This window comes from Tepidibacter aestuarii (genome assembly GCF_934924865.1).
Taxonomy (GTDB): domain Bacteria; phylum Bacillota; class Clostridia; order Peptostreptococcales; family Peptostreptococcaceae; genus Tepidibacter_A; species Tepidibacter_A aestuarii.
This window is the reverse complement of sequence record NZ_OW235315.1, coordinates 1,211,099-1,268,769: the sequence shown is the minus strand read 5'-3', so window position 1 is coordinate 1,268,769 and position 57,671 is coordinate 1,211,099. Positions and strand designations below refer to the sequence as shown.

Here is a 57,671-nt window from a genome sequence, read left to right as displayed (position 1 = left end):
TAATATTTTTATCACTTAACTTCTCTTTTAATCCATCCCCTACTTTGGCAGACACTACTTTTCCATCAAATCCCAACGTAGATTCTTTTTTCATAGATTCATATAAATAATCTTCTACATTAGGGACACCTTCTTCACCCATTTTGAATAATTTTATTTTACTTCCTTCTAATTGATTAGCAGCTTGTATGAAATATCTTCCATCAGTCCAAAGACCTGCTTCATCTTGAGTTACTACTACAGTTCCAGCTGAACCTGTAAATCCAGAAATAAATTCCCTGCACTTAAAATAATCTCCTACGTACTCACTTTGATGGCTATCATCTGATGGTACTATGTAAGCATCAATATTATGCTCCTTCATTAATTTTCTAAGTTTATTTACTCTATCTACTATATTCATAGTGAGTCCCCCTTTCCCTTCAAACTTACCATTTAATGAGAATTTTTGCAACAGTCTATTTTATGTTTTATGTTATAGCTCTTAAATACTCTTATTACTAAATCAAAACCTCCAGCAATAATTATACTAACTAGAGCCCATGCAAATACTCCAGCGGTATTTAAGTTCGCTTTTTCCATTTGGAAATTCGTTCCAATAGAAACATTGGGTTGACTCAAAACCTCAGCTGCTATTATCACCTTTAAATTAAGACCTATAGTAGCTGATGCAACAGATGTTAAAGAAGATTTTATAGATGGTATATATATATCCTTCATAACAGTTAACTGACTTAATTTATAAACCCTAGCCATCTCTATAAGCTTTATATCAACACTTTCAATTCCTTGTATAACATTAGAATATATAATAGGAAATATGATTAAAAATCCCACTAAGATAGGTGCCCACTGTGCCTTTAACCATATTATAGAAAGAAGTATGATCGCCATTGTTGGTGTTGCTTTTTGAATAATTATTACAGGTCTTAACAAATAATATACAGGTTTAAAAAATCCAGATGAAAACCCTAGAATTAATGCTGATATAAATGATATTGAAAACCCAATTATTACCCTAGTCAAAGTAGCCAGTACTGTAATTGTAAAATTTTTAGACTTAATTATTTTTATAAATTCCATAACAGTACTTTCAGGTGACGGTATCATTATGGGATTGTCTACCCATATAGAAAGAAATTTCCATAGCACTATAATAGATACTATGGAAATCATCGTATACAATCTATTTTGTGTAATAGAAATCTTCATCTACAAGTTTACCTCCGACAAGCTTAGAATTGTATTCAAACAACACATTTAAATAATTATCTATAGCCTCTTTTGCATCATTGGCACTCACATAATCTATATTACATCTTTGAATTGATTTTTCTACTATCACCTTATTAAGACCCATATCTAATTCTTCATAATACTTTCCTGCTTCACTAGGATTTTGATTAATCCAATTTATAGATTTTTCATACTCACTTAAAAAATTTTTAACAACCTCTGAATGATTGTTTATTAATTCTTCACTAACTATTAAAGACGCTTGAGGATAGCTTGTATTTAACTTAGCGGCTTTTTCCCACTTTTCTTGTAAGTCCATAACAACCTTACTATCAGTTCTTTTCACCAAAACCTTAGTAAGCATAGGCTCAGGCATTAATGATAAATTACTTTTTCCTGATATAAAGTTTGTAGCAAGTTCAGAAGCCCCTCCAAAATAATTTAATTTCAAATCTTTATCCGGATCTATATTATTTTGAGTAAGTAAATATCTAAATATAGCATCTGGAGTTAATCCTCTTCCTATCATATCTATCTCTTTTCCCTTAAGGTCTTCCCAATTAGATATTTCTTCATTTCCAACTAAATAAAAAGTTCCCCACACAGTAGATGCAGCTATCTTATAACCAGAATTTTTATTATATAAATTGGCTGCTAAATTGGTTGGTACTATAAATATATCCCCTTCCTTAGACAATATCTTCGAAGATAAAAGATCAGTTGATTTTACGCTTTCATAACTGACACTTACATTATCACCTATTGATGGATTTTCCTTAAACATTTTAATCATACTAAGAGTAGGTGTTCCAGCAGGTGTAACAACCTTAATATCTAAAGGTTCGTTTTCTTTTTTTGCCTTTTCATCAGTGCTTGTACAACCTACAGTTAATACTAAAGCCATGATTAAACTCAGCATTAAACTCAGTGTTTTTTTCATAATTATTCCCCTTTCTCATTTGATAATAAATCTATCATTTGATTTCTCAAGTATGTAAGATACTTATCAGTTAAACTTCTTTGACTTTGATGAATATCAACATCAAAAATTTTCAAAATACTAGTGGGTCTATTTGATAAAACTACAATTCTATTTCCCAATAAAAGTGCCTCATCTATATTATGAGTGATAAAAACTATTGAATTTTTAGACTCGTCCCATAATTTTATTAAATAATCTATCATGTTAACTTTGAGATTATAATCCAACGACTTAAAAGGCTCATCCATCAAAAGTATTTCACAATTAAAATAAAACGCTCTAGCTATTGAACACCTCTGTCTCATCCCGCCACTGAGCTTATTTGGATATGAATCTTCAAATCCTTTAAGTCCAACATCATGTATTAAGTCCATTATCTTTTTGTGATTTTTTTCCTTACCTACAACAGCTATATTTTCATAAACAGTTTTAAAAGGTAATAATCTATCCTCTTGAAAAACATATCCTACGCTATCCAAATCACCTACGATATCTCCTTTATCAGGCTTAATCAATCCAGAAATAATATTTAAAAGTGTTGATTTACCACACCCTGATGGACCTACTATGCAAATAATTTCTTCTTTATTTATGTCTAAATCCAATTTATTTAAAACAACTAAATCATCAAATCTTTTGTATATACCTTTCAATTTACAAATCATGAATGTCTCCCTATAGTTTTTTTACAATAGTTCTTAATATCTAATAAAATTTCTACGATGTCAAGTACAATATCGCTGTCCAGAAATGCTTCTATACATTTCATTAATGTTTTTGCAATCCCTAGAGTAGTATGAAGTATTAACTCTAAACACCCCTCCATGTTTTAATCACCTACCATCATTTAATTTAGATTATATAATATTTTACATTTATTATCAATTTTATGCTACTAATATAAGTAACTAGATTTTAAAATTTTTTAATATACAAATGTAATATTTTTGTAACTATTTTTTTGTTTTATAACAGGTATAATAAAGGTAAAAAGTACATACAAAGGATGAAGTTAGTATGAAAAAAACATTAATAGTAAAAATAATTAAAATAACAGCTTTAATATTAGTAGCTTCTTTTATTATGATTGAAGGACTTATTATAGTTAATGGACAAGAAGATAAGGAATATGATGTTGAATATTTAGTAGTTTTAGGATCAGGTCTTTGGGGAGATGTTTTATCTCCTACATTGTTGGGTCGTATGAATAAAGCTTTAGAATTTATAGAAAATAATCCTGATACTAAAATAGTTGTTTGCGGAGGTCAAGGTAAAGGGGAAAATATGCCCGAATCTCAAGCTATGAGTGATTACTTAGTTTTAAATGAAGTAGATGAAAATAAAATTATACAAGAAGATAAATCTACAAGTACAATAGAAAATCTGAAGTTTGCAAAGAAAATTCTTAAGGATTTAGATGGTAAAAAAAATCATAAAATTATGATCGTTACAAATGAATTTCATTTATTTAGATCTAAATTTATAGCTAAAAGATTAGGATTTATTCCTTATGGTATACCATCTAAAACAATACCTCATATAGCTCCTAAGTATTTTATAAGAGAGTACTTTGCAGTAATAAAATCATTTATTTTTGATAGATAAAAATCTTATATAATAGAACATTTAATGATTTATATAATCCCTGTTAATATAATATCAATACAAATTACAGCAAATAATCCTTTAATATTTAAGAATACATTGTTATAATATGATATATCGATAATGAAATAAATTTATTTACTTTAATAAAAGATAATACACAACGATAATAGCAAACTTATCGAAAGATAAGGACGCAAAGACATGGGTCTAAGGGATATGAATCCTATGATTGCCAGTTTGCCGAACAGATATTTGTTTAGTATAACAATATATAACATAAAAAATGTTAAGGCAAAAGATGTCTATATTCTGTAGGCATCTTTTTTATTTTTATACTCTCTAATACTATCCCACATCACATCAAAGGAGGATTATTTATATGAAATTGATTTTTTTATCAGACAAATATGTTGGAAGTGAGTTAGCAAAACCTGTCTATAATAAAAATGGAAATATTGTATTAAATAAAGGAGGAAAACTTTCAAACTTTTCCATAAAAAAATTAAATGGACTTGGCATCTATAGTGCTTATGTTGAAGAAGAAGGAACTGAAGATATTGTAGTAGAAGATATAATCGATGTAACTACTCAATTAAAATGTATAATGCTTCTAGAAGAAGCATTTAATTCAGTTAAAAAAAATAGATATTTTGATGAATCTCAAATAACAAATTTGCTTAAAGAAATTTTACAAAACTTATCTATTTCAGAAAATACACTTTCAGTTTCTAATGGAGTAAGAAATATAGCAAATAGTATATATGTTCATAGTTTAAATGTTGCAATTCTTTCTGCTATTATAGGTATCAATTTAAACTATAATTATGAAAAAATATATAATTTAACCCTAGGTGCATTTTTACATGATATAGGGTACGCTTTAAGTGATGATGAACAGCATACAGTAAAAGGAATAGAGGTTTTAAGAAATAGTAAAGGAATAAATGTTACTTCTTATATAGTAGCACTTCAGCATCATGAACGAATAGATGGATCAGGATATCCGAATCAACAAAAAGGAAATGATATATATGAGTTTTCAAAAATAGTTGCCATATGTAATGAATATGATAATTTAATTTCAAAAAAAGGATTACAACCTTTTGAGGCTTTTGAAGAAATCATAGGAAAGTCATCTACATATTTTGACGAAAACATAATTAACGTTTTCAAAAAAAGTATATATATATATCCAACTGGTATGGAGGTTAAGCTTAGTAATGGTGATGTAGGAATAGTATGTCAGCAAAATAAATATATGCCAATGAGACCTATTGTTAAGACAAAAAATAGACATTATAATCTTTTAGAAGAATTAACTTTATTTATAGATAATAACTAAAATTACTTTCTGTATTATATAAATTCCCTATAGAATAGACTTTTTTAGTATCTACTATATAGGGAATTTTTTATTTTTATAATATATCCTATTTTATTTATAATTTAAACTTTTTAATAACTCCATCTAATGTATCAACTACATTTTTTAAATCATTAGCACTACTTGATATATTTTGTATTATACTACTTTGTTCCTCCATAGAACATAAAACCATTTGAGTAGATGCACTTGATTCTTCAGTTATAGACGATATACCTTCTATTGAAACTATTACTTCATCCTTATCTTTATTCACAAGATTGATATTTTCAACTAAGCTATCTATTTTTTCTATCATACCCTCAATAGTTCCATCTATGCTTTCAAATGATTTTTCGGATTCTTGCATTGATATAATAGCTTCTTTATTTATGTCTTGTCCAATATCAATATTTACTTTAACCGCATTTACTTGGCTTTGAATCTCCGCTATCATATCACTTATTTTCTTTGTAGATAATCCTGTCTGTTCTGCTAATTTTCTTATCTGTTCTGCTACAACTGCAAATCCTCTTCCAGCCTCTCCAGCCCTTGCCGATTCTATAGCCGCATTTAAAGCCAAAAGATTTGTTTGCTCTGCTATATCTTCAATAGTGCTTACTATTTGTCCAATAGAATTAGATTTATCTGCAAGAATAGCTACATTATGAGCCACCTCTTCATTAGTCTTTGTTGTTTGTTTAAACTTATCTACCAATATTCTCATATTCTTTAATCCTTCAGCATTTGCCTCTTTTGATTTATTAGTATCTTCTTTAACTTTTTGGGAATCATCCACTGAAGTATTAATTTCACTTGCAAGCTTTTGAAGTTTTGTTACACTTATTTGAGCTTCTTGGGCTTGGGCATTTGCTCCGCTGGCTAATTCTTCTATAGACATATTTACACTTTCTATTCCATTTACTATTTCATTTGTCGAATTTGATATCGCATATGAGCGATCTAAAACCTCACTCGAATTTTCTTTCAACATTCCTACAATTACCCTAAGCTCTTTTCTTAAATTAGCCACTGCTTTAGATATAATACCCGTCTCGTCTTTATATGTAAGTATTTTTTCAAAACTTCTGTCATAAGCTAAATCTAGATTGGCAGTTTTATTGACAACATCTGTTATTACTAAAATAGGATTTGTTATTTTCTTAGCAAAATATAAAGCTACAGCAATTCCTACTAACAATACCATCGCAGATAATATTATAGTTGATTTAATACTTTTGTCGATCTGCTTTTTTAACAAATCTTTTTTTTGTACAATAAACTTATCTATATCATCTGTATAATTTCCTGTTCCAATTACCCATTCAAACTGTTTAAATGATCTACTATAAGCACGTTTTGAAGATGCTTTTTCCTCTCCTTTTTTAGGAAAGAAATAATCTGTATATCCCCCACCTTCTTTTAATCCATTAGATATAATCTCTTGTACTATGTATTTTCCCGTTGAATCCTGTAAATTCATCCTATTAGTTCCCTCTACCTCTTTTCCAAGTAAAACAACATTTACACCATCATATGTATCAATCCAAAAGTATCCTTCGTCTCCATATCTGGCATCTCTAACTATGTCAGCACCTTGCTTTTTAGCTTCTTCTATTGTAAGTTCTCCTCTTTCATATTTACTATATATACTATCTAACATAGAGATAACACTATCAACCTGTTGTTTGATCATTGTATCATAATCTTCTCTAGCTGATGTTTCAACTAATTTCATCATATTATCATTTGTTTTTTTCATTGAATATATATTGCTTCCACCTATAAATAATGTTGTGATTATAGATATAAAAATTGTCAACAATATTATTTTATCGCTTATTTTTTTCATGATACATGCCCCTTTCGACTATCTTAGATTAATATATCGGATATTTTTTGATTTTTTTACATATAATAGACAAAAAAATAACAGGTAAAATATATATTTATATTCTATCTATTATAATCTTTGGTGTTTTTCTATTATATCAAAAATACTTTCATTTTGACATGCTTTAACAGTAAAAAAATTCCATATACACATTTATAAGCCATGTCACTTATTTTTTATATTCTCGTTCATTATTATTTTCTTTAACTCATTCAAAATCTAAACTCATAAATAAAAAAAGATGCTCATTAAAATGTTAGCTGATTTTTTGTTAATATTTTTCTATAAAACTCAGATTATGAATTATGAGATATATTTTAAAGAACTTCTTTGTTTGAGCATAGCGAGTTTAAGAAGTTTTAGTATATTTCACAATTCATAATCCTTAGTTTTATTAAAATATTGACTTAATCAGCGGTATTTTAATTAGCATCCTTTTTGGCTTAACCACCTATATTTTTTCAATTAATCTTTTGTATTTAATTAATCTTATTCATCACACTTACTAACTCTTCTAACCCTTCCTTTAATAGGTCTTCCTTGAAGTGCATTATAAACCATTTCACCTTTTCCATTCAATATTTCTACAAACGTAGAAACATCTATTATATTTATGATTCCTATATCTGCTGCTGTCATGCCTTCTACATTGCAAAGTGTTCCAACTATATCTACTGGACGCATCTTAGTTTTTTTACCTGCATTTATATGAAGCTTCATAATTCCTTCGCTTACTTTTTCACTTTTTAAAGGACCAAGGTTTAATTTTGTATTAATTTTTTGATTAAAATCATCTCTACATTCATCAACAGTAAGCTTATCTGGATGTTCTTTCAATTCTATTTCCTTATTTATATATTTTTGTATAACATCTATAAATTTCATATCATTTTCCGTTACAAAAGTAATAGACTTACCAGATTTACTTGCACGAGCAGTTCTTCCTATTCTATGAACATAATCTTCCTTATCCTCAGGTGTATCATAATTTATAACATGTGTTATTCCATCTATATCAATACCTCTAGCAGCAACATCTGTAGCTATTAAGTGTCTGAATTTACCTTTTCTAAAATCATTCATAACCGAACTTCTATCTTGCTGATCCATTCCACCATGAATTTTACTACAAGATTTTATCCAAGGATATAAATTCTCATAAAGTTCATCCACCATTTTTTTAGTGTTACAAAATATCATACATCTATCTGGGTTTTCAACAACTAAAATATCCTTTAAAAACTCAAATTTATCTTCTTCATCTACAGAGTATCGTTCTTGATTTATTTTATCAACAGTCAAATTTTGAGTTTCAATTTCTATTTGCTCATAATCCCTCATATACGATCTACATAGATTTTGTATATCCTTAGGCATAGTTGCAGAAAGTAGCATAGTTATTCTATTTTTAGGAAGATTTTCTATTATAGCTTCAATCTGCTCTATAAATCCCATATTTAACATTTCATCTGCTTCATCTATTACTAAATACTTGATCATAGATAAATCTATAGTTCCTCTTTCCATGTGATCTATCAATCTTCCTGGAGTTCCTACTACTATATGTGTCTTTTGCTTAAGTTCTTTTTGCTGCCTTCTAAATGAGAACTGTCCATATACTTCAGATACCTTAAGTCTTTTAAATCTACCTATATTGAAAAACTCTTCTCTTACTTGAATAGCAAGCTCTCTTGTTGGCGTAATAACTAAGGCCTGTGGCTTATTCTCATCCCAATCAACCTTGTCGCATATAGGAATTGCAAATGATGCTGTTTTTCCACTTCCTGTTTGAGATTTGACAACAACATCTCTTCCTTTAAGTGCTAGTGGAATTACTTTTTCTTGAACCTGAGTAGGTGATGTATAGTTTAATCTATCTATAGCCCTTAATATTTCATAGCTTAAATTATAGTTTTTAAAATTTAACTTCATTATATAATCACTCTTTTCATATGTATTTTATCCATAAGTACTAATATAACACAAAATAGATATTTAGATAAGTGTAATTAGTTTTTCCATTTAACATATAGTTAATCTATAATTTGTTAATAATTTATGTGTAATATTATACACAAAAATCAAGTGCCATGGCTAATTTTATAGTCCATGGCACTTAATATTAAACAACTTTTTCTTCAAATACATAATTATCACTACACAATCTAAATTTTTGGTTTACGTATTCCAAAGCTTCTCTTCCTTTTTTCTTATCTATTATACAAGATATCTTTATTTCTGACGTACTTATCATCTGTATATTTACTCCAAGCTCGTAAAGACTTCTAAAGAAAGCAGATGCAATATCAGAACTTCCTGCTATTCCAATTCCTACTACTGATATTTTTGAAACAGATTCATCTATAACTATCTCTTTAGCATTAATTTTATCTTTTAGTTCATTTGAAATTTTCTGAACTTCTTTTAAATCCTCAACCTTTACAGTAAACGAGATATCATTTACATTTTCTCTATTTATGTTTTGTATTATCATATCCACCTGTATCTTATTTTTAGATAAAATATCAAACAATTTGTATGAAATACCAGGTTCATCTGGAACTTCAAGTATTGAAATCTTAGCTATATTTTCATCTAAAGAAACACCTCTTACCAATACATTTTCCACCTTATTCACCTCCATAACCGCTGTACCTTTGCCTTTATTAAAACTAGATTTCACTACAAGTGGAATCTTATACTTTCTAGCAAGCTCTACACATCTAGGATGAAGGACTTTAGCTCCTAAGCTTGCAAGTTCTAACATCTCATCGTACGAAATTCGCTCAAGAAGGTTTGCTCCTTTTACAATTCTTGGATCTGATGTATATACACCATCTACGTCAGTATAAATTTCGCATTTAGTTGCGTTTAATATAGCTGCTAGTGCAACTGCTGTTGTATCTGACCCCCCTCTACCTAATGTAGTTATATCATTTTGTTTTGATATTCCTTGAAATCCAGCAACTATAACTATTTTTCCTAGTTCTAGTTCACTCTTTATTCGTGTAGTATCAATATCAGTAATCCTTGCTTTTTTATGCTTATCGTCAGTTAAGATTTTACATTGATATCCGTTTAATGATACAACTTCTTGGTTTAGTTCTTGAATAGCCATGGCAAGAAGCGATATAGACATTTGCTCTCCAGTTGATAAAAGCATATCCATTTCTCTATTTGATGGGTTTTTATTTATCTTCATAGCTTTTTCAACCAATTCATTCGTAGTATCTCCCATAGCTGATACTACAACAACAACTTTATTTTTATCATGTTTTGCTTTTATAACCTGTCTAGCTACATTCTTTATTCTATCAATTGACCCTACAGAACTTCCTCCATACTTTTGAACAATTATATTTTCCATACTCTCCTCCCATTTTATATCATCATTTAGCCTCATATTTTAAATTCATAATATCTCCTTCAATTCTCATATAGCAGTATTCTTTTTCAAGCATATTTAACTTGCTTAGAAACTGTTCTATTTTATCAGCTCTTACAACATCAGTAATAACTATTAAGTCTTCGTTCATACTAAGTATTTCATATTTAAATTTATCTAAATCCATAAGTTTTAAAATTTTTGATATATCACTCTTATTATTAGGGCTAACCCTTATATAATATCTTCCCTTGAATAAATCTATATCAGCAGATATTAACTTTCCATTTTGTACAAAACTATCTTTTTTGTATTGACCAGTAACAATATCGAATATATCTGATACAACTGCATTTGCAGTAGGATTTTTACCTGCACCTTGACCGTAAAACTGTAGCTCTCCAATAACATTACCTGTAATAGATACTATATTAAATGCATCTTTAACAGTTGTAAAAGTAGATTTTTCATTTAAAAGTACAGGCTCAACACTTGCAGAATAATTGTTATCATTAGAAACAGCACTTCCAACTAGTTTCGCTACAAGTCCCAGCTTCTTAAAAATTTTTATATCCACTTTACTTATAGAGCTTATTCCCCTACACATAATACTGTCTACATCTGTTTTATTATTGAATGCTATTGATGATAGTATCGCAAGCTTTCTTTTTACATCATATCCTTGAATATCATCAGTAGGATCTGCTTCTGCATAACCCAGTTCTTTAGCCATATCCAAAGCTTCATCAAAGCTTAAGTTTTCATCACACATCTTTGTCAAAATAAAATTTGTTGTTCCATTTAGTATTCCTCTAACATTGCTTATATTATTAATTCTAGCGCTTTGCTTTAAAGGCTTTATAATAGGTATTCCCCCCCCAACACTTGCCTCAAATAAAAATCCCTTATCATATTTATTAGAAAGTTCTAAGAAAGTATCTATATACTTTGAAACAACAGCTTTATTTGCAGTTACAACATGCTTATTGTTTTTAAAAGCAAGACATATGTATTCATAAGCCTTATCTATGCCTCCCATAACTTCAACAACAATATCAATTTCAGGATTTTCTAATATATCTAAAGGATTTTGTGTGAATATATCCTTAGGTGCATCTACATTTCTTTTTTTATTAATATCTCTAACTAATATTTTACTAACCTCGATTTCTTTATTTAAAAGTCTTCTCAAATTATTTTCAGTATTATTTATAATTTCGTATACTCCAGTTCCCACTGTACCAAAACCTAAAAGCCCTATTTTTATCATTTCAATACCCCTTTCTTGAATTAAGTCTTTGATTTGTCTTTCTGTAAAAGACATTTGTATTTGTATAAAAAACATTATATCACAGTTTTTTTGATTTTCAATACTTTTTTATTTTAATTTTGTGAATTCATTATAAAATTTATTTTATATATAATAAAAAAAGGACTTCTCAGTCCTTTTAATTTTAATAAGATTTATTTTTACCTTCATTTACAACTGTATTTATATCCATCAAAGTAGTATCAATATCTAGTGTGTATTTAAATGTATTATTTTTATGGTTTTTATGTGTGTTTTTGTCTGTTCTATGCTTTTTAGCTTTTTTAATCATGAAAAAACCTCCCTTCTGTCTATATATTTAATTTACCCAAGACAAAAGGAATATAAGTAGTGAATTTATGGTGTAATAATAAAAAAAAGGCAAAAAATTTATAAAATATCTAAAAATATATATCAGAAAACTCTATAGATATCTTCTCCACCTTGTCTGACTCAATGTGCTTTATTGGATTATTGTCTTTGCTATCTTTAGCCAACTTTACAGGAAGTTTTACAATAAATTCACTACCCTTTCCATATTCACTTTTAACATCTATAGTACCACCATGCATTTCCACTAATAATTTTACAAGAGATAATCCTATTCCACTACCTTCATTTTCTCTAGTCAATGATTTGTTTACTTGCCTGAATCTCTCAAATATAAGATCTAAATTTTCTTTTTTAATACCTATCCCTGAATCCTTTAAAGAAATTATAATTTCCTTCCCTTGTTGTTTTATATTTACAGATATTTTATCTCCTGATCTTGTAAATTTTATTGCATTTGATAAGAGATTTAGCAATATTCGCTCAATCTTATCCGGATCACACTCAATTATCTTTTCATCAATTTCACGGCAAAATTCAAGATTTAAGCATTTAAGCTTTGCAAACTCTGAAATTGAAAAAGTTATGTCTCTTACTATTTTTACAATATCATAATTTGTGAGATTTAATTGTAAAAACCCTGAATCTATTTTTGTAATATCAATTAAGTTATTAACTAACCTTATTAATCTATAACAATTTTGTTTCATACTCTTCTTTAGATTTATACATTTTTCATAGTATTTCAAATCAGTTATATTATTTAAATATATATCCATTAACTGTATAGCCCCTAATATTACATTTATCGGGGTTCTAAATTCATGTGATATGTTAGCAAAAAACTCTGCTCTAAGCCTTTCGTATTCTATAGTCTTATTTAATAGCTTCATGTTCTCTTCAGCCTTTTTTTTAGCTTCTTTAGTTAATTTTCTTTTTGAAATATCTCTGACTATAATTATTATCTCCTCTGTTGTTAAAGGTATTAATCTACATTCAAAATGTTTTAATTCTCCTTTTTCCTCTATAGAAAATTCTTTTTCAATTAAATTATTTGTTTTAAAAACTTCATCTATAGTTTTATTGAAAAATAATTTTACCTCTTGTGGAACAGCATCCTCCAATGCATGTCCAATACATTCTTGTGTAATTATATCAAAATCTGAATGTATTCCCGACTTGCAATCTAGTATAATACCTTGTGAATCTATACGAAAATAAAGATCTGGTAATGCTTCAAATATCTTTTCAATTTCTTCAGTTTTTTTTCTTAAACTTTCTTCTGTATTCTTTCTATTTGTAACATCGATTCCAAATGCCCAAGAATACCACCCAGGAACAGCAAATTCTTTAGAAATATTAAACCAAGATATAGTTTTTGTACTACCATCTTTACATACAATGTCATACTCTAAGTCTCTAAAATTACAATCCATCTCTCTTATTTGATTCAATATTTTTTCTCTATATTCTTTATTAGGATATAACGTTTCCCATATTGAGGAATCATTTATAATCTCCTCTTTTGAATAACCAGTAACAAGCTCACATTCTTTGTTCCATACTACAATATTATCATTCTCATCAATAGCATCCATCATAATAGGCATATTTTGAAGAACAGAGCGAAAATGTTGTTTACTTTCTTTAAGTTCTATCTCAGTTTGTTTATAGCTAGTTATATCATTTAAAACAACAATAATATTTTTCTCTATTTTTTTTAACTTAATTTTGAAATATAGATTCTTCTCATTTATTTTAAGTATTTTTTCTAAACTAAAAAACTCTTTTGTAGCATCATTTTTTAAATTGATTAATTCTTCTTTAATCCAGTCTTTTATATAGTTTTTTATATAATCTAGATCTGTATGCATATTATTAAACAGATATATTACTTCTAAGTTTATACTTATAATTTCATTATTATTATCAAAAACTATAATAGGTACAGGTACATTATCAAGAATTGTTTTCATATCAATGTTATTACAAAACATATAAGCTGTTACCCCCTAAATATTATTGTATAATTCAAATTTTTCATATTACTTTTTAGTAGTTAATACATTATAAATTCAGTTTTTAAATATATTTTTTAACATATTTGTAAATTATTTAGCATTTTTATTATACATCATTTTACAAATATTGTCTTTATACTGCTACAAGTAAATTCTATCCTTCACTACTACCTTTGTAACGTACTTAAAATACAAAAAACCTTACCAATATTTCTATTAGTAAGGCTTCTCGTTATTATAATATATATAATTATAATATTTTTAAATCATATCAAAGAATTTAGATTCTGATATTATATGTATATCTTGTCCCTTTTCTATAAACAGCTCTGCCTTTCTCAATTTATTACTCTTCTTATCAAAAGATAGCTTTTCAATATTACAAACTCCTGCTACAAGATAATTTGTCTTTCTTGTTACACTACTTCCTACGATTCCACCAACATTAATAACATTCTTCATAGCCTCTGCTCTAGAGAGTGAATCTAAAGGACCAGTGAATACAATAGTTTTGTTGAAAAATGGATGTTCTTTATTAATATCTTCTCTTTTTTGATTTATTGTTATTTCTCCTGTGCTTCTATTGGTTATCCTTTTTCTTCTTGAACTTATTAATGAACCTGCTGAACTATATCCACCTTCATACATTCTCCCAATTCTTAAGTTTAACTTACTACTTAACTCATCTACGGTATCTACATTAAGCTCTTCACAAATATTAATCAATATATTAGCTGCTGCTGCAGCATCCTCACCTGCATGATGGTGTTTAAATTTTATATCTAGGTGCCTAGCAATGGTATTAAGCTTATAGTTTTCTAAATCTGTATAATAATTTTTTGACATCACCATTGTACAAGAATAATTAAACCCAGGATAAGAAATTCCATAGTTATCCAATGTATTTCTTAGCACACTCATATCAAATGATGCATTATGTGCAATTACAAAATTATTTTCAAGATACGGCTTTATATCATGCCACAACTCATTCATATTTCTTTCATTCTCAACATCTTCTTCAACAATACCATGAATCCATATATTCATAGGTGCAAAACGCATTTCATATGGCTTTATAAGCCAATATTTTACTTCTACAATTTTATTATCTTTCACAACAGCAATGCCTAAAGAACATGCACTATTTCTCTTTTCATTTGCTGTTTCAAAATCTATTGATACAAAATCCATTTAACTTCTCCTTCTAATTTATTCTTATATTTAATCCAACTTCAAACTAGCAAAAACAGAATTTTACTCTTACTAATTACATAATAATCTAAAATACTATATTATATAGTTTACTATAAATTAAAATTCACAGTAAAGTTTATCTTAAAATATCATAATAATATAAAAGCTATTAAAGACCAAGTTTTTCTGGTCTTTAATAGCTTTTATATTATTGATTGTATGTTACTTTACTTACACGTCCCTATATAGATCTACTTAATAATTTATCATAACAATAAAAAGGTTTTTCTTTTCCTAAAAAACTCATTTCTCCAATTAATTTAAAGTCAAGCTTTTTAAATAAACTATTCATTTTTGTATTTAGTGAATAAGTATCTGTCTTTAGGTATTTTACTCCATTAGCTACTGCTAATTCTTCAGCAAATTTCATTAAACTTATACCAATTCCTTTGTTTCTACAATTAAAATTAACTGCCATTCTATGTATTACCATCGCTTTTTCATCAAATGACCAATCTAATCCGTTATATTCATCTGGTTCTACATAATTAACGCATATAAATCCAGCAACTTGTCCATTTATATCATCAACATATAAATCCCCTTTTTCAATATCATTGGCAAAATCTTTAGATTGAGGATAGTTTTCATCCCATTGATAATTATTATAAGAATGCATTTCTTCTATAGTTTCTTTTATAATTTCCATAATATTGTTTAAATCACCTAATACTGCTTTTCTTATCATTGTAATCACTCCTTATAATTTTTTAGTTCGTGCCAATTAGCTTCTATATTTTCTTTCATTTTCTTTATCAATTCATATACTACAGATTTTTCTTCGTCTGTAAAACCTTTAAAGCAAATCTCTATATTTCTATTTTCCTCTTCAATAACAGAATTATATATATTTAAAACCTTTTCAGTAGGAAATAGCCTATATATTCTTTTGTCAACCTCATCTTTTTCTTTATTTATATATCCTTCATTCATTAGCTTTTGAATAACTTTAGTCGTTGTTGTTTTATCTACCTTTAATAATATCGACAACTGCATAAGACTAATACCTGGATTCTCACATATACGAGTTAGAAATATAAACTGACCTTTTTGTAAATTAAGTTTTTTAAATTTCATATCACTTATAGCATGTATAGTTCTAGATAATGTTCCTACTTCTCTTAAAATATGACTATGTAACTTAATAATAAATTTCACCTCCGAAACTATAGTTGAAGTTTCAACCAATATTAGCATACTTTAAATTCATTGAAATTTCAACTATATTTTTCATCTCTTATATCTCTACTTTTAATTATTCATTGTATTTTATATGAATCCAAAAAATTTTAAAAACATCTTTTTTCATATGTAATTTTTTAGTTGGAAATGTTTATAAGGTATTTTAATTTTCAAACATGAGAAAATAATAGTACATTCAATTTAAGGAGGTTTTATAATGAAACAATTTGAAAAAGATCATAATGTAAATACAAATAAAAGCGAACATTTAGATTTAGAAAATGCTCGTAGAATAGATGAGCTTGTAGATTTAGTTGAAAAACATACAAGAACAGAACGTCATCTTGAACAGCATTCTGATATTTCTTCTCCTGAACAAATTGAACATTGTAAAGAAGTTCAATGTGAAAGAGAGCATCAAATAAATAATTTAAAAAATATAATAGCATATGGACAACATGAAAGCGATAATGATCTTGAAAACTTAGAGCAAAATTACCATTATACTCAGGGATATATAGAACATAATCATGAGAATATGAATCAACAAGATCTTGAAAGAGCTAAAGAAAAACAAGAGCATCGTAAAGATCAAATGAAATTTTTAAAATAAAAATAAAAAGGAGTATCTCACAATAAAATGTGAGATATTCCTTTTTTAATCTTTTCATTAAAATCTCAACCATTTTTTAAAAAATCTCAACCATTTTTTAAATTTATTTTAAATATAACACAATATAATATTTAATTTTAAGTTGACTCATATAAATAGTTTATGTTAGAATCATTTTATTAATTTCATACAATCGGTTGAAGATAGCGGAATAAAATTTTTAAACCGCTATTGGACGAACCTCTGGAGAGACTCAAAAGAGCACCGAAGGGGAAAGCCAAAATTTTTGGTGAAACTCTCAGGTAAAAGGACAGAGGATTTTGTATATTAAAGAATATACCTATTAATTATAATTGCTTTAATATTGGCAATTATAATAGCTTTCTCTTTAATTACAAAATCTTAATCTCCAGAGACTAAATTTTGAAATTTAGTCTTTTTTAATTTTTTTGGAAATAATATATTTAAATTTAAAAACAATAATTAAATCAAAGAGGAGATGATTAACAATGAAAGCATTTGTATCTGTAATTGGGAAAGACAAAATAGGGATTATTCATAGGGTAACTTCTGTACTCTCAGAAAATGGTGTTAATATCTTGGATATAAACCAAACACTTTTGCATGATTATTTCACAATGATAATGTTTGTAGATTTAGAAAAAATGCAAATAGATTTTAACGAATTAAAAAATAAACTTGAAGATGCTGGTAATAAAATAGATGTTTCTATTAAAATTCAACATGAAGATATATTTAATTCAATGCACAAAATTTAAGAATGGAGAGATAAAATATGACTAACTTCAAAAATATAATGGAAACAATAAATATGATTAAAAATGAAAATCTTGACATAAGAACAATCACAATGGGAATATCTCTTTTAGATTGTTGTGATAGCGATGGAGAAAAATCAAGAGAAAAAATTTACAATAAAATTGTAAAATATGCTAAAAGTTTAGTAAAAGTAGGAGAAGAAATTGAAACTGAATATGGAATCCCTATTATAAATAAGAGAATATCTGTAACTCCTATCTCTCTTATTGCTCAGTCTAGTAATGATAAAGATTATGTAGAATTTGCAAAAATACTAGATAAAGCAGCTGAAACTGTAGGCGTTGACTGTATTGGAGGATTTTCAGCTCTTGTACATAAAGGTTATTCAAAAGGAGACAAAATACTTATAGATTCAATTCCCGAAGCTTTGGCTGTTACTAAAAGAGTTTTTTCTTCTGTAAACGTTGGATGCTCAAAGTCAGGGATTAATATGGATGCTGTTAAGGATATGGGCACTATAATTAAAAAAACAGCTTTTCTTACAAAAGAAAACGACAGTATAGGATGTGCAAAGCTTGTGGTATTTGCCAACGCAGTTGAGGACAATCCGTTTATGGCAGGAGCATTCCATGGAGTAGGAGAAGCAGAATGTGTGATAAGCGTTGGAATAAGTGGTCCTGGAGTTGTAAAATCTTCTCTTGAAAATGTAAAAGGAGAAAGTTTTGATATTGTTGCAGAAACAATAAAGAAAACTGCATTTAAAATAACAAGAGTTGGTCAACTTGTAGCCAATGAAGCTTCCGCAAGACTTGGTGTTCCATTTGGAATTGTAGATTTATCACTAGCTCCAACTCCTGCTATTGGAGACAGTGTAGGAAGAATTTTGGAAGAAATAGGGCTTGAAAGTTGTGGTTGCCATGGAACTACTGCTGCTTTAGCTCTTTTAAATGATGCGGTAAAAAAAGGTGGCGTTATGGCATCTTCTCATGTAGGAGGACTTAGTGGAGCATTTATTCCCGTAAGTGAAGACGAAGGCATGATTAATGCAGTAGAAGTAGGTTCGTTAAACATAGAAAAGTTAGAAGCTATGACATGTGTGTGTTCTGTAGGGCTTGATATGATAGCTATACCTGGTGATACACCTGATACAACTATATCTGCAATCATTGCAGATGAAGCAGCTATTGGAGTTATAAACAACAAAACCACTGGCGTAAGAATAATTCCTGTGTACGGAAAAACTCTTGGGGATAAGGCTGAATTTGGAGGTCTGCTTGGAAGAGCGCCAATAATGGCTGTAAACAAATTTTCAAGTACTGATTTTGTCAACAGAGGGGGAAGAATTCCAGCACCTATTCATAGCTTTAAAAATTAATAGATGATCCAATATTCTATAAAATAAAAGAAAGGGTTTTTTACCCTTTTTTTATTTATCTATAAGATTACTTGATGTATTTTCTCAAAGTTGTCTTTGTTTGTGAGTCAGCAAAAGATGCATCAACACTGTTATAATAAAGCTGTTTATATTCATAATAAGTTATATCTAATTCATTTAAAACTATACTATATTCATTACTTAAAGTTGTATCTGATACAGCTCTATTATCACTATTAATCGTTACTTTGATTCCATCTTTATGAAAACCATAAATCGGATGATTTGCAAATGAATCAACTGCTTTAGTTTGAACATTACTTGTCGGACAAATCTCAAGTATAACTTTTTTATTCTTTACAATACTATATGCATCTTCACAATCTTTTATATAAACTCCATGACCAATTATTTCAGCTCTAACACTTCCATCTAAATGACACTGCAGCTCAATTTTAGGTAATTTTATTAAGTCCATTTTATCCTAAAACTTATATTAAATTTATCAGTAATTATTAAGAAAATAAAAACCATAAAATTTATAATGAACTTAATTTGACAAACTATCATATAACTTCAAATGAATTACCTGTATTGTTGTTAAAAAAGCTATTATTAAATATTTCCTTAAGCTTTTTTTCTGCATTTTCTCCTGTACAATGAGACACACCTATTAATTGAATATTCTTTTCCTTAAAATATGCAATTGTCTTATTTAATCTAATCTCATCTGCATCAACTAAATGAGTTCCCCCAACAATTCCATAAATATTCATATTTATTCTCTTACTTATTGTTTCCAAAATATTCACTACACCTATATGAGCGCATCCTAAAACAACAAATAACCCCCTATTTGTTTTTATTGCTAATACAATTTCATCTGAAAAATCATCTAGTTCATACATATCATTATGTTTAATATAAAAATTTGGATTTAAATTCTCGAAATTATTACTTCTTAAAAAATTCGAAAACACTATTATATCATCATTTATATTAAATACATCTGATGATACATTCTCTATATGAGTTCCATGGGACTTTACGTATGCTTTATCAAATGAATTTCCGTTAAATTTATATTCTCCTCCATGTATTAATTTATATTTTTTATCAAAAAAACTATTTCCTACTATTAGCTTAAATGATGACTTTACTTTTTCTAAAAGTTTTTTAAATCCTCCACTATGATCATAATGGCCATGACTTAAAATAACGTAATCCAATTTATTTAAATTTATATTCAATTTTTCTACATTTTTAATAAAATCCCCACTTTGTCCTGTATCAAATAAAATACGTACTCCATCAACCTCAATATACATAGATAGTCCATGCTCATTACATAACAAAGGATTATCTCCTAAATTATTTTCAATAAGCGTCGTTATTTTTAAACTCATTGAATTCACCTCTTTATTTCACTTTTTCTATAATTATCCTCTTTGAAATAGACTTTCATCATAAAATACTTATTTTACATTATATTTCATCCATTTACAACAAATAGCTACCTAGATTTCATATTTACAAAATCTAGGTAGCTACTTTAATTAAGCATGGGATAACATCTCTGCTGCATTATATGAACTTCTTACTAATGGATCTGAAGCTACAAACGAGAATCCCATACTAAGCCCTTCTTCTTTATATTTCTTAAATGTATCTGGGTGAACATATTCTTCGATAGGGTAATGTTCTTTACTTGGAGCTAGGTATTGACCTATTGTCAAGTAATCACAGCCTACCTCCCTTAAATCTTTAAGAAGATCTAATACCTCATCTTCTCTTTCGCCTAAACCTACCATAATACCTGATTTTGTATATATACTAGGGTCTATCTTTTTCACATTCTCCAATACTTTTAGAGACCTTTCATATATAGCTTGTGGTCGTACATTTTCATATAAACGAGAAACGGTCTCCATATTATGATTTATAACGTGAGGTTTAGCATCTATTATTTTTTTTAATGCTATCTCATTTCCTTGTAAATCAGGTATTAAAACTTCTATTATTATATTAGAATCTTTTTCCCTTATTTTGTTAATTACCTTACTAAAATGTTCTGCTCCACCATCTGGTAGATCATCTCTAGTTACAGAGGTTATTACCACATGCTTTAGTCCTAGTTCTACAGTAGCCTTTGCCACATTCTCTGGTTCATTTTCATCTACCTTCTCTAATTCACCATGTGATACATTACAAAATTTACATCCCCTAGAGCATTCGCTTCCTAGTATCATAAAGGTAGCTGTTTTTTTACTAAAGCACTCCATTCTATTAGGACACTTAGCTTCCTGGCAGACAGTATTTAAAGAAAACTCCTTTAAGATATTATTTACATAATCTAAGCTTCTTCCTGTTTTCAAGTCAATCCTAAGCCATTCTGGCTTTCTTTTAACCGTCATAACCAGACCCCCTTTTTTATCTTACCTAACTAAATTTCTAACTAGCTTTTATTATTTCATTACATTTTTCGCAGTTTTTACAATTTTCACATGAATAATAAAAGATATAATCGCTACCCATCCAATTTAAAATACTTTCAATATCCTTTAGTTTATGTTTTTCACAAATCATAATCTTATCATTATAAATCATAATCAACCTCCTCGTTGTCATTAATAATGAGCTATTTACAGAAATTCAAAACATTTTTCTAGATTAGATTTTAAGCGTTTTTATTTTTAATCCTTTTATTGAAAACTTCTTCAAAATATTTTATTACTTTATCATTTATTTCTTTTAAATCCTCTTCTTTTCCAGTAATGCTTTTTACGGAAGTTACACCCTTATCTTGTATACCGCACGGAACTATAAGATTAAAATGATCTAGATTTGTATTTACATTAAACGCAAATCCATGCATAGTAACCCCTCTTTTAACAGCTAATCCTATGGCAACTATTTTATTAGATCCTATCCACACTCCAGTATTTTCAACATCTCTATGAGCATGTATTCCATACTCTTCCTTTAACAACTCAATAAAAGCTTCTTCCATATTCATTACAAATTCTCTTATACTCATCTGTGAATCTTTTAATTTAAATATAGGATACCCAACTATTTGACCAAATCCATGATAAGTCACATCTCCACCACGGTTACTTTCAAATAGCTTTACTCCATTTTTATTTAATACTTCCTCAGAAACTAATACGTTAGATTTATCAGCCCTTCTTCCCATAGTTATAACAGGCATATGTTCAACTATAATCAAGGTATCTTCAATCTCATCATTTTGTCTTTTTTTAAGCAAATCAAATTGTATATTTAGAGCTTCTTCATATTCGCATTTACCTAATTTTAGTATGTTCATTATTCAATCAGCTCCTTCAATCAACCTTTTCCTTACACTAACTCATATCTGTAAATAAGTATATATTTGCCTTTTCTCTCCTTTAATCCAGCTTTTAATATGTGAGCTACTTTTCCAGTAGAAAATTCAATTTTAACTCCCTGAACTGATTCCATATATTCTTCAACAGTTTTTCCATGCTCGGGTTCTACCATTTCTTTTACTCCCCACGGAAGTGCCATTACTTTTGCCTCATCTCAAGTTTCACAAAGTGAAGCCTTTCTATCTTTTATAGAACTTAACAAACTATTATTTAGTGCCTCTTTTACATTCCCATCATGTGCAAATAACATATTCAATCCCCCCATATTTTTAGAATAATCCTACTATTTCTCCATCTTCCAAAATATCCATTTTATTAGCAGCTGGCACTTTAGGAAGACCTGGCATAGTCATCACATTTCCTGTTAGCGCTACTAAGAATCCTGCTCCCACAGAAGCTCTTATAGAACTTACTGTTATTCTAAACCCTTTTGGTCTACCTAATAACTTGGGATCATCAGATAAAGAGTATTGAGTTTTAGCCATGCATATAGGTAATTTTGAAAGTCCTATTCTTTCATATTTTTCTATTTCTTTAGAAGCTTTAGAAGTAAAATCTACTCCATCTGCACCATATATTTCTTTAGCTATATTTTCTATTTTTTCTTTTATAGATAAATCTAGGCTGTATAGTGGTTTAAAGTTAGATTCTTCCTTCTCTACTAACTCCACAACCTTTTTAGCCATTTGTGCTCCACCGTCTCCACCTTTTGCCCATACCTGAGATAGTACTACATTTACCCCAAGTTCTTTACATCTTTGCTCAACAAATTCCAACTCTTCTTTAGTATCTGTAGGGAATTCATTTAAAGCTACAACAGCTGCTACTTTAAATTTCTTTACATTCTCTATTTGTTTTTCTAAATTTCCAAATCCATCAGCTAAAGCCTTCATGTTTACATTTGAAAGATCTGCCTTAGCTACTCCTCCATGATTCTTCAATGCTCTTACTGTAGCAACTATCACCACTGCACTTGGTTTTAATCCTGCATATCTACATTTAATATTGAAGAATTTTTCAGCCCCTAAATCTGCTCCAAAACCAGCTTCAGTTACTACATAATCAGCTAACTTAAGGGCTGTTTTAGTTGCCATAACAGAGTTGCACCCATGTGCAATATTAGCAAAAGGTCCTCCATGAATTATAGCTGGAGTATTTTCTAATGTTTGAACTAAATTAGGCTTTATAGCATCTCTAAGAAGCAGTGCCAATGCTCCTGTAGCATCTAATTGTCCTGCCGTAACAGGTTCATCAGAGTACGTATATCCTATAATCATCTTAGATAATCTATCTTTTAAATCATCCATTCCATTAGCAAGACACAATATAGCCATTATTTCAGAAGCAACAGATATATCAAATCCATCTACTCTAGTAACTCCATTTCCTTTTGCTCCAAGAGCTACTGTAATCTCTCTAAGAACTCTATCATTCATATCTACTGCTCTTCTCCAAGTGATTCTCTTTGGATCTATATTTAATTTATTTCCTTGGTGCATATGATTATCAATAAGAGCTGCCATAAGATTATTAGCTGTAGTTATTGCATGTATATCTCCAGTAAAATGAAGATTTATATCATCCATAGGAACTACTTGTGCATAACCTCCTCCTGCTGCTCCACCCTTAACACCAAAGCATGGTCCTAGTGAAGGTTCTCTTAAAGTAGTTATTGCCTTTTTGCCAATCTTATTCAGCCCCATACTAAGACCTACATTAATGGTAGTCTTTCCTTCTCCTGCTGCTGTCGGATTTATTGCTGTAACTAATATCAATTTTCCATCTTCTTTTTCTTCTAGTTTTTTGCATATGTCTAATGACAATTTTCCTTTATACTTACCATATAGCTCTATATCATCTTCCGTTATTCCCAATGTTTTAGCAACTTCCAATATAGGTAACATCTTTGCCTCTTGAGCTATTTGAACATCAGTCTTCATATATGTATCCCCCTTTATTTATTCCACTTTAGAATTAAATTTCTTGCTGCTCTTGCCTCATCAACTCTTCTTATAGGTGTATTATATGGTGCTCCTTTTAACATTTCAGGATCTTCTTTAGCTTCTTTTGCAATTTTTATCATAGTTTCGATAAATCCATCCATAGTTTCTAAGCTTTCTGTTTCGGTTGGCTCAATCATAATAGCTTCATTAACTATGAGTGGGAAATATACAGTTGGTGGATGATATCCATAGTCTAATAATCTTTTAGCTATATCAAGTGTTGGTACTTTTAGATTATCTCCTATACCACCTAATACGAATTCATGCTTACATACTTTATCTATTGGTAAATGATAGTGTTCTTTTAATTTCTTCATCATGTAATTTGCATTTAATACAGCCGTCTCACTAACTTCTTTTATTCCTTCCCTACCCATGGCTAATATATAAGTATATGCCCTTAACATAACTCCATAATTACCATAGAATCCTTTTATTTTTCCTATAGATTCTGGTCTATCATAATCTAATATATATTTACCATCCCTTTTTTCTACTACAGGAGCAGGTAAAAATTTAGCTAAATGTTCCTTAACTCCTACAGGACCACTACCTGGACCTCCTCCTCCATGAGGAGTTGAGAATGTCTTGTGTAAGTTATAGTGCATTACATCAAATCCCATATCTCCCGGTCTTGTAATTCCCATGATGGCATTCATATTAGCTCCATCATAGTATAATTGACCTCCTGCATCATGAACCAAATCTGCTATTTCTTTAATATTTGATTCAAATAATCCAAGAGTACTTGGATTTGTTAACATCAATCCCGCTATCTCATCACTTAAAACTTCCTTTAGAGCATCAATACATACCGAACCATCTTTATTTGATTTAATTTCCACTATATCATAACCAGCTAAAGCTGCAGTGGCTGGATTTGTTCCGTGAGCAGAATCAGGAACTATTATTTTAGTTCTCTTAAAATCATTTCTGCTATTATGGTATGCCTTTATTAGCATAATACCTAGTAATTCTCCATGAGCTCCAGCTGAAGGTTGTAAGGTTACCATATCCATTCCTGCTATTTCAGCTAGCATTTCACCTAGTTCATATATAACTTCAAGAGATCCTTGAACTGTACTTTCAGGCTGGTATGGATGAATTCTGCTTAAATCTTGCATCCCCGCTACATCTTCATTTATCTTTGGATTATACTTCATAGTACAAGAACCCAATGGATAAAAACCAGTATCTACACCATAGTTTTTATTAGACAAATTAGTAAAATGTCTAATTACATCTAATTCACTTACTTCTGGCAGATTTAGCTCTTCTTTATTTAAAAACTCTGATGGAATTATATTTGATAAATCTTTGTGTGGTACATCATTCTTAGGAAGCTTATATCCACATCTTCCAGGTTTAGATATTTCAAATATTAAATTATCATAGTTTCTCATTACAGCACCTCCAATACACTTGAAAGCTTGTCTATTTCGCTCTTAGTTCTCTTTTCTGTTACACAAAACATTAAGCTATTATTGTATTCTTCATAATCTTTTCCTAGTTCATACCCACCAAGAATACCTTCTTCTAATAGGTTCTCATTTACCTTGGCACTATCCAAATCACTAGTAACTACAAACTCTTTAAAGAAAGGTCTGTTAAATAAAGGCTTAAACTTTTTACTCTTAGTTATTTCATCAAAAGCATACTTAGCTTTTTGAGCAGATTGAACAGCAACTTCTCTTAATCCTTCTTTCCCTAAGGTAGTTAAATAAATAGTTGCCATCAACATGTTTAAACCTTGGTTTGAACATATATTAGATGTAGCTTTAAACCTTCTAATATGCTGTTCTCTAGCTTGAAGAGTTAAAACAAAAGCTCTCTTTCCATCTGCATCTACAGATTCACCTACTATTCTACCTGGCATCTTTCTAGCAAGCTTTGACTTAGTTGCCATAAATCCTAAATACGGACCTCCAAAATTTAATTCATTTCCAAACGATTGAGCTTCTCCTACTACAATATCCGCTCCTTGTTCCCCCGGACTCTTTAATATTCCTAACGATATTGGATCTACATAAGTTATTAATAAGCCTTTATTTTCATGTATTAATTCTCCTGCTTTAGAGTAATCTTCTATTATTCCAAAGAAGTTTGGACTTTGTATTATAACTCCTGCTGTTTCCTTACTCACCAGAGACTTTAAATGCTCCATATCTGTGACTCCATCTATCATATCCACTTCAATCACATCTATATTTTTATACTGCATATAAGTTTTTAAAACTTTTCGAGTCTCAGGATTCACTGTTTTAGATACTAAAATAGATTTACGTCTAGTATTCAAACAAGCCATTATTGCTGCCTCTGTACAAGCCGTTGCTCCATCATACATAGAAGCATTAGATACATCCATTCCTGTCAAATTACTAATCATAGTTTGATACTCAAATATAACTTGCAATGTTCCTTGGCTTATCTCAGCTTGATACGGTGTATAAGCAGTTAAAAACTCAGATCTTGAAGCTATATGCTTTATAATTGCAGGAATGTAATGGTCATATGCTCCTGCCCCTAAAAAACATGTTAACTCATTTAAACTCTTATTTTTACTTGCAATATTATTCATATGATTAAATATCTCTATTTCTGACATTCCCTCTCTTAAATTAAGATCTCTATCTAACTTAAGTTCTTCTGGAACATCACTGAATAAATCATCTACAGATTTTACATTTATCTCATTTAACATATATTTTTTATCTGTTTCTGTATTGGAAATATATCTATGCATAGCCTGCCTCCTTCATACTTTATATAAAGTGAAACTTAATTCAGATGGAGTTTAACCCATCTGAATTTTTAACTTTCGGAGAAACTAATTTCTAATGGCTTTCACTTTCACAAAACTCCTTATATCCATCATTACTCATTAAGCTCTCTAATTCTGATAAATCACTAATTTTTACTTTTAATATCCAGTTTTCATAAGGATTACTATTTAAAAGTTGAGGTGTAGTTTCTAACTCTTCATTCACCTCTATAACAGTTCCTGAAACTGGCATATAAGAATCTGATGCAGCCTTAACAGATTCAATAACTCCAAATGCCTCTCCAGCATCCAATTCATCATCTATCTCAGGCATTTCCACGTAAACGATCTCCCCTAGGGCATGCTGAGCATAATCTGTAATCCCTATACAAACTTCTTCTCCCTCTACCTTAATCCACTCATGATCCTTTGAATAATAAATTCCTTCTACTATTTTCATAATAAATTCCTCCTTAATATTTTTATAATCATGATTATTTTTAGAATATTCTGAATATATTTCGCGTAAATGTATTAACTTTTTCAACTTAGTTAAGTTCTTATTTCTTATAGTTTTTAGTGTAAAATCTCTTACTTACCACTTCGGCCTTTAAAATTCTTTTTCTAACCTTTATTTCAATGGTTGTACCTAGTTTTGAATACTCTATAGGAACCATGGCAAACCCTATATTCTTCTTAACTGTAGGAGCCGCATATCCAGTAGTTACAAATCCTACTTGCTTTCCATCTGCCCATACTTCATAACCATGTCTAGGTATTCCCTTATCTATCATTTCAAAACCTACTATTTTTCTCTTTAATCCATCTGCTTTTTGTTTAACTAAAGCCTCTTTTCCTATGAAATCATCTGTCTCTAACTTTACAAAGAATCCAAGCCCTGCCTCTAGTGGAGTTATATCTTTAGATAACTCATTCCCATAAAGAGGTAATGCAACTTCAAACCTTAAAGTATCCCTAGCTCCCAGTCCCACAGGTTTTAATCCTAGATCTTTTCCTACTTCCATAAGTTGCTCCCATAAATACTCTGCTCTGTCATTATCTAAGTAAATTTCAAAACCATCTTCTCCTGTATACCCCGTTCTTGAAACCAAACAACTAACTCCAGCTACATCTACATTTCTTCTACAGTAGAAAAACTGTATTTCTTTTAAATCCGTATCAGTTAGTTTTTGTAGAATTTCTTGAGCATTAGGTCCTTGTATTGCCAATTGACATACTTGATCAGATATATTCGTAAGTTCTATATCATACTTATCTGAGTTTTTATTCATCCACTCAAAATCCTTATCTATATTACCAGCATTTATCACAAGGAAAAAATGTTCTTCATTGAATCTATATACTAACAAATCATCTACTACCCCACCGTGTTCATAACACATAAAGGTATACAATACTTGATTATCTTCAAGAGCAGATACATCATTAGTTACTAAATTCTGTACAAATTTAAATGCATCATTACCTTTAACTTCAACTTCTCCCATATGAGATACATCAAATAGACCAGCCTTATTTCTAGTAGCCTCATGTTCTGAAGTTATACCCTCATATTGAACTGGAAGCTGCCACCCTGAGAAATCTATTATCTTTCCTCCATACTTCTCATGGGTCCCAAAAAGAGCAGTTCTTTTAAGATTTGACATTTCATTTCTCCTCCTTAAAATAATTTTCAATATGTATATCTAATATGATTCTCATATTATACCTAAAAGACATAGTCTTATTCTTTGCATAAAAAAGAGAGATATAAAGGCATGACGATTTTCACTGCCTTTATACCCCTCTGTCCTTTTTTACCTGAGAGATTTTACACACTATGGTGTATTTCCCCTTCGGCGTGGAAACAATCCAACTTTCCAGAGACCCATCAGATAACGATACTTTTGCCTGAAAGTTTCTATGAAAATTTGGCTTTTTTTCATATTGCTTCTTCGGCTATCTTTTAAAGATATCTCACGCTACCCTCATTTGGATAATCATATTTAATATTTGTCTTTATATTATATTACTTTTCTGAATATTTCAACAATTGATATTAACTTAACAACATATAAAAATACAGATTTATAAGTATACATTTACCATAATATGTATTTATTTTGTCAACTAATTACAACACCTATAATTTTCACCATCAAATTCTTGTTCAATTTATAATATTCATAAAATTCGTTTATTTTTTTATAATATTAATTTCTATTTTTTAATTTAAGCTTAAAAGTTAGTAGTTTTTTTGACATTCTAAATATCATGTAAATTATATTTTCTCTTTAATCTAATAATTCTTTTTACACTTTCATCGATTCTTTCTATACTAATTTCTCCACTATTAACAGCTTCTTTTAAACCTTCTAATGCCTCAATTTGCTTTTCTTTAGTATGACACATTAAAATAATGTCAGCCCCTGCTTTGATAGCTTCGACTGATGCGTCTTTAGTCCCATAATTATTTGCAATAGCACCCATTTCCATATCATCTGTAATTATGATTCCATTAAAATTCAATTCATTTCTTAAAATATCAGTCAATATTTTTTTAGATAGAGTAGCTGGTTTGTTACTTTTATCAATATTAGGTAAGACTATATGAGCTGTCATTACTGCATCTGCTCCTTTATCAATAGCTTCTTCAAATGGAATTATCTCAAATTCATCAAGCCTTTGTTTGTCGTGATTTACAACAGGAAGTCCTATGTGAGAATCTACCTTTGTATCGCCATGGCCAGGAAAATGCTTTACAACAGAAATAACATTTGCATCTTGAAGTCCTTTCATAGTAGCAGTACCCAATGTCTTAACTATTTCAGAATCCTTTCCAAAGGATCTATCTTTTATAACTGTATTTTTAGGATTGCTATATATATCAAGTACAGGTGCAAAATCCATATTAAACCCAAAATTATTAAGCTCTGTTCCTATTTGTTTACCTATTTTATAAGATAGGTCTTTATCATTTTTTTCACCTATTACTTTATTAGATGGAAATTTTGTGCTTCCTTCAGGTAATCTTGTAATTCTTCCACCTTCCTCATCAACTGATATAAACAAAGGTAATTTATTTTTTGAATTTATATTTTTTATACTATTATTTAAATTTAAAAGCTGATCTGCATTTTTTATATTACGTTTGAATAGAATAACTCCTCCTACTTTGTAATTTTCCAACAAATCCCTGAAATCCGAATCAACTTTATATCCATTAAAACCTACTATTATCATTTGCCCTAATTTTTCTTCTAAGGATAAACTGTTCATAGTATCATTTATTTTATTTTCTTCTAATTCTTCTTTAGTTAACACCTTTTGTTTATTTTCTTCAACTTTTTCCACATTACCATCATTTTTTATATTTATAAAGATAACTGTTAGTGCTAATAATATTAATGTAATTCCAATAAGTATCTTTTTCATAGCTACTCTCCTTTTATGACGTGCTCAGTATATTAAAATCTATATATTAAAAATCTCTCACTACTATCGCTCTTATATAAATCTTCCACTATAATCTCATCTATTAATACAAACGGTGTATTGTTTTCTAAATAATATATATAATCATCCGATGGATAATATAAGATCAATTCTACTCTTCTTTCATATTCTTCTACTGATAGTAAAATATTATCTATAATTTTTCTAAATATCTGTATAGAAAACGGATTAAAAAAATAAAATTTATTATCTATCGGTTTTATATTATACTCTTGAGCAAAGCAACATAAAAAATTAATCTTATCTATATTTTTTCTATATTTTTTCACATAGCTATACTTATTAGCAGTAGCTTCTAAATGTAAATCTTTGTCCATTTCTACCCCTATAACATTTGAATTATAAAAATAATTTATGTAAAATGCGAGCCTTCCCTTACCGCATCCAAAATCAACAATATTATCATCACTTTCTAATTGATATTTCTTAAATAGTACTTCAAGTGCAGAATATAAAGTAGCCTGGTATGGATGATAATGAATTGAATTTTTATCCCATTTTTGATCTCCTGTTGTTTTTATATTTAATAAATTTTCATAATATTTTTCTTTCATTTAATTTCCTTTCTCATTTGAATAATTATAATATCAGTTCAAATTTGTATGATTATTTGCTTGTTAATATTATATACCATAAGTATATATCTTTACATAAAAACACTTCATATTTCGACAAGTGTTTTAGATTCTATGTTATAGATAAACAGATTTATCTAATCGTGAAAAGAGATCGTAACATATGAATAAATTTTATATATAGTAGCATAATAATATCAAGAAAATCAGCTTGGAGGTTATAAGATGAATAATACAGAAACATTTTTAAGCGAGATAAAAAGTGATTTAGACAATTTAGATGTTGGATCTTTAAATCTAGAAAAAGTATATATAGATGAAAAGGATAAAAATACTAGTAATGGTATAGAAATTCAGTGGTACGGTGAAGCATCAGATGGACATTATGATGTAGTGGATAGTGATTTATATACAGCCAAAGCACGCCAAAAAATAAGAGCTAAGTTAGAGAATATAACGTTTAAAGTAAATAAAGCAGCAAAAAAAGGTTTAATTCAAGATGAACGAGAATTATGGAGTTAACCTATACCTATCTATCTTTTCCCAAAATATAAATCTCCCAATAATTCTAGGGAGATTTTATAAATTTAAGTATAGTAACTGCTATTTCATCAATAATAATTTTTTTTATTTATAGCATAAATAGCAGCAATTTTATATTCATTAGTCTACAAACAAAGAAAAAGGATATTCATTATGCGGTTTTAATTCAAATTTGCATACCCTTTTATCCTTTGGATGAATAAATTCTATACTCTTAGCCCATAAAGCTATTTGAGTATATCCTTTCATTTTAACAAATCTTTTATTATATTTATTATCTCCCCATAAAGGCATATTTGCATTTGAGAATTGGACACGTATTTGATGATGTCTTCCTGTTTTAAGATTTATTTTTACAAGACTTAAAATTCCATCTTCATTTGTGTTAACACGATCTATAACTTCATATTCTAAAATTGCTTCCTTAGCATTTTTATTTTCTTTAGAAACCACCTTAGACATATTAATTCTGCCTGTTTTTAAAAGATAGTCTCTAAATGTTCCACTTTTTTCATCTGACTCTCCACAAACTACAGCATAATATTCTTTTTTTAAACTTTTATTTCTTATTTGCTCAGATAAATTTGCATTCGCTTCTTTTGTTTTTGCAAATATCATCAACCCTCCAACAGGTCTATCCAGCCTATGTACTAACCCTACATAAGGATTTCTAGCTTTAGGATAGCAAATCTTAATATGCTCTTTTATCATAGAAAGCATGTCCATATCATTTGTTTTATCCCTTTGAGAAGGTACTTTTGGCGGCTTTTCTACTACTAAAATATAACTATCTTCATAAACTATGTTCAGTTTCATAATATTTTTCTCCCTTTTTAATACTTTTGTTTTTAAATTACTAACAATTTCTCAATTTAATAAGTTTATCATCTTTTACTTTACTAGCTACATATAAATTCACTAAAGAAAGTGAAGCCGCTAGAAAAAATATATATTGTGGTCCCCATAAACTCCAGATAACCCCACCTAAGTAAGCACACATAATTGAAACTATATGGTCTAAGCTAAGCCCTAAAGACAATGTAGGTGTAATATCAGAAGTTTCCACAGCTATAGAGCGTAAATAAATTGTTCTTATCATACCCATTTGAGTAGACATTTTATCAAAGATAAACACCATATAAGCTAAAAATAGAGGAACACCTATAGTAGCTAATTTTCCTGTTGAAAATCCAGCACTCAATAATCCATAAACCAAATAAACAACAATAAAAGATAAAGCATCAGCATAAAGTAACTTCTTAATTCCAAATTTATCAATCCATCTACCAACAGCAGGAATAAAAAATACACCTATGAATGAACCAATAATACTTAAAATTGCTAAAGTATCCGCTCTTTTATTTAATATATCAATCAGCACCCAAGGTCCATAAACAATCATTATCTGTTTTTGCACACCCCACATAACCACTAAAATATAATAATACTTATATTCTTTTCTAAAAACAAAATTGACCTTCTTATTGCTTTTTATTGGCTGATCAATTAGCTTTTCCAAAACAAAAAATAAAATAAGTACAGCTCCTAAGATACATGCTGATATAATGAATATCCACTTCATCTTACTTGTAAAGCTAAAAAAACCTACTCTAAATCCAACAAAAACCACCATGCTCGCTAATACAGTAAAAATCGTTGCTACCCCTTTATATTGTCCTACTTTCTTGCCTATATTCTCATCTTTAATTAGTGACATACCTATACTATCTTGTATCGGCATAAACATGTGCATTCCTAGGGAATTGATAAAAACAAAAATCAACATAATTGTAAAAGGCGGTGTAAAAAAGCCTAATGTTCCTATACCTATTATACTTAATAATTGTGCTACCATAGCAATGCGAATATCTGAAAACAATGATAATGATGCAATAATGACTATAACAAGTACTCCTGGTAATTCTCTTGGAAATTCTATAAGACCCCTTTGATATGCTGTAATTTGATAAGCATCTTTAAAGTAATTAGAAATAACATCACTACTAAGACCTAAACCAAGCGCCGTAAGTGCAATAATTAAATAGTAAACCAATTGAACTTTACTAATATTTTCAAGCTTTTTAAACATTTCGTTCTATCCTCTCATTTCATATTTTTGTACAAAGCAAATAACGCTTAACAACAATATTACTTTCTCCCAATTAGTATAATATTTGTAATTAAAAAAGTAAACTATTATTAAATTATGAATATACTAATTTTTAGTTTCCCTAACATAAGCCTACTAAATCTGTATTAATACACATATGTTTTTCTTTTCTTGATTGTAATCTCATTTACTTATTATACTAAAAACAACAGGGGTATAGTTTTTTTTCAATAAAAGATTCTAAAGGGGGATAATTAATATGGAAGAAAAAAATTATTCAATTGATACTGCAACACAAGAGCTTATTAAAAAGGCTAAATCAGATAATGTTGAAACTATCTGGGACAGAAAAGCTGCTATGAAAACACCTTGTGGATTTGGTGAAAAAGGGCTTTGTTGTAGAATATGTGCCATGGGTCCTTGTAGAATAAGTCCTGTAGAGGGCAAAGGTGCTCAAAAAGGTATTTGTGGAGCAACTGCAGATGTTATAGTCGCTAGAAATTTAGCTAGAATGGTAGTTGGAGGAACAGCAACCCACTCTGATCACGGAAGAGATATAGCTCATGTTTTACATATGTCAAGTCCAAATGGAAACTATAAAATAACAAACGAAGAAAAACTTTTGAATCTGTCCAAAGAATGGGGAGTAAAAATAGAAAATAGAGATATATATGATATAGCTCATGAAGTTGCAGAAATTGCATTAAATGAATTTGGAAAACCTTTTGGAACTTTAAGATTTTTAGAAAGAGCTCCCGAGCAAAGAAAAAAAGTATGGGAAGATAACGATATAAGAACTGGCGCTATAGACAAAGAAATAGCAACAATAATGCATTCAACTCATATAGGATGTTGTGCTGATGCACAGAGTTTAATTCATAAAAGTATGAGAGCTTCACTTGCTGACGGTTGGGGTGGTTCTATGATAGGTACAGAATTTAGTGATATATTATTTGGAATTCCAGTACCAAGAGAAACGGAAGCAAATCTAGGAGTTTTAGAAGAAGATCAAGTAAATATAATAGTACATGGACATGAACCTTCTTTATCTGAAATGATGGTTTTAGCATCAGAAGATCCTCAACTTCTAGAACTTGCAAAAGAAGTTGGTGCAAAAGGAATAAATTTAACTGGAATGTGCTGCACATCTAATGAAGTTACAATGAGACACGGTGTTAAAATAGCAGGAAATTTAAATCAGCAAGAACTTGCTGTATTAACAGGAGCTGTAGAAGCTGTAATAGTTGATGTTCAATGTATATTCCCCGCACTTGCACCACTTACAAAATGTTATCACACTAAATTTATAACCACATCACCAAAAGCTAAAATCACAGGAGCAGTTCATGTAGAATTTGAAGAAGAAAAAGCATTAGATTCAGCTAAACAAATAGTTAAAGAAGCTATTTTAAACTTCAAAAATAGAAAAAAAGAAAAAGTATTCATACCTAAAACTAAATCTCATGCAACAGTTGGATATAGTGTAGAAGCTATAATAAATCAACTAGACAAAGTAGTGAATTCTGAACTAGATGAGACTGGAACATTAAAACCTCTTGCTGATTGCATTACTTCAGGTGTTATAAGAGGAGCAGCAGGAGTTGTTGGATGTAATAACCCAAAGGTAAAACATGATTATGGACACATAAATCTTATGAAAGAACTAATCAAAAATGATGTTCTAGTTGTAACTACAGGTTGTGCAGCTCAAGCTGCAGCAAAAGCTGGACTTATGAGTAAAGAAGCTAGAAAACTAGCGGGTAAAGGTCTTGCACAAGTATGCGAACTTGTAGATATACCACCGGTACTTCATATGGGATCATGTGTTGATATAAGCCGAATACTCGTATTAGTATCGGAGCTAGCTAAGTTTTTAAATTTAGATATAAGTGACTTACCAGTAGTTGGAGCTGCTCCAGAGTGGATGTCAGAAAAAGCTATTGCAATAGGAACTTATATAGTTACATCTGGTATAGATACATGGCTTGGTGTAGCACCTCCTATAACAGGTAGCAAAAATGTTGTTGACATATTGACTAATAAAGCAGAAGATATAGTAGGAGCTAAATTCCATGTTGAACCAGATCCATATAAAGCAGCAAAGCAAATGGTTGAAAGGATAGAAGAAAAACGTAAAGCTTTAGGAATATCTGTTGAAACTATAAAAGCTTAATACTATGAATTCAAAGTAAACCTAGTACTAGATCAATATAGCTAGGTTTACTTTTTTTGATTTAGAAAATAATTATATATATTAAGCATCCCTTCTTTTATTTGTTTATTATTAGTTTTAGAAATACTTATTTTTATTAAATCCGTTTCATGCTTTTTTTCCAAATAACTTTCTCGAACATCTTTAATGATAATTTTGTTTTTTTCCAATTTCGAAAGAGTAATATCATAGTTGATAGGCTTATATGATTTTAAAGAAAGAAAAAAACCCGTATGAGGAACATTTACACTTAAAATATCAGGATCAAAATTATTACAAATACTTTTTAAATATTCCATACGTTCTTTGTATATCTTCATTAATCTCATTTTAGAGCGTTTGAACATTCCATTATTAATATAAATTTCTAAAGCTCCTTGAGGAAGAATAGAAGTGTGAATATCCGTTAACTGCTTATATTTCAAAAATTTATATACTAAAGTTTCTGGTAAAACTACTGCTGCAATCCTTAATCCAGGTAATAAAATTTTGGAAAATGTTTTTATATATATTACTCTATTGTTGTTATCTAGTGAATACATTGAATCGTTTCTTGAATCTGTCTCTAAGTCTACTAGATAATCATCTTCTAAAATATACACATCATATTTATTAGCTAATCTTAAAATCTCTTTTTTTTGATTAATTGAATAACTACTACCAGTTGGATTATGAAATCTAGGAACTATATAGAAAAATTTTATATCTTCTTCTTTAAAAACCTTTTCTAATTTATCTAAGTTTATGCCATTAAATTCTCTACTTATTCCAAGAGTTTTAGCAGAATGTAATTGTAAATTTTTAATCATTCTATCATATGTAGGGTTTTCAACCAAAATAGTATTTTTCCCATTAGGAAACTGTAAATTAATTAGTATACTTGCTGCCTGTTGAGACCCTGATGTAACTACAATTTGAGATGATTTACAAAACACCTGATAATCTTGAAGATATTTTCTAATAGCCTCAATCAAGGTAGGTAATCCCTGAGTATCTCCGTAACAGAATAAATCCGTTTTATATTTATCCATGGCCTTATCTAAACAGTGGTGAAATTCATCATAGGGAAGTATATTTATATCAGGAAGTACAGTTGAAAAATCTATCTCAGGTTTTTCTTTCACTTCTTTTTTATATTTTGAAACTAAATAATACCCACTTTTAGGAACAGAATATATATAATGTTCCTGTTCTAATTCTTTATATGCCCTAACAACAGTTAAGGTGCTGCATTTAAATTTATCTGCAAGTAACCTTACAGAAGGTAATTTTTCCCCTGTTTTTATTTTTTTTGTCTGTGTTAAATCTTTTATATAATCAATAATCTGAGTATATTTATTCAAATTAATCCCCCACCCCTGTATATATTAATAAAAATATAGTTTTTAACATATTATCTCTTCTATATTTATCTCTAATCTTCCTTTTCAGAACTATTTTTTTATTAATATATTAACCTAATTATCTAATATTCTGTAATTTGATAAGTATCTTTAAAATAATTAGAAATAAAATCGTTACTAAGACATAAACCAAGCGCCGTAAGTGCAATAACACTTAAGTTTCGCTTTATTTACCTTCTAATTGTTTACGAACTCTTTCGTAACGATTTTTAGCATGTTTATTCATTTTAAATCTTGCTAAATTTGCATCTACATCATATATTTGTGGTTTTAGACTATTATATGTGTTCCCCCACCTGAGGTATGGAGCAACATCATATATAAAATGTTTTATTATATCATCTGGATCTGCGTAATTATATGTTCCCATATTAATTTGATCATTTTTTTCTGTTAGCAATTCTCCATTCTTATTGTAAACAGCTTCAAATTTCCCATCATGTGATACAAATTTCAAATTAAATTCTCCATACTTACCGTACATGTGAAATACTGATTTTTCTGGTTCTAATAAACGCCATTTTATTTTTTTAGGAAGATTTTCATTAAGTTTCAACATTTCTTCTAATGTTCTGGGAGCTCTATTTAATAAATTTCTTAAATAATGTAACTCTTTATCTACTTCTCCATGCTTAATCACTAATTGATTAATTTTTCTACAAATCCTATTCCAATTAACTTTATTAATCTGATTAAGTTGATCTTTATAAAAATTAAAATCTTTCATTATTTTGTTTAATGCTAAGTCATATCGTTCTGTCTTTTCTACAATTTTATCAATTTTCCTAATGTAAGTTGGTATATCAATAGTAAATTTCATGTTTGGTGATTCCATATATTCTAATCTATTATATTCATATTGCTGCAGTACATTAATCTTTTGAAATAAATTTCTAAACGACCCATTACAATAAGGAATTAAATATAATTTATACATTTTTTCCTCCTAATAATATATATATCATAACATTATACGTATTGTAACAATATAAGTTACTTGACAAATATATTTATCACCAAAAGACAAGCTTTGAATATAATGTAGTAAAAAAAGGAATGAGGTGTTTTCATGTCATGTAAATTCAAAAAAATAAAGCATAAAATTGATGAGTTAAAAGATGATTTATGTGATTTTGGAAAAGAATTATATGAAGAAATAAGCGATGAGTGTTTTTGGCCTCCAATTAATAGCTTTGTTGGCGTTACACTAATGACTCCAAGCGGCATTATAAAAAATATTTCTGGGCGTTTCTGCGGTGAACAAAAAAATGATTGTGCTTTTGGTTTAATCGTATATCAAAATGGTAAATTTACTTTACTATCAATAGAAAAAAAAGATGTAATAACAATTAAAGTATTCCCTCGTTGCCCTTATTCTCCTTGTTAAAAAAAGGTAACTGTAACTTAGAAAATAATTTTTCAAGTTATAGTTACCTTATAATTTTATTATTCAGCCATTTCTAAAGCAATTTTCATCATGTTTGTAAATGATTCTTGTCTTTCTTCAGATGTAGTTAATTCTTGAGTTACTAAATTATCTGAAACTGTTAATAAGCAAGCTGCATTTTTTCCTAATACGTTTGCATTATGGAATAAAGCAAATGCTTCCATTTCTACTACAGTACATCCATGATTGTTATTAATCTCCTTGTATTCCTCAAAGTTCTCACGATAAAATACGTCAGATGAGTGAATTCTCTCTTTATGTATTTTTATTCCTAAATCCTCCGAAATCTTTTCTAACTTCCCATTTAGTTCAGAAGATGCGGCAATTACATCTTTGTCATATCCACCTTGAACTTTAGCAAATGTTGATTCACTCCAAGCATCATTAGCTAATATTACATCATATAAATTTAAGTCAGCGGTATAAGCTCCACATGAACCAATTCGTATAATATTTTCTACTCCATAAAACTTAAATAGCTCATATGAATAAATACCAATGCTTGGCATCCCCATACCGCTAGCCATTACAGATATTTTACGTCCTTTATATGTTCCTGTATATCCAAATACATTTCGTACATTATTAAATTTTTCAACATTTTCTAAAAATGTATCAGCAATAAATTTTGCACGTAATGGGTCTCCTGGCATTAATACTGTTTTTGCAATAATTCCTTCTTCTTTTACTTCAATATGTGCTGTTGGTATCATATTGAACCTCCTTATAGTAAATATTTAAATTAACTTAATAATTATCTCAACATAGTATTATTTTGATGTTTCTGTTATATATTACCCTAAATCATAATAAAATTGCAAATTTTTAAGGTAACCTAATTAAAATCAAGTTACCTTTACTTTATAATATAGTTATTCTATCAATCTTACTGCTATATACATAATGTTGACTTACGTTCTGTAAAACATTAATAAAGGAAGGGAACTAGTATCCCTTCCTTAGTTTATTTTGAATCTTTTTAAAGTATTATTTTTGTATCATATCCACATGATGGGCATATATTATCGTCTATATAGATATTAGATAAAAAACCATTTCGCTTCACTATAAGCTTACTACATTCAGGGCAGTAAGTAGAATTGTCAACATTAGCTACATTTCCTAAATATACATAATTTAAATGTTTTTGTGCAAGTTCTCTTCCTTTTAACATTACCTCTATTTCTGTAGGAGGACGATTCATTTTATATGTTGGAAAATAACGAGATAGATGCAACGGAATATTTTTATCCAAACTTCCTAAATAACAAGCAATTTTTTCTATTTCTTCTTTAGAATCATTAAGATCATTTACTAATAATGTAGTTATTTCTACATGACATTTTTTGTATGCTTCTTCAATTGTTCTAAGTACTGCTTTAGAATCTCCTCCACATATTTTTTTATAATAATCTTGATCAAAAGATTTTAAGTCTATATTCATAGCGTCTACATAAGGTAAAAGCTTTAATAGAGGTTCATGTTTTATATATCCATTAGTTACAAGAACTATACTTAGATCTTCATGCTTTTCTTTGAGCTTCTTTGAAGTTTCATATACATACTCATACCATATAGATGGTTCATTATAAGTGAAGGCTATACCTACATTATTCTTTAAGTTTGAGCATATCTCTATTAATTTATCAGAAGATACATATTCACTTTTAGGTTTATCATGTGCTATTGAATAATTTTGGCAAAATCCACAGGAAAAATTGCATCCAAAGCTTCCTACTGATAGTATATTTTTCATCGGTTTAAAATGATAAAGAGGCTTTTTCTCTATAGGATCATCTGCCATGGCTGTTATTTCTCCATAATTTATAGTTTTAAGAATACCACCTTTATTTGTTCTAACAGAACATAAACCAAACTTATTATTACCTATAATGCAGTTATGGGGACATAAAAAGCACTTTATTTTATCACTATATTTTTCATAAAATAATCCATCATGTAACAAAAATATCACCTACATTCCAATATTGTTAACTACTATCTATGTCTTATAACTTCAAATTTTTCAATAGTATAATTTTCATAAGAAGATATCCCTGCTTTTTGAAGTACAATATCAAGCTGTTGATCTACAGTATCTACTCCTTCTAAGTCAGGAAGTAACAATCCTGATTTTAATCCACTTCTTACTATTACACCATATCTTTTAGGATCAAGATCTTCTTTTAAAGCTTCTTTAGGTTCTGTAAGTACATCTACAGAAAAATCTAATTCTTCTAACTCTTCTTCTGTTACAGGATTAAATCTAGGATCATGTTCTCCAGCTTCTATAGCATTTCTAATGATTTCCTTAGCTACATTTTCTGTAGTTGGAAAAATAGTTCCTATGCATCCTCTTAATTGACCTTCTTTTTTTAATGATACGAAAACTCCTCTTTTATTTTCTTTCATTTCATCTGTTGCATACGAAGGTATATCCATATACTCTCCATATATCAAATAATGAGTTAAACTTTCACGAGCAAGCCTTACATAGACACCTTCATTTTTTATTTTGTCCGTAAATCTTTTTGTCTTTTTTTCTATCAACTGATTATAAGTATCTTTATTACTATCTTTAATAGAAAAATTCATAACAGAGTAACCCACTCCAAAAGTTCCTTCATAAGCCAAAAGATTACCTTTAATATTATATCCATTCATTGAACCTAACATAATATAATAGGATCTAAGCCCACACTCACCTGCTTTTTCAATAGTAGTATGATCCATATTAAATACTTCAAAAACATCTCCATTTTTTAGTAAAGATATAATTTCTTTATCAAATTTCTCACCATAAGGGCTGTATTCATATGGTCCATCATCAGTAAGTTTGTGTGATAAATCACCACTAGCAATAAATACTGCATTAGTATTGCTATCTTCTACAGCTTTTTTTATACTCATACCAAATTTATAAAGCTGCATTTTAGGCAGCATTCCATATGTTATGTGAACTACTTTATAGCTTGAATATTTCTTATTTATAAAATATAAAGGTACTATAGTTCCATGGTCTAATTCGTATTTAACTCCATATCTCTGTGCCGAATCTTTTGTTAGTTTTGCAGTTAAAATATTTTCTTTTTCTGAATACTTTATTATTTTTTCTGTTAAAGATACATTTATATCTAAATCTAATTTTACTTGTGAAGCTCCAAATTTCCCTAAATCTCCATATATACTATCTCCATTAGATAGAGCAACTGCATCACTAAACAACGGACCATGTGGTGTAACTATTATTATAGTATCTGGTTTAATACTATCTATCTCTTTTGCAACTTTATAACATGCCTCAGATGTTTCTTTTATTTTTTCTTCTTCTCCTCGTCCTACTTCAGGAATTATAATTGGTGGATGAGGCATTGTATAAAAAGCAGATATTTTTCCCATATTATTCACCTCTTTATATACTTTTTGCAATAATTTATATTTTTATTTCATTATATGTAAATTAATTTAAATTTTAAATTACAATGAAACAAAATTATCTGAATAATTATATAAATTCAACTTAAAATAATTTATATAATTAGAAAGAGGTTGATATCATGTTTATAGATAGAAAAGATGCAGGAAAAAAACTTTCAATAGAACTTGAGAAATATCAAGATGAAAAACCAATTATTCTTGCTGTTCCAAGAGGTGGAATAGTAACAGCCTATGAAAGCATCAAAAAATTTGGATTTGAATGGGATCTAATCATTCCAAGAAAAATTGGTTCATCTCACAATAAAGAGTTTGCAATTGGTGCAGTAACTTCAGATGGAACTTATTTTATAGATGAAAAATATGTAAATATGTTTAACATATCTCAAGAATATATAGAAAAAGAAGTATATGAACAAAAAAATGAAATCAAAAGAAGATTAAATAAATATAAAGGAAATGAAGACTTTCCTAAGGTAAAAGATAAAACAGTAATAATTATTGATGATGGAATTGCTACTGGTTTCACAATACTTGCTGCAATAAAATCAATAAAAAAGCACGGTGCAAAAAGAATTATTTTAGCTGTACCAGTAGCACCACATGATACAGTTACTTACTTAGAAGGAGTTGTAGACACAGTTATATGTCTATTAATCCCTGATGAATTTTATGCTGTAGGTTTACATTATGAAAATTTTGAACAAACTGAAGATGAAGAAGTTATTACTATAATAAATGAATTAAAGTAATGATCACTTGTAATTGTGCACTTATAAAGATTACTAAAAGGCTATGGATGATAATTTATAATTTAACCATGGCTTTTCTTTTTAGCCGACTTCACTGACCTTATAACATTTCAACTTTTTCATATATCATATCATACATTAGTTCTGCAGGATCAAGAATAGGAATCTCAGAATACTTTTTCAATTCATTGTATAAATAAGGGAAGTGAGTACATCCCAAAATAACTACATCAACTTTTATAGAATTATAAAACTCCATTACATTTCTTAATGAAAATTTTTCAACTATTTTTTCAGCAGATATACCTTTTTCTATATCCACAACTAGAGGAAGTATTCCTATTCCAATAACGTTACAATCAGAATTTACACTTTGCACAACTTTTTCAATACCTGCTGAGCTTTTATTATTAGCTGTCAGTACACCGATATTTTTAAAGTTGTAAGCAATTTTTTTATAAATACTAAGTGGAGTAATAATTCTTATATCTTCTTCGATAGACAGTTTATCCATATCAACTGAGGCACTTAGAGAATTGCAGTATATCAGTATTGTATCTATATTTTCAGATTTTATTTTTTTTATTATCTTTCTAATTTTATCGGCAAGTTCAAAAGGAGATAATATTTGAAATTTTGACTGTTCTTCAGGACATGAAGATACCGAATACCCACATGCATTAATCCCTTTTGATATTAAAAAATCCACTCCCATTTGAGTATCTATAGGAGTTCCTGCAATAACACTAACTTTCATACTATCCATATATATCACCTCATATCATTTTATATAAAATAATCGCTTGTTTTAAATAATCTATTCTATATTTTATATTTTATTCCATATACTCCATCACCAAGTAGTTTCTCCAAGGTTTCATTTTCTGCTTCAAGAACCTTTATTGTATTATCACTATTTTTTATTCTTTATGGATATGGCATCCATGATACAAACAATCCTTCATCGATAGGAACAACTTTATCTAATGTTTTCATACCATAGTACTTACATATGTTTTTAAGTAAAATATTATTAATAATAGAAAAAGAAGAGATTATATAAATATTTAACCTCTTCTTCTTGAAAAACTCTCTGAATTTTTAAACTTCGTATACTTCTTTTTGATATTTATGCAATCATTCTCCTAATCCACTACTTTTAATAAAAATGATTTAAGAATTTTATCCTCTAGCAATTTTGAGTAATTTAATATTATACAATTATTTTTACTTTAAATTTTAAATTTCAATAAAGCTTGGTACTCTATTTTTAAATTGAGCGATTTTATTTACTCCTATACCCTTAAGTATTTTTATAGTTTTTTCAAAATCTGAACATAACTCATTAGGTCTGTGTGCATCTGAACCTAATGTTATGACTTTGCCTCCCATTTCAATATATCTTCTTAATATGTCAATATTAGGATGGGTTGTTTTAAGATTATATCTAAAACCAGCGGTATTGACTTCAATACCTTTTCCTTTTTCAATAATAAGGCCTAAAATTTCATCTATAATTTTTTTGAAATCTTCATATTTTAACTCTTTATTATCAAAGTTTCCATATCTAACGATATAATCTAAGTGTCCATAAACATCATAATTATCATAATTTTCTATACAACGCTTTATACTTTCAAAATAATTCATGTAACTCTGTCTTTGAGTTTTCCCTTTAAAAAAGTCACCATTATATAAGTCCAATCCATCACAAGAATGCATAGAGCATATTACAAAATCAAAAGGATATGACTTTATAAATTTATCTAGCTTATTATTTAAATGAGGTTGATATCCTATTTCTACACCCATTAAAATTTCAATTTCTTTATATTTATCTCTTAAATATTTAATTTCTTTCATGTATTCATTATAATCAATTTCTCCCCCAAAAAGTTCATCTGGGCTATCATAATCCACATGATCTGTAAAGATAATTTTCTTTAACCCTAATTCAACAGCTTGTATAACAATATCCTCCATTTTAGCTTTACAATCAGGGGAATAATCTGTATGAATGTGACTATCTATTATAAATTGCATTATTTACTCCTCTTTTTTAGTTCATTTTTTATATCCTCAATAGTAACTTTTTCATTTACCATAAGTACTAAAAGGTGGTATATCAAATCACTTATTTCATAAACTAATTCTTCTTTATTTTTATTCTTAGCCCCTATTATAACTTCACTAGTCTCTTCTCCAACCTTTTTTAATATCTTATCTAATCCTTTTTCAAATAAATAATTAGTATAAGAACCTTCCTTAGGATTATTTTTTCTTTCTTTTATAAGTGAATATAAATCCTTTAAAACCTCATCTTTACTTTTTTCATTTTTTATTACTTCATTGAAAAAGCATGTATAACTACCAGTATGACACGCTACTCCTATTTGTTCTACAAGAATAAGAATAGTATCCTTATCACAATCATAATAAAATCCCTTTAATTTCTGTATATTTCCTGATGTTTCTCCTTTTTTCCAAAGTTTTTGTCTGCTTCTACTATAATAGCAAGCTACTTTTTCATCTAACGTTTTTCTAATAGATTCTTCATTCATATATGCAAGCATCAAAACCTTATTAGTATTTACATCTTGTACTATTACAGGTACTAATCCTTTATCATCAAATTTTATTTCCTTTGCTACATTATCAACATTCATAATCTCACTCCTAAATTCTAATTTCTATCCCTTTATCTTTTAAGTATTTTTTAAGATCTTTTATTTTAATTTCTCCAAAATGAAATACAGAAGCTGCTAGTATTCCATCAACATTTGCGTATTTTACAGCATCATAAAAGTCCTTCATATTACCAGCTCCTCCTGATGCAATTACAGGTACATTTACTACACTAGTAATTCTTTTTAAAAGCTCAATATCATATCCATTTTTCATTCCATCTTCATCTATACTATTTACAACTATTTCTCCTGCTCCAAGTTCGACTCCTTTTATAGCCCACTTTACTGCATCTAAATCTGTTTTTTCTCTTCCACCTTTTACGTATACATCCCAAGAACCTTCATAATTTTTCTTAACATCCATAGATAAAACAACACATTGCGCACCAAATTTCAAAGAAGCCTCTTTAATTAAATATGGATTTTTAACAGCAGAAGAATTAATAGATACTTTATCTGCTCCTCTTCTTAATATATCTGTGAAATCATCAATTGATGATACTCCTCCACCTACACAAAATGGAATATTTATATTCTTAGCAACCTTTGATACAAATTCTAGAGATGTTTTTCTTTCTTCATTTGATGCTGTTATATCATAAAATACAAGTTCATCAGCTCCACAATCGCTATAATATTTACCTAGAATCTCTGGACTATCTACATCTACTATATTTTCAAATTTTTTACCTTTAACTACTCTTCCACTCCTAACATCTAAGCAAGGTATTATTCTTCTTGTAAGCATTTTAAGGCCTCCTTAAGTTCTATTTTATTATCATAAAGAGCTTTTCCTGTTATGGCTCCATATATATTCATATTTTTAAGCTTTCTTATATCATCAATTGAACTTATACCCCCAGAAGCTATTATGTTTAAAGATGTTTGTTGAGATAATAATTTATATATTTCAAAATTAGGACCTTCAAGCATTCCATCTTTAGATATGTCCGTATATACTATTGTTCTGACACCTATTTCTTCAAGTTCTTTACATAAATCTATTGAATCAACCTCACTTACTACTTCCCATCCTCTAAGAGCTACTTTACCATTTTTAGCATCTATGGAAACTACTATTTTTTCTTTATACTTAGAAACCAATTTTTTCAAAAGTTCTTTATTTTCAACTGCAATAGTTCCAACTATTACCCTTTCTACTCCCATATCAATTAAGTTTTTAACCTTTTCTTCACTTCTTATTCCTCCACCTAATTGTACTGGTATTCCTATATTTTGGGCTATTTTTTCTATAGATTTTTTATTAATAATTTTTTCACTTCTAGCACCATCTAAGTCAACCAAATGTAAAAATGAAGCTCCTTCATTTTTCCACTTAACTGCCATATCAAATGGCTCATCAGAATATATATTAATCTTATCGAAATCTCCTTGAGAAAGTCTTACACATTTATTATCCTTTATATCTATTGCCGGAAAAATTATCATTTTATCATCTCCCCATATGCTTTTAATATATTTACACCCACTTGAGAGCTTTTTTCTGGATGAAATTGAATACCATAAACATTATTTTTTCTAACTATAGAAGGAATAGTTGTTCCATAGTCTGTATATGCTACAAGTTCTTCATTTGAAGAATTAACATAATAAGAATGTACAAAATACACATAATCATCTTCATTTATATATTTCAATATTTCATCATTTTTATTAAACTTTATATTATTCCAACCCATATGAGGAACTTTCAAATCTATATCTAATTTTTCAACATTTCCTTTTATAAGACCTAGCCCTTCATATTCTCCATTTTCGTAGCTTTTTTCATAAAGAAGCTGCATTCCTAGACATATGCCTATTAAGAACTTTCCTTTATCTACATGTTCTTTTATTACCGGTATTAATTCCATATCCTTAAGTGAATTTATAGCATCTCTAAATGCTCCAACTCCAGGCAAAATAATTGAGTTGGCATTATTTATTTCATCTATACTATTTGAAATTTTTGTTTCTACTCCTACCATTTCAAATGCTCTAGATACGGAGTCTAAATTTCCAAGTCCATAATCAATTATTATATTCAACTATAAAACCCCCTTTGATGACGATATTTTATCAGAAAGTATTTGCACCCCTTCATTTAATGCTCTTGAAAATGCCTTAAATACTGCTTCTATCTTATGATGATCATTTTCTCCGTATAAAACATTAATATGAAGCGTTAATTTAGCTACATTTACAAAAGCCTTAAAAAATTCTTTGAAATTTTGAGTATCCATATTTCCAAGTTTTTCTCTTTCAAAATTAACATCAAATACTAAATAAGGTCTATTACTTATATCTAAAGCTATACGGCATAAGCTTTCATCCATTGGAATGTAAAGGCTTGAGTATCTTTTTATTCCTTTTTTATCGCCTAAAGCCTTAATAAAAGCTTCCCCTAATGTTATTCCTATATCCTCTACTGTGTGGTGATCATCTACATATATATCTCCACTACACTTTACTTTCAAATCAAAATTGCCGTGAAAAGCCATTAAAGTAAGCATATGATCTAAAAATCCTATACCTGTATCAATATCAATTTTTCCACTTCCATCTAAATCTATTTCTACTAAAACCTCAGTTTCAAGAGTTTTTCTTTGTACTTTAGATTTTCTCATTTGACATTATCTCCTTTAATATTTTGATAAACATTCTATTCTCACTTTTATTTCCTATACTAACTCTATAGTAGCCTTCAAGTTCATCAGAAAATTTTCTTATTAGTATTCCATAATCTATAAGCTTTTTATATAAATCCTTTATATCTGATTTAAAAAATATAAAGTTTGCATAAGATTTATAAGCTTTTATTTTCATTTCATCTAACTCTTTATATAAAATTTCTCTTTCTTTTTTTACTTGTTCAATATACTCGAAAATTTTATCTTTATTTTCAAGAGCCTTTACTCCTATATATTGAGAAATAGAGTTTAAATTATAGGGTGATTTCACCTTATTTATAACATTTATTATTTTTTGATTAGCTATCATATATCCAAGCCTTATACCTGCAAGTCCTAATGCCTTTGATAAGGTTCTTAGAACTATTAAATTTTCATAATTTGAGATTTCATCAACCATTGAACCATCTGCAAATTCCATATAAGCTTCATCTACAACTACTAATCCATTTGTGTTTTCCAAAAGTTTTTTAATATCATTTTTATTTATTAAGTTTCCTGTTGGATTATTTGGATTGCATATAAATATAACTTTAGGATTTGTTTCTTTTGCTTTTTTTATTATTTTTTCTATATCTACTCCAAAATCTTCATTGCTTTTTACTCCTATAAATTTTGCTGAATATATTTGACTATATACTGAGTACATACTAAATGTAGGAATATGACTTAAAATAATCTCACCCTTGTCTACAAAAGTCTTTATCACAAGTTCTATCATCTCACTAGAACCATTTCCTGCTATAATATTTGAAATATCAACATTTAAATATTTCTTTATTTCTTTTTTTAGAAGATATGAATCATTATCTGGATAAAAATTCAAATTAAATTCTTCATTAAATTTGATTCCTTCTTTATATATGTCTTGCAGTAAAATATTTTTACCTTCATTTGCATCAAGCTTTATTTTAAACTCAATATTATTCGTCTTATATCCCTTTAAATTTTTTATACTTTCTTTTACTAATTCCATATTAATACCTCCTATTCAAATCTGACTTTTATGGAATTGGCATGTGCCGTTAATCCCTCATCCTCCGCAATTCTTATAATAGAATCTTTTGATTTCATTAAAGCCTCTTTGCTGTAGTATATCAATGAAGTTTTCTTTAAGAAATCTTCAACACCTAAAGGTGAAGCAAATTTAGAAGTTGAACTAGTAGGCAACGTATGATTTGGTCCTGCAAAATAATCTCCTAATGGTTCTGGAGAGAATTCTCCAAGAAATATTGCGCCAGCATTTTTTACTTGTTTATATAAGTCAAAAGGATTTCTTGTAAGTATTTCTAAATGTTCTGGTGCTACTTCATTGGCTATTTTTATTGATTCATTAATAGAATTTGTTATTATTATTGCTCCATAATTTTTAAGAGATTTCTTTATTATTTCTTTTCTTTCAAGCATTTCAACTTGTATTTTTAATTCTTCTTCTACTTTTTTCGCTATTTTTATGGAATCTGTAACAAGTATTGATGCTGCCATTTCATCGTGCTCTGCTTGAGATATTAAATCAGCAGCTATATATTTTGGATTTGCATATTCATCTGCGATTATCAAAATCTCACTAGGTCCTGCAATCATATCTATTCCTACATATCCTGAGACTTTCTTTTTAGCCATGGCAACATATATATTTCCAGGACCAACTATTTTAGATACCTTAGGTACACTTTCTGTTCCAAAAGTAAGTGCCCCTATTCCCTGTGCTCCTCCTACCTTGTATATCTTATCTACTCCAGCTATAGATGCTGCTACAAGAATAGAATCCTTTACCTTACCTTCTTTGTTCGGAGGAGTTATCATAACTATTTCCTTAACTCCAGCTATTTTTGCAGGTACTGCATTCATTAAAACAGTAGATGGATATGCTGCACTTCCACCCGGAACATATATACCAACAGTCTCTATAGGTCTTATAATTTGCCCTAAAATTATGTCTTCTCCATCATGTAATGTATAAGATGTTTTTAACTGCTTAGTGTGGTATTTTTCAATATTTTCCTTGGCCTTTAAAAGATCATTTTTTAAATCACCTGCTATATTTTTAAATGCATTATCTATTTCTTCTTGAGATACTAGAAAATCATTTATTTTCACTTTGTCAAACTTTAATGTATATTCTTTTAAAGCTTCATCTTTTCTTTTTCTTACATTAAATAAAATTTCATCCACTACTTTGTTTACTTCTTCAAATTCAAATTGACTTCTATCTAAAAGTTTTTTTAAAAAACCGCTATCTTTTATTGAATCTATTATTCTTATCATAATTATCCCTCCATATTTTCATTTAATGATTTAATAATATTTTGAATTCTCTCAAATTTAAATCTATAACTTACTCTATTAGATATTAATCTCGCACTTATATCAAACATATCTTCTATTACCTCCAGTCCATTAGCTTTTAAAGTATTTCCTGTTTCCACCAAATCAACAATCACATCAGAAAGTCCTACTAAAGGTGCTAATTCTACAGAACCATTAAGCTTTATTATCTCGATTCTTTGCTGTCTTTCTTTAAAATATTTTTTAGCTATTCCAGGATATTTTGTTGCAACTTTTAAAACTTCCTCGTTCTTATATACTGTTTCACCTTTTATACCTGCTATTGAAAATTTACATTTCCCAAATCCTAAATCAAAAACCTCATATACATTAGTGTCACTTTCTAAAATTGTATCCTTACCTACTATACCTAAATCCGTGACCCCCTTTTCTACATATGTAACCACATCAGATGGTTTAACATATATAAAATTAATCTTATTTTTCTCATCTTTAAATATAAGCTTTCTAGAATCTAAATCTATACAATCTCCTAATCCTATTTTTTTAAATACATCATTAGCTTGTTTTCCTATTCTTCCTTTCGAAAGAGCTATAGTTATATAATCCACTCTCCATCACCTTTCTTATTGAAAACTTTAATTAATTCATCTATATCTATTGAAAACCCTATTGCTGGAACGTTTTCTCCAAATGCTTCTGTTAAAGAATCATATCTTCCTCCACTTATAATTTCTCTATATGAATTTGGGTAATAACCTTTAAATACTATACCTTCATAATAATCTAACTCTGCTACCATAGATAAATCAAAATGTATATATTTTAAATATCCATACTCTTTAATAAACTCCTTCAAATCCTTAAGCTCGTCTATAGATTTTTTCATTTCATCATTCATATAAAATTTCTCAGCTTTTTCTGCAATTTCTTCTATACTTCCCTGAAAATCCAAAATATTAGATAATAAATCGCATATTTCTTTTTTTATATTTAAATTTTTCACATAATCTATTAGTTCAATCTTATTTTTTTTATAAATTAAACTCTTTAGTTCTTTTTCAGTACTTTCTTCTAAATCAATCATTTTCAATAATTCATCAATATACTTGCTATTTCCAATTTCTAAAATAAAACTATTGTTATATTTTTTTAAGATATTTAAAGCTAACCCAATTACATCTCTATCTGCTTTTATAGAGGATTCTCCTATATATTCGATACCCATTTGTCTAAATTCTTTAATATTTGAATCAGTCTTATTTCTGAAAATTGTGGAATTGTAAAACAACTTAAGTTTTAAATCATTTTCCCATCTTGGAATTAAATTTTTTATTATATTCATTGTAATATCGGGTCTTAGAATCGAAATATTTGAATTCCCATTTAAAACCTTTACCATGGATTCTTTTTTTATTCTTTTGTTAACGGAAATAAAAGAATCATAGTCTTCAAAAACTGAAGGTTCTATGTTAATACATCCATAATTTATAAACATATCTTCTATTTCTCTTGTTATTTTATATCTATTATTTGAATAATCTATTTCATCTTTAATTTTTAAAAATTCCATTATAATCCCTACCTTTTTATAATTTATTGAATATTAAAAAGCCATATAGGTATATACCTACATGGCTTTTTAATATTGTGAAGAATTATATTAAACCATCATAGATATAAATCCTATATTTTTTGTAACATAACTAGGACTTGTATCTATGAACTATTTTTAGCTCATTATTACAAATCCTCAAATCTATGATGATGTCTTAAATTTAAATTTGATTTTACTAAAACTAAATTCTTCATGTTAAGTACCCCTTTCATAATTTCGCTTTATCACTTTATCACGCTAAACCGTTAAATTGTTATTCATATTATAACACCTTAATAAATTTTGCACAACTATTTTTTTACATAAACCAAAACTTTCCTTAATGCTAATGCATGGCTCATGTCGCCAACGAGTCCTAACAGGCTCTGTTGCTTAAATATAAAAATAACCTTAGACATTTAAGTCTAAGGTTATTTTTAATGATGCAAATTAAATTTTTATCCTCTTAAATCTTCCATTAGTTTTGTTTTTTCTTTTGTTTTATCATCTTTCATTTTTACTATTTTAGCAGGAGATCCTGCTACAACTGCACCTTCAGGTACATCACTAGTTACAACAGCACCAGCTGCAACAACAGCTTCTTTACCTATTTTTACTCCTTCAAGTATTACTGCATTAGCTCCAATTACTACATCATCTCCTATAATAACAGGAGTTGCAGAAGGAGGCTCAAGTACTCCTGCAACAACAGCTCCAGCTCCAAGATGAACATTTTTACCTATAGTTCCTCTTGCACCTACAACAGCATTCATATCTATCATTGTTCCTTCTCCGATTTCTGCTCCTATGTTTAGAACTGCTCCCATCATTATAACTGCATTTTTTCCAATAGAAACCATATCCCTTATAACAGCACCCGGCTCAATTCTAGCTTCTTCATATAAATAATTATACATAGGTATAGCTGAATTCCTTCTATCAAATTCCATATGATATTCTATTATATTTTCTTTATTATCTTCTAGTATATTTTTTACAACATCATGTTCTCCAATAAGTATATAAGAATTATCATCTCCAAATATTTTTACATTTTCACAACCTTGAAAGTTTATTTTACCTTTTAAATAAACTTTTACAGGTGTTTTCTTCGTGGAACTTTTTATAAATTTTGCTATTTCATACGGGTCTGTCAATTTCATCATTTGTAAAGTACCTCCTAATTGTCTTATGATCTACAAACTTACTACATCCTTCATATTGTAATATCCATTTTCTTTATTCACAATAAATTTAGCTGCTTTTAGTGAACCTTGTGCAAATATTTCTTTTGATAAAGCTATATGATTAAGTTCTACTATTTCATCTTTTCCAGCAAATACTACAGAGTGGTCTCCTGCTATAGTTCCACCTCTTACTGCATGTATTCCTATTTCATTTTCTTTTCTTTTCGCATTTTTACCATGTCTTCCATAATTAAATTCATTATTTAAAACCTTTTGTATTTCACTAGCTATCATTAAAGCAGTCCCACTAGGAGCATCTACTTTCTTATTATGATGTTTTTCAATTATCTCTATATCAAAATTAGTTAAAGCCTTAGCTGAAATTTCTACCAGCTTTAATATTAAATTCACTCCAATTGACATATTAGAGCTGTGGAATACAGAAACTTCTTTAGATGTTTCTTCTATCATATTAAGCTCTTCATCACTATACCCAGTAGTAGCAATAACTAAAGGAGTTTTTGTACTTTTAGAATAAGATATTAAATCTTTTAAACTTTCAGGTTTTGAAAAATCAATAACAACATCTGCTTTTTCTTTTACATCTACTATATTAGAGTATATAGGATAATTTATATTATCATTTTTGTATTTAGATACTCCTGCAACTAATTCAAAATCATCATCTTCCATTATTAAATCTGTCAAAACTTTTCCCATTTTTCCAAGAGAACCATTAACTATAACTTTAATCATTTGATCCTCCTAATTTAAATCCATAATTTATCAATTCTTTCTTTAGTACTTCTAAGTTATCAGAACTCATTTCAACAAGTGGAAGTCTAAGAGTTCCCATTTCAAATCCCAATAAATTCATAGCAGTTTTAATAGGAATAGGGTTTACTTCTATAAATAAAGCATCTATTAAACTTTTCATATCAAGTTGTAATTTTCTAGATCCTTCTATATCTCCATCAAAGTATTTAGCTACTAAATCATGAGTATCTTTAGGACATATATTAGCAACTACCGAAATCACACCAATTCCACCTAAAGATAATAAAGGTAGAATCATATCGTCATTTCCAGAGTATATTCCAAAACCTTCTGGGCAAACCCTTGCCATTTCAGCAACTTGAGATATATCTCCGCTTGCTTCTTTAACTGCTACTATATTTTCAATTTTAGCAATTTGAGCAAGTGTTGAAGGATTTATATTAACGCCTGTTCTTCCTGGTACATTATAAACTATAATAGGTATATTTACTGAATTTGCAATGGCTTCAAAGTGGGCTATAAGTCCCTTCTGAGTAGCTTTATTATAGTATGGAGTTATAACTAAAAGACCATCAACTCCATACTCTTCAGCTTTTTTGCTTAAATGTATTGAATGAGTTGTACTATTTGATCCCGTTCCTGCTATTATAGGAATTCTTTTATTTGTTTTTTTAACTACAAATTTTATAGTTGCTAATTGTTCTTCATCAGTCATTGTAGATGCTTCACCAGTAGTACCACATACAATTAAAGCATCTGTTTTTTCTTTTATATGGTATTCAATAATTTCTTCTAACTTGTTAAAATCTATATTTCCATCTTTAAAAGGAGTAACTAAAGCAACACCAGAACCTTTAAATAACATTAAAATCACCCTTTCTATACTAAATTATATTTTACTAAAAGCTCAGCTATTTGAACTGTATTAGTTGCAGCACCTTTTCTTATGTTATCAGCAACTACCCACATGTTAATCCCATTGTTTACACTAAAATCTCTTCTGATTCTTCCAACATATACTTCATCTTTTCCTTCAACATCTGTTGCTAGAGGATATTTATTTTCTTTTAGATTATCAACAACAACTACTCCTTCAGTATTTTTCAAAGTATTAAATACTTCTTCAACTTCAAATTCTTTTTCAAATTCTACATTAACAGATTCACTATGACTATATAACACTGGAACTCTTACTGTTGTAGCAGTTATTTTAAGATCATAATCATTTAATATTTTCTTAGTTTCATCTATCATTTTCATTTCTTCTTTTGTATATCCATTATCCATAAATACATCTATATGAGGTAGAGCATTATACGCTATAGGATGAGGGTATAGTTTATTTTCATTTCCTTTTAAGCCTTCTTCTAAATCCATAATGCCTCTGACTCCAGATCCAGAAACAGCTTGATATGTTGAGTAAACTATTCTTTTGATTTTAAATTTATCATGTAATGCTTTTAAAGGTACTACCGCTTGAATAGTTGAACAGTTAGGATTTGCTATTATTCCATTATGTTTTTTGACATCTTCCGGATTAACTTCAGGAACCACTAGTGGAATATCTTTATCCATTCTCCAAGCACTACTATTATCTACTACAACCACTCCTTTTTCTTTAGCTATTGGAGCATATTTTTTACTAAGTTCTCCTCCAGCAGAAAATAAAGCAATATCTATATCTTTATCAAAAGAACTCTCACTTAATTCTTCAATTATGTAATCTTTTCCTTTAAAATTAACAGTATTGCCAGCTGATCTTTTTGATGCCATTAAATATAGATTTTCTATAGGAAAATCTCTTTCTTCTAAAACTTTCAAAAATGTTCTTCCTACCATTCCAGTAGCTCCAACTACAGCAACATTTACTTTTTTCATTTTTATTCCCCCTCTTACAATTTTATTTAACTATATAATTATGGCTATTAGCCTCTAATTCCATAAAATCATTTTCTATTACTTATAACTTTAAAATTAAAATATATTACTTTTCAAAAGTAACAATTTTATTTTATAAATCAAATTCTTTTGCTATTACAGTTATTGCTTTTCCCTTGTCACTTGAATTTATAGTATAAGATATGCTTATCTCAGAAGTTGTAACTTGCTTAAATTCAATATCATTATCTGCAAATATTTTAAACATCTTAGCTGCAACTCCTGATTGATTCATCATGCCTATTCCAACAACAGATATCTTAGTTATACTAGCCTCCTCAGATATTTCTATATCTTTCATTTCTTTTTTCAATTCATTTATTACATCATGAATAATATATATATCATCTTTAGATGTTGTAAAAGAAACATTTACATATCCATCATTAGGTGCTGTTTGACTTATCATATCTACATTAACATTACTTTGTGATAATTTGTCAAATATAGTTGCTATATTTTTACAATTATATAAAACATTATTAATAGTAATCATCAAAACATCATCAGTAGTCGTAAGACCTGTTATTACTTTTTGCTCCATATTTTCATCATACTCCTTTATATAAGTTCCTCTTTTATTTCCTTTATTCAGTGCTACATAAATAGGTATATTATACTTAAATCCAATTTCAACTGCTCTTGTCTCCATTACTCCAGCTCCTAAGCTTGACAATTCCATCATCTCCTCATAACTTATATAGTCTAATTTTTTAGCATTCGAATAAGATCTAGGGTCAACAGCATAAATTCCCTCTACATCAGTATATATTTCGCAAGTACAATTAAGTTTAGCAGCTAAAGCAACCGCTGTAGTATCTGATCCGCCTCTTCCTAAAGTAGTTATATCACCATTTTCGTTTATACCTTGAAAACCCGCTACAACAACTATTTTTCCCTCTTTTAAATGTTTTTTTATAATATCAATATTAATTTCTGCAACACGATTTTTAGTATGCAGTCCTTCTGTTTTTATTCCTGCTTGAAAACCAGTTAGTGATATT

59 protein-coding genes and 4 riboswitches (2 of these 63 running past the window's edge) are annotated in these 57,671 nt (G+C 28.7%); of the genes, 9 read left to right on the top strand and 50 right to left on the bottom strand.

Going from position 1 to position 57,671, the window contains the following annotated elements; all coding sequences use genetic code 11:
* The 5 genes in view from M2214_RS06140 to M2214_RS06120 are tightly spaced (at most 32 nt apart) and all read right to left on the bottom strand, a layout consistent with a single transcriptional unit that may run on beyond the window.
* On the bottom strand, positions 1–403 hold the 5' end (the start) of the coding sequence (locus tag M2214_RS06140) for an aminopeptidase P family protein (RefSeq protein ID WP_248483838.1). It extends 1,391 nt beyond the left edge of the window; only the first 403 of its 1,794 coding nucleotides appear in the window; it begins with the start codon at positions 401–403; the stop codon falls past the left edge of the window.
* Positions 404–435: 32 nt separating this feature from the next.
* Complete coding sequence (locus M2214_RS06135) at positions 436–1,212, bottom strand: ABC transporter permease (protein WP_248483837.1); 777 nt, start codon at positions 1,210–1,212, stop codon at positions 436–438.
* Positions 1,187–2,176, bottom strand: a complete 990-nt coding sequence (locus M2214_RS06130) for an ABC transporter substrate-binding protein (RefSeq protein WP_248483835.1) — start codon at positions 2,174–2,176, stop codon at positions 1,187–1,189. Before M2214_RS06130 ends, M2214_RS06135 begins: the two co-directional genes overlap by 26 nt.
* A 2-nt stretch (positions 2,177–2,178) precedes the next feature.
* Positions 2,179–2,883 carry an ABC transporter ATP-binding protein gene (locus M2214_RS06125; RefSeq protein ID WP_248483833.1) on the bottom strand — a complete coding sequence of 235 codons (705 nt, stop codon included), beginning with the start codon at positions 2,881–2,883 and terminating at the stop codon, positions 2,179–2,181.
* The gene (locus M2214_RS06120) at positions 2,880–3,044 is read right to left on the bottom strand and encodes a hypothetical protein (protein ID WP_248483831.1); all 165 of its coding nucleotides are present in this window, start codon (positions 3,042–3,044) and stop codon (positions 2,880–2,882) included. The genes M2214_RS06125 and M2214_RS06120 overlap by 4 nt, the downstream gene beginning before the upstream one ends.
* 191 nt (positions 3,045–3,235) lie before the next feature.
* On the opposite strand from M2214_RS06120, the gene M2214_RS06115 reads away from it, so the two are divergent.
* Positions 3,236–3,823, top strand: coding sequence for a YdcF family protein (locus tag M2214_RS06115; protein WP_248483829.1), 588 nt, complete (start codon positions 3,236–3,238; stop codon positions 3,821–3,823).
* A gap of 161 nt (positions 3,824–3,984) precedes the next feature.
* A riboswitch (cyclic di-GMP riboswitch) is annotated at positions 3,985–4,071 on the top strand.
* Between the two features lie 134 nt (positions 4,072–4,205).
* Positions 4,206–5,168, top strand: a complete 963-nt coding sequence (locus M2214_RS06110) for an HD-GYP domain-containing protein (RefSeq protein WP_248483827.1) — start codon at positions 4,206–4,208, stop codon at positions 5,166–5,168.
* Positions 5,169–5,265: 97 nt separating this feature from the next.
* On the opposite strand, the gene M2214_RS06105 is transcribed toward M2214_RS06110, so the two are convergent.
* The 9 genes from M2214_RS06105 to M2214_RS06065 form a co-directional block, all read right to left on the bottom strand.
* Positions 5,266–7,041, bottom strand: coding sequence for a methyl-accepting chemotaxis protein (locus tag M2214_RS06105; RefSeq protein ID WP_248483825.1), 1,776 nt, complete (start codon positions 7,039–7,041; stop codon positions 5,266–5,268).
* Between the two features lie 531 nt (positions 7,042–7,572).
* Positions 7,573–9,015, bottom strand: coding sequence for a DEAD/DEAH box helicase (locus tag M2214_RS06100; protein ID WP_248483823.1), 1,443 nt, complete (start codon positions 9,013–9,015; stop codon positions 7,573–7,575).
* Positions 9,016–9,205: 190 nt separating this feature from the next.
* Positions 9,206–10,450, bottom strand: a complete 1,245-nt coding sequence (locus M2214_RS06095) for an aspartate kinase (protein WP_248483821.1) — start codon at positions 10,448–10,450, stop codon at positions 9,206–9,208.
* A 22-nt stretch (positions 10,451–10,472) separates the two neighbouring features.
* Positions 10,473–11,813 carry a homoserine dehydrogenase gene (locus M2214_RS06090; RefSeq protein WP_248483819.1) on the bottom strand — a complete coding sequence of 447 codons (1,341 nt, stop codon included), beginning with the start codon at positions 11,811–11,813 and terminating at the stop codon, positions 10,473–10,475.
* A 109-nt stretch (positions 11,814–11,922) separates the two neighbouring features.
* Positions 11,923–12,069, bottom strand: coding sequence for a hypothetical protein (locus M2214_RS06085; protein ID WP_248483817.1), 147 nt, complete (start codon positions 12,067–12,069; stop codon positions 11,923–11,925).
* Positions 12,070–12,178: 109 nt separating this feature from the next.
* Complete coding sequence (locus tag M2214_RS06080) at positions 12,179–14,104, bottom strand: ATP-binding protein (protein ID WP_248483815.1); 1,926 nt, start codon at positions 14,102–14,104, stop codon at positions 12,179–12,181.
* A gap of 285 nt (positions 14,105–14,389) precedes the next feature.
* Entirely contained in the window at positions 14,390–15,322 is a 933-nt protein-coding gene (locus M2214_RS06075; protein WP_248483813.1) for an exonuclease domain-containing protein, read from the bottom strand.
* 244 nt (positions 15,323–15,566) lie between these two features.
* Positions 15,567–16,073 carry a GNAT family N-acetyltransferase gene (locus tag M2214_RS06070; protein ID WP_248483811.1) on the bottom strand — a complete coding sequence of 169 codons (507 nt, stop codon included), beginning with the start codon at positions 16,071–16,073 and terminating at the stop codon, positions 15,567–15,569.
* A gap of 5 nt (positions 16,074–16,078) precedes the next feature.
* On the bottom strand, positions 16,079–16,582 hold the full coding sequence (locus M2214_RS06065) for a MarR family winged helix-turn-helix transcriptional regulator (RefSeq protein WP_330651561.1): 504 nt from the start codon (positions 16,580–16,582) through the stop codon (positions 16,079–16,081).
* Positions 16,583–16,784: 202 nt separating this feature from the next.
* Between M2214_RS06065 and M2214_RS06060 the strand changes: the two genes are divergently transcribed.
* The 3 genes from M2214_RS06060 (at position 16,785) to M2214_RS06050 (ending at position 19,335) form a co-directional block, all read left to right on the top strand.
* Positions 16,785–17,180: a hypothetical protein gene (locus M2214_RS06060; protein WP_248483809.1), complete on the top strand. Its 396-nt coding sequence runs from the start codon at positions 16,785–16,787 to the stop codon at positions 17,178–17,180.
* Positions 17,181–17,413: 233 nt separating this feature from the next.
* A riboswitch (glycine riboswitch) is annotated at positions 17,414–17,504 on the top strand.
* A 185-nt stretch (positions 17,505–17,689) separates the two neighbouring features.
* Positions 17,690–17,959: an ACT domain-containing protein gene (locus tag M2214_RS06055; RefSeq protein ID WP_248483807.1), complete on the top strand. Its 270-nt coding sequence runs from the start codon at positions 17,690–17,692 to the stop codon at positions 17,957–17,959.
* 17 nt (positions 17,960–17,976) lie between these two features.
* The gene (locus M2214_RS06050) at positions 17,977–19,335 is read left to right on the top strand and encodes a PFL family protein (protein WP_248483805.1); all 1,359 of its coding nucleotides are present in this window, start codon (positions 17,977–17,979) and stop codon (positions 19,333–19,335) included.
* Positions 19,336–19,402: 67 nt separating this feature from the next.
* Here the strand turns inward: M2214_RS06050 and M2214_RS06045 are convergent, their stop codons facing one another.
* The 13 genes from M2214_RS06045 to M2214_RS05985 all read right to left on the bottom strand — a co-directional run bounded on the left by M2214_RS06045 (position 19,403) and on the right by M2214_RS05985 (position 31,579).
* Positions 19,403–19,813 carry an amidohydrolase family protein gene (locus M2214_RS06045; RefSeq protein ID WP_248483803.1) on the bottom strand — a complete coding sequence of 137 codons (411 nt, stop codon included), beginning with the start codon at positions 19,811–19,813 and terminating at the stop codon, positions 19,403–19,405.
* 88 nt (positions 19,814–19,901) lie between these two features.
* The gene (locus M2214_RS06040; RefSeq protein WP_248483801.1) at positions 19,902–20,741 is read right to left on the bottom strand and encodes an MBL fold metallo-hydrolase; all 840 of its coding nucleotides are present in this window, start codon (positions 20,739–20,741) and stop codon (positions 19,902–19,904) included.
* Between the two features lie 150 nt (positions 20,742–20,891).
* Complete coding sequence (gene lipA, locus M2214_RS06035; protein WP_248483799.1) at positions 20,892–21,749, bottom strand: lipoyl synthase; 858 nt, start codon at positions 21,747–21,749, stop codon at positions 20,892–20,894.
* 37 nt (positions 21,750–21,786) lie between these two features.
* Complete coding sequence (locus M2214_RS06030) at positions 21,787–21,942, bottom strand: hypothetical protein (protein WP_248483797.1); 156 nt, start codon at positions 21,940–21,942, stop codon at positions 21,787–21,789.
* A gap of 70 nt (positions 21,943–22,012) precedes the next feature.
* Positions 22,013–22,663, bottom strand: coding sequence for a lipoyl(octanoyl) transferase LipB (gene lipB, locus M2214_RS06025; RefSeq protein WP_248483795.1), 651 nt, complete (start codon positions 22,661–22,663; stop codon positions 22,013–22,015).
* 32 nt (positions 22,664–22,695) lie between these two features.
* The gene (locus M2214_RS06020) at positions 22,696–22,884 is read right to left on the bottom strand and encodes a hypothetical protein (protein ID WP_248483793.1); all 189 of its coding nucleotides are present in this window, start codon (positions 22,882–22,884) and stop codon (positions 22,696–22,698) included.
* Between the two features lie 130 nt (positions 22,885–23,014).
* Entirely contained in the window at positions 23,015–24,685 is a 1,671-nt protein-coding gene (locus M2214_RS06015) for a formate--tetrahydrofolate ligase (protein WP_248483791.1), read from the bottom strand.
* A 14-nt stretch (positions 24,686–24,699) separates the two neighbouring features.
* On the bottom strand, positions 24,700–26,151 hold the full coding sequence (gene gcvPB, locus M2214_RS06010) for an aminomethyl-transferring glycine dehydrogenase subunit GcvPB (RefSeq protein ID WP_248483790.1): 1,452 nt from the start codon (positions 26,149–26,151) through the stop codon (positions 24,700–24,702).
* Positions 26,151–27,491: an aminomethyl-transferring glycine dehydrogenase subunit GcvPA gene (gcvPA, locus tag M2214_RS06005; protein ID WP_248483788.1), complete on the bottom strand. Its 1,341-nt coding sequence runs from the start codon at positions 27,489–27,491 to the stop codon at positions 26,151–26,153. Before gcvPA ends, gcvPB begins: the two co-directional genes overlap by 1 nt.
* Positions 27,492–27,582: 91 nt before the next feature.
* Positions 27,583–27,969 carry a glycine cleavage system protein GcvH gene (gcvH, locus tag M2214_RS06000; protein ID WP_248483786.1) on the bottom strand — a complete coding sequence of 129 codons (387 nt, stop codon included), beginning with the start codon at positions 27,967–27,969 and terminating at the stop codon, positions 27,583–27,585.
* A gap of 100 nt (positions 27,970–28,069) precedes the next feature.
* Positions 28,070–29,176: a glycine cleavage system aminomethyltransferase GcvT gene (gene gcvT / locus M2214_RS05995; RefSeq protein ID WP_248483784.1), complete on the bottom strand. Its 1,107-nt coding sequence runs from the start codon at positions 29,174–29,176 to the stop codon at positions 28,070–28,072.
* A gap of 138 nt (positions 29,177–29,314) precedes the next feature.
* Positions 29,315–29,395: riboswitch (glycine riboswitch) on the bottom strand.
* 3 nt (positions 29,396–29,398) lie between these two features.
* Positions 29,399–29,501: riboswitch (glycine riboswitch) on the bottom strand.
* 273 nt (positions 29,502–29,774) lie between these two features.
* On the bottom strand, positions 29,775–30,944 hold the full coding sequence (gene nagZ, locus M2214_RS05990) for a beta-N-acetylhexosaminidase (protein ID WP_248483782.1): 1,170 nt from the start codon (positions 30,942–30,944) through the stop codon (positions 29,775–29,777).
* Between the two features lie 32 nt (positions 30,945–30,976).
* Positions 30,977–31,579 (bottom strand): methyltransferase, encoded by a 603-nt coding sequence (locus tag M2214_RS05985; RefSeq protein ID WP_248483781.1) that lies wholly within the window; start codon positions 31,577–31,579, stop codon positions 30,977–30,979.
* A 246-nt stretch (positions 31,580–31,825) separates the two neighbouring features.
* Here M2214_RS05985 and M2214_RS05980 point away from each other — a divergent pair, with 246 nt between their 5' ends.
* Entirely contained in the window at positions 31,826–32,122 is a 297-nt protein-coding gene (locus M2214_RS05980; RefSeq protein ID WP_248483779.1) for a hypothetical protein, read from the top strand.
* A gap of 141 nt (positions 32,123–32,263) precedes the next feature.
* Here M2214_RS05980 and M2214_RS05975 read toward each other — a convergent pair whose 3' ends face one another.
* Both M2214_RS05975 and M2214_RS05970 read right to left on the bottom strand, forming a co-directional pair.
* Entirely contained in the window at positions 32,264–32,959 is a 696-nt protein-coding gene (locus M2214_RS05975; protein ID WP_248483777.1) for an RluA family pseudouridine synthase, read from the bottom strand.
* 40 nt (positions 32,960–32,999) lie between these two features.
* Entirely contained in the window at positions 33,000–34,232 is a 1,233-nt protein-coding gene (locus M2214_RS05970; protein WP_248483775.1) for an MFS transporter, read from the bottom strand.
* Between the two features lie 280 nt (positions 34,233–34,512).
* Between M2214_RS05970 and cooS the strand changes: the two genes are divergently transcribed.
* The gene (gene cooS, locus M2214_RS05965) at positions 34,513–36,426 is read left to right on the top strand and encodes an anaerobic carbon-monoxide dehydrogenase catalytic subunit (RefSeq protein ID WP_248483773.1); all 1,914 of its coding nucleotides are present in this window, start codon (positions 34,513–34,515) and stop codon (positions 36,424–36,426) included.
* A gap of 47 nt (positions 36,427–36,473) precedes the next feature.
* Here the strand turns inward: cooS and M2214_RS05960 are convergent, their stop codons facing one another.
* Both M2214_RS05960 and M2214_RS05955 read right to left on the bottom strand, forming a co-directional pair.
* A complete protein-coding gene (locus tag M2214_RS05960) occupies positions 36,474–37,808 on the bottom strand; it encodes an aminotransferase-like domain-containing protein (protein ID WP_248483771.1) in 1,335 nt (444 codons plus the stop codon).
* 226 nt (positions 37,809–38,034) lie between these two features.
* On the bottom strand, positions 38,035–38,805 hold the full coding sequence (locus tag M2214_RS05955) for a hypothetical protein (protein ID WP_248483770.1): 771 nt from the start codon (positions 38,803–38,805) through the stop codon (positions 38,035–38,037).
* 132 nt (positions 38,806–38,937) lie between these two features.
* On the opposite strand from M2214_RS05955, the gene M2214_RS05950 reads away from it, so the two are divergent.
* Positions 38,938–39,255, top strand: coding sequence for a hypothetical protein (locus M2214_RS05950; RefSeq protein WP_248483768.1), 318 nt, complete (start codon positions 38,938–38,940; stop codon positions 39,253–39,255).
* Between the two features lie 59 nt (positions 39,256–39,314).
* On the opposite strand, the gene deoD is transcribed toward M2214_RS05950, so the two are convergent.
* The 3 genes from deoD to amrA form a co-directional block, all read right to left on the bottom strand.
* Positions 39,315–40,028, bottom strand: coding sequence for a purine-nucleoside phosphorylase (gene deoD / locus M2214_RS05945; RefSeq protein WP_248483766.1), 714 nt, complete (start codon positions 40,026–40,028; stop codon positions 39,315–39,317).
* A gap of 266 nt (positions 40,029–40,294) precedes the next feature.
* The gene (amrS, locus tag M2214_RS05940; protein WP_326521607.1) at positions 40,295–41,290 is read right to left on the bottom strand and encodes an AmmeMemoRadiSam system radical SAM enzyme; all 996 of its coding nucleotides are present in this window, start codon (positions 41,288–41,290) and stop codon (positions 40,295–40,297) included.
* A 23-nt stretch (positions 41,291–41,313) separates the two neighbouring features.
* Entirely contained in the window at positions 41,314–42,714 is a 1,401-nt protein-coding gene (amrA, locus tag M2214_RS05935) for an AmmeMemoRadiSam system protein A (RefSeq protein ID WP_248483764.1), read from the bottom strand.
* Positions 42,715–42,872: 158 nt separating this feature from the next.
* Here amrA and M2214_RS05930 point away from each other — a divergent pair, with 158 nt between their 5' ends.
* Entirely contained in the window at positions 42,873–43,502 is a 630-nt protein-coding gene (locus M2214_RS05930; protein ID WP_248483762.1) for a phosphoribosyltransferase, read from the top strand.
* A gap of 100 nt (positions 43,503–43,602) precedes the next feature.
* On the opposite strand, the gene M2214_RS05925 is transcribed toward M2214_RS05930, so the two are convergent.
* From M2214_RS05925 to M2214_RS05850, 16 genes are all read right to left on the bottom strand, one after another.
* Positions 43,603–44,268, bottom strand: coding sequence for an aspartate/glutamate racemase family protein (locus M2214_RS05925; RefSeq protein WP_248483760.1), 666 nt, complete (start codon positions 44,266–44,268; stop codon positions 43,603–43,605).
* Positions 44,269–44,741: 473 nt separating this feature from the next.
* A complete protein-coding gene (locus M2214_RS05920; RefSeq protein WP_248483758.1) occupies positions 44,742–45,545 on the bottom strand; it encodes a histidinol-phosphatase HisJ family protein in 804 nt (267 codons plus the stop codon).
* Positions 45,545–46,168 (bottom strand): bifunctional phosphoribosyl-AMP cyclohydrolase/phosphoribosyl-ATP diphosphatase HisIE, encoded by a 624-nt coding sequence (gene hisIE, locus M2214_RS05915; protein ID WP_248483756.1) that lies wholly within the window; start codon positions 46,166–46,168, stop codon positions 45,545–45,547. Before hisIE ends, M2214_RS05920 begins: the two co-directional genes overlap by 1 nt.
* A 10-nt stretch (positions 46,169–46,178) precedes the next feature.
* A complete protein-coding gene (hisF, locus tag M2214_RS05910) occupies positions 46,179–46,937 on the bottom strand; it encodes an imidazole glycerol phosphate synthase subunit HisF (protein WP_248483754.1) in 759 nt (252 codons plus the stop codon).
* Positions 46,919–47,638: a 1-(5-phosphoribosyl)-5-[(5-phosphoribosylamino)methylideneamino]imidazole-4-carboxamide isomerase gene (gene hisA / locus M2214_RS05905; protein ID WP_248483752.1), complete on the bottom strand. Its 720-nt coding sequence runs from the start codon at positions 47,636–47,638 to the stop codon at positions 46,919–46,921. Before hisA ends, hisF begins: the two co-directional genes overlap by 19 nt.
* Positions 47,635–48,237 carry an imidazole glycerol phosphate synthase subunit HisH gene (hisH, locus tag M2214_RS05900; RefSeq protein WP_248483750.1) on the bottom strand — a complete coding sequence of 201 codons (603 nt, stop codon included), beginning with the start codon at positions 48,235–48,237 and terminating at the stop codon, positions 47,635–47,637. Before hisH ends, hisA begins: the two co-directional genes overlap by 4 nt.
* Positions 48,238–48,816: an imidazoleglycerol-phosphate dehydratase HisB gene (gene hisB / locus M2214_RS05895; RefSeq protein WP_248483748.1), complete on the bottom strand. Its 579-nt coding sequence runs from the start codon at positions 48,814–48,816 to the stop codon at positions 48,238–48,240. It lies immediately after the preceding gene.
* Positions 48,803–49,855, bottom strand: coding sequence for a histidinol-phosphate transaminase (hisC, locus tag M2214_RS05890; RefSeq protein ID WP_248483746.1), 1,053 nt, complete (start codon positions 49,853–49,855; stop codon positions 48,803–48,805). The genes hisB and hisC overlap by 14 nt, the downstream gene beginning before the upstream one ends.
* Positions 49,856–49,866: 11 nt before the next feature.
* Positions 49,867–51,147, bottom strand: coding sequence for a histidinol dehydrogenase (gene hisD, locus M2214_RS05885; protein ID WP_248483744.1), 1,281 nt, complete (start codon positions 51,145–51,147; stop codon positions 49,867–49,869).
* 2 nt (positions 51,148–51,149) lie between these two features.
* Positions 51,150–51,779 (bottom strand): ATP phosphoribosyltransferase, encoded by a 630-nt coding sequence (gene hisG, locus M2214_RS05880; RefSeq protein WP_248483742.1) that lies wholly within the window; start codon positions 51,777–51,779, stop codon positions 51,150–51,152.
* Positions 51,767–52,741: an ATP phosphoribosyltransferase regulatory subunit gene (locus M2214_RS05875; RefSeq protein WP_248483740.1), complete on the bottom strand. Its 975-nt coding sequence runs from the start codon at positions 52,739–52,741 to the stop codon at positions 51,767–51,769. The genes hisG and M2214_RS05875 overlap by 13 nt, the downstream gene beginning before the upstream one ends.
* A 482-nt stretch (positions 52,742–53,223) precedes the next feature.
* Entirely contained in the window at positions 53,224–53,931 is a 708-nt protein-coding gene (gene dapD, locus M2214_RS05870; protein ID WP_248483738.1) for a 2,3,4,5-tetrahydropyridine-2,6-dicarboxylate N-acetyltransferase, read from the bottom strand.
* A gap of 30 nt (positions 53,932–53,961) precedes the next feature.
* Positions 53,962–54,708: a 4-hydroxy-tetrahydrodipicolinate reductase gene (gene dapB, locus M2214_RS05865; RefSeq protein ID WP_248483736.1), complete on the bottom strand. Its 747-nt coding sequence runs from the start codon at positions 54,706–54,708 to the stop codon at positions 53,962–53,964.
* Positions 54,701–55,594, bottom strand: a complete 894-nt coding sequence (gene dapA, locus M2214_RS05860) for a 4-hydroxy-tetrahydrodipicolinate synthase (protein ID WP_248483734.1) — start codon at positions 55,592–55,594, stop codon at positions 54,701–54,703. The genes dapB and dapA overlap by 8 nt, the downstream gene beginning before the upstream one ends.
* A gap of 14 nt (positions 55,595–55,608) precedes the next feature.
* Positions 55,609–56,607 (bottom strand): aspartate-semialdehyde dehydrogenase, encoded by a 999-nt coding sequence (locus M2214_RS05855; RefSeq protein WP_248483732.1) that lies wholly within the window; start codon positions 56,605–56,607, stop codon positions 55,609–55,611.
* 133 nt (positions 56,608–56,740) lie between these two features.
* Positions 56,741–57,671: the 3' portion of an aspartate kinase gene (locus M2214_RS05850; RefSeq protein ID WP_248483730.1), read on the bottom strand. Its footprint extends 275 nt past the window's final position; only the last 931 of its 1,206 coding nucleotides appear in the window; its start codon lies off the right edge, out of view; its stop codon occupies positions 56,741–56,743.

Excerpts from the sequence above, each read along its gene's own strand:
- M2214_RS06135 (WP_248483837.1), bottom strand. The coding sequence starts at position 1,212 with ATGAAGATTTCTATTACACAAAATAGATTGTATACGATGATTTCCATA.
- M2214_RS06130 (WP_248483835.1), bottom strand. The coding sequence starts at position 2,176 with ATGAAAAAAACACTGAGTTTAATGCTGAGTTTAATCATGGCTTTAGTA.
- M2214_RS06125 (WP_248483833.1), bottom strand. The coding sequence starts at position 2,883 with ATGATTTGTAAATTGAAAGGTATATACAAAAGATTTGATGATTTAGTT.
- M2214_RS06120 (WP_248483831.1), bottom strand. The coding sequence starts at position 3,044 with ATGGAGGGGTGTTTAGAGTTAATACTTCATACTACTCTAGGGATTGCA.
- M2214_RS06115 (WP_248483829.1), top strand. The coding sequence starts at position 3,236 with ATGAAAAAAACATTAATAGTAAAAATAATTAAAATAACAGCTTTAATA.
- M2214_RS06110 (WP_248483827.1), top strand. The coding sequence starts at position 4,206 with ATGAAATTGATTTTTTTATCAGACAAATATGTTGGAAGTGAGTTAGCA.
- M2214_RS06105 (WP_248483825.1), bottom strand. The coding sequence starts at position 7,041 with ATGAAAAAAATAAGCGATAAAATAATATTGTTGACAATTTTTATATCT.
- M2214_RS06100 (WP_248483823.1), bottom strand. The coding sequence starts at position 9,015 with ATGAAGTTAAATTTTAAAAACTATAATTTAAGCTATGAAATATTAAGG.
- M2214_RS06095 (WP_248483821.1), bottom strand. The coding sequence starts at position 10,450 with ATGGAAAATATAATTGTTCAAAAGTATGGAGGAAGTTCTGTAGGGTCA.
- M2214_RS06090 (WP_248483819.1), bottom strand. The coding sequence starts at position 11,813 with ATGTTTTTTATACAAATACAAATGTCTTTTACAGAAAGACAAATCAAA.
- M2214_RS06085 (WP_248483817.1), bottom strand. The coding sequence starts at position 12,069 with ATGATTAAAAAAGCTAAAAAGCATAGAACAGACAAAAACACACATAAA.
- M2214_RS06080 (WP_248483815.1), bottom strand. The coding sequence starts at position 14,104 with ATGTTTTGTAATAACATTGATATGAAAACAATTCTTGATAATGTACCT.
- M2214_RS06075 (WP_248483813.1), bottom strand. The coding sequence starts at position 15,322 with ATGGATTTTGTATCAATAGATTTTGAAACAGCAAATGAAAAGAGAAAT.
- M2214_RS06070 (WP_248483811.1), bottom strand. The coding sequence starts at position 16,073 with ATGATAAGAAAAGCAGTATTAGGTGATTTAAACAATATTATGGAAATT.
- M2214_RS06065 (WP_330651561.1), bottom strand. The coding sequence starts at position 16,582 with ATGCTAATATTGGTTGAAACTTCAACTATAGTTTCGGAGGTGAAATTT.
- M2214_RS06060 (WP_248483809.1), top strand. The coding sequence starts at position 16,785 with ATGAAACAATTTGAAAAAGATCATAATGTAAATACAAATAAAAGCGAA.
- M2214_RS06055 (WP_248483807.1), top strand. The coding sequence starts at position 17,690 with ATGAAAGCATTTGTATCTGTAATTGGGAAAGACAAAATAGGGATTATT.
- M2214_RS06050 (WP_248483805.1), top strand. The coding sequence starts at position 17,977 with ATGACTAACTTCAAAAATATAATGGAAACAATAAATATGATTAAAAAT.
- M2214_RS06045 (WP_248483803.1), bottom strand. The coding sequence starts at position 19,813 with ATGGACTTAATAAAATTACCTAAAATTGAGCTGCAGTGTCATTTAGAT.
- M2214_RS06040 (WP_248483801.1), bottom strand. The coding sequence starts at position 20,741 with ATGAGTTTAAAAATAACGACGCTTATTGAAAATAATTTAGGAGATAAT.
- lipA (WP_248483799.1), bottom strand. The coding sequence starts at position 21,749 with ATGACGGTTAAAAGAAAGCCAGAATGGCTTAGGATTGACTTGAAAACA.
- M2214_RS06030 (WP_248483797.1), bottom strand. The coding sequence starts at position 21,942 with ATGATTTATAATGATAAGATTATGATTTGTGAAAAACATAAACTAAAG.
- lipB (WP_248483795.1), bottom strand. The coding sequence starts at position 22,663 with ATGAACATACTAAAATTAGGTAAATGCGAATATGAAGAAGCTCTAAAT.
- M2214_RS06020 (WP_248483793.1), bottom strand. The coding sequence starts at position 22,884 with ATGGCACTTCCGTGGGGAGTAAAAGAAATGGTAGAACCCGAGCATGGA.
- M2214_RS06015 (WP_248483791.1), bottom strand. The coding sequence starts at position 24,685 with ATGAAGACTGATGTTCAAATAGCTCAAGAGGCAAAGATGTTACCTATA.
- gcvPB (WP_248483790.1), bottom strand. The coding sequence starts at position 26,151 with ATGAGAAACTATGATAATTTAATATTTGAAATATCTAAACCTGGAAGA.
- gcvPA (WP_248483788.1), bottom strand. The coding sequence starts at position 27,491 with ATGCATAGATATATTTCCAATACAGAAACAGATAAAAAATATATGTTA.
- gcvH (WP_248483786.1), bottom strand. The coding sequence starts at position 27,969 with ATGAAAATAGTAGAAGGAATTTATTATTCAAAGGATCATGAGTGGATT.
- gcvT (WP_248483784.1), bottom strand. The coding sequence starts at position 29,176 with ATGTCAAATCTTAAAAGAACTGCTCTTTTTGGGACCCATGAGAAGTAT.
- nagZ (WP_248483782.1), bottom strand. The coding sequence starts at position 30,944 with ATGAAAAAGATACTTATTGGAATTACATTAATATTATTAGCACTAACA.
- M2214_RS05985 (WP_248483781.1), bottom strand. The coding sequence starts at position 31,579 with ATGAAAGAAAAATATTATGAAAATTTATTAAATATAAAAACAACAGGA.
- M2214_RS05980 (WP_248483779.1), top strand. The coding sequence starts at position 31,826 with ATGAATAATACAGAAACATTTTTAAGCGAGATAAAAAGTGATTTAGAC.
- M2214_RS05975 (WP_248483777.1), bottom strand. The coding sequence starts at position 32,959 with ATGAAACTGAACATAGTTTATGAAGATAGTTATATTTTAGTAGTAGAA.
- M2214_RS05970 (WP_248483775.1), bottom strand. The coding sequence starts at position 34,232 with ATGTTTAAAAAGCTTGAAAATATTAGTAAAGTTCAATTGGTTTACTAT.
- cooS (WP_248483773.1), top strand. The coding sequence starts at position 34,513 with ATGGAAGAAAAAAATTATTCAATTGATACTGCAACACAAGAGCTTATT.
- M2214_RS05955 (WP_248483770.1), bottom strand. The coding sequence starts at position 38,805 with ATGTATAAATTATATTTAATTCCTTATTGTAATGGGTCGTTTAGAAAT.
- M2214_RS05950 (WP_248483768.1), top strand. The coding sequence starts at position 38,938 with ATGTCATGTAAATTCAAAAAAATAAAGCATAAAATTGATGAGTTAAAA.
- deoD (WP_248483766.1), bottom strand. The coding sequence starts at position 40,028 with ATGATACCAACAGCACATATTGAAGTAAAAGAAGAAGGAATTATTGCA.
- amrA (WP_248483764.1), bottom strand. The coding sequence starts at position 42,714 with ATGGGAAAAATATCTGCTTTTTATACAATGCCTCATCCACCAATTATA.
- M2214_RS05930 (WP_248483762.1), top strand. The coding sequence starts at position 42,873 with ATGTTTATAGATAGAAAAGATGCAGGAAAAAAACTTTCAATAGAACTT.
- M2214_RS05925 (WP_248483760.1), bottom strand. The coding sequence starts at position 44,268 with ATGGATAGTATGAAAGTTAGTGTTATTGCAGGAACTCCTATAGATACT.
- M2214_RS05920 (WP_248483758.1), bottom strand. The coding sequence starts at position 45,545 with ATGCAATTTATAATAGATAGTCACATTCATACAGATTATTCCCCTGAT.
- hisIE (WP_248483756.1), bottom strand. The coding sequence starts at position 46,168 with ATGAATGTTGATAATGTAGCAAAGGAAATAAAATTTGATGATAAAGGA.
- hisF (WP_248483754.1), bottom strand. The coding sequence starts at position 46,937 with ATGCTTACAAGAAGAATAATACCTTGCTTAGATGTTAGGAGTGGAAGA.
- hisA (WP_248483752.1), bottom strand. The coding sequence starts at position 47,638 with ATGATAATTTTTCCGGCAATAGATATAAAGGATAATAAATGTGTAAGA.
- hisB (WP_248483748.1), bottom strand. The coding sequence starts at position 48,816 with ATGAGAAAATCTAAAGTACAAAGAAAAACTCTTGAAACTGAGGTTTTA.
- hisC (WP_248483746.1), bottom strand. The coding sequence starts at position 49,855 with ATGGAATTAGTAAAAGAAAGTATAAAAAATTTAAAGGGATATAAGACG.
- hisD (WP_248483744.1), bottom strand. The coding sequence starts at position 51,147 with ATGATAAGAATAATAGATTCAATAAAAGATAGCGGTTTTTTAAAAAAA.
- M2214_RS05875 (WP_248483740.1), bottom strand. The coding sequence starts at position 52,741 with ATGGAATTTTTAAAAATTAAAGATGAAATAGATTATTCAAATAATAGA.
- dapD (WP_248483738.1), bottom strand. The coding sequence starts at position 53,931 with ATGATGAAATTGACAGACCCGTATGAAATAGCAAAATTTATAAAAAGT.
- dapB (WP_248483736.1), bottom strand. The coding sequence starts at position 54,708 with ATGATTAAAGTTATAGTTAATGGTTCTCTTGGAAAAATGGGAAAAGTT.
- dapA (WP_248483734.1), bottom strand. The coding sequence starts at position 55,594 with ATGTTATTTAAAGGTTCTGGTGTTGCTTTAGTTACTCCTTTTAAAGAT.
- M2214_RS05855 (WP_248483732.1), bottom strand. The coding sequence starts at position 56,607 with ATGAAAAAAGTAAATGTTGCTGTAGTTGGAGCTACTGGAATGGTAGGA.